The following is a 52829-nucleotide window of genomic DNA, read 5'->3' as shown; positions in this document are numbered from 1 at the left end:
TCGTGGTGCTGGCGGGGCTTCATGCGCGATCGGGCGAGGTGACGACGACGGCGGCGGCCCTGGACGCGCTGGAGGCCCAGCCGGGCGGCTCGGTGATCCTGGGGCTGACGGCGGCGGGGCTGATGGCCTTCGGCGCCTTCGCCTTCGTGGAGGCGCGCTGGCGGCGCATCCGGCCGCCCCGAGACCTGAAGCTGGGATAGCCCTTGTCGCCCGGCCGGGCGTCGCCATATCCTTCGCAACACTCGCTGTTCCAGAAGGCCGCCGCCGATGACCAAGACCCTCAAGATCGACTTCGTCTCCGACGTGGTCTGCCCCTGGTGCGTGGTGGGGCTGGGCGGGCTGGAGACCGCGCTGGACACGCTGAAGGCCGAGGGGATCGCCGCCGACATCGCCTTCCAGCCGTTCGAGCTGAACCCCCAGATGGCGCCCGAGGGCGAGAACATCGGCGAACACATCGCCCGCAAATACGGATCCACCCCCGAACAGTCCGCCGCCAACCGCGCCATGATCCGCGAGCGGGCAGGCGCGGTCGGCTTCGACATGCGGATGGGGCCGGACAGCCGTATCTGGAACACCTTCGACGCCCACCGCCTGCTGCACTGGGCGCACGAGACCGCGCCCGACAGGCAGAAGGCGCTGAAACAGGCCCTGTTCGCCGCCCATTTCACCGACAACAAGAACATCACCGACGCCCGCGTCCTGACCGAGGCGGCGGAGACGGCGGGCCTGGACCGGGCCGAGGCGGGCGAGGTGCTGGCCTCGGGCCGCTACGCCCAGGCGGTGCGCCAGGCCGAGGAACTGTGGCGGTCGCGCGGCGTCAGTTCGGTCCCGGCCGTGGTGGTCGAGGGCAAATATCTGATCTCGGGCGGCCAGCCGCCCGAGGCGTTCGAACAGGCGCTGCGACAGATCGCGTCGGAGGGCTGAGAACCGCCTCCGTCCTGCGCGGCGGGGCGGAGACGATCACGGCGGCCGGGTCGCGGACGGCGGCTGAACAAAAACACCGTCCAATGTGTGCACATCGTCTGAAATTGGCGACGGCTTCAGGTCGTCCAGCGCCTCCACACGCGCCATCAGGGCGTCGCGGCCGGCGATATCGCCGGGCGTCAGGGCCATGGCCGCGCGGGCGATGACGCCGATCTCGCGCGCGACGGCGCCGGCGCGGTCGAGCAGGTCGGGTTCCTTCGGTTCAGGCGGCGGCGGGGCAGGGGGCGGGGGCGCCGCGTCGTCCTCCGTCCGGCGCGCCAGGGCCGACAGGCTGAGGTGCAGCCGCATCCAGCGGGCGGCCTCCAGCGCGCGCCCGGCCTGGACCGCCCGGTTCAGCCGCGCCCGCGCCTGATCGGCCATGGCGGCGAAATCGGCCGGTTCGTCGTCAAAGGGGTCGGGCAGGTCGGCGGGCAGGTCAGCGTCGGGCGCGCGATCATCCAGAGGGGCGGGGTCGGGCTGGTCCCGACGCCGCCAGCCTTCCTCGGCGGCGCGGGCGCGAAAGGTGCTGACCGCCATGCCGTAACGGGCGCTGACCGTCTCGGCGCTGGCGCCCGCCAGATAGTCCTTCGCCGCCGCCTGCCACGCGGCCTCTGACGCCCGGACATAGCCGCCGCGCGACCCGGCCCCGGTTGCATCGCGCGCGGCCATGATCTCGGCCCCGGCCGCGTCCCGCGCGGCCATGATTTCCGCCATCGCGGCGGCGACCGCCGGATCGGTCGGGGCGCCGGGGACATATTCGTCGACCGGCAGGTCGTCGGGATCGCGCCCCTCCTGCCAGGGACCGATATTGCCGCGCGCGTCGCCCATCGGCGGCGCCTTGTGCCGGGGAATGTAGGACAGGTCCCCGAACTCGTTCTGCTCCCACTCGCCGCGCGCGATGATGCGGGGTGCGTTGCTGTCCATCTGCGTCTTCAGCCCCTGGCCCACGCCCCCGAAACGGAGCGCCCCCTCAGTCTAACCCCGCCCGGAACCGTGATAGGTTGGGGCCGCACATTTTGCCGAAAGGCGAGGGATTTCAACGGGCCGAGCAGGCGCATCGTGCATAGGAAGGCGGACCAGCCGTTCATCCGCCCCGCTCTCGAGGGGAGGGGGAGACCTAGGCGCGCGTCTTCCGGCGCGAGGGTGCGGCGTCGGCGGCGGTGACCAGATGCCCCTTCCAGCCGGGCGGCGGCAGGAACTTGCCGGACTGCTCCTCGCGCGTGCCATGCTTCGCCATCTCGGCGGCGCGGCGCGCGGCCTTCAGTGCGGTTTCGTGATCGATCAGCATCTTGTTCATCGCGGCCCCCAATCTAACAGGTCCCTGTCTTTCGTCATCCTCCGGCGCGAAGCGACCGGGGGACCCAGCGGCGCCGAAGGCGATGCATCCACCGCACGATGTCGAAAGGTCCCGGCTCGCACCAGGTTGGCAGCTACGCGCCGCCCTTCGGGTCGCGCTCTCGCGCGCCGCTGGGTCCCCCGGTCTGCGCCGCTGCGCGGCTTGCCGGAGGATGACGAAAGGAGGGGATCACGCCCCCGCGTCCGGGTTCACGAACCGAAACGCCTCCGCCCGCTGACGCAGGAAGCGGTTGATGAAGGTGGTCTTTCCGGATCCGTTCGGTCCGGCGAGGAGGACGAGGGTGGGCATAACGACGATTCACATTCGAGGATGGCTCTAAACCGTAATCTGGGTGGACCAATCTCGAAGATGTGTCCCTAACCTCGCGACATCCCGGCGACTGAGCTGACCGCTATGCATTATTACGTTACGCGACTTCTCAATCACGTCAAATATCGAAGCCGCCCAATCTAAATCGGGTATAAATGGCTCGAAACATTCTTCGTTTTGGCGAATGATATTCAGAAGATTAGGAAGCATCGTGAACTGAATGGGGTCTTCGCCTCTTTGAACATGCCAGCGGACCTTCTTTTCTTCCTCCAGCCGTTTTTCTGCAGCGGATCGGATTTTTTCCGATACGCATTCTGCCCACCAATTGGCTCCCTTTGACTCAAGAAGGGTCGCGGAGACCAAGTTCCGCACCGAGTTCTCGAACGCAGCCACGGCTGTATAGACAATAGCCATGCCTCTAGCATCGGCGACCAGGTCTTCATTAAGAACGTTCAAAGAAAGGAGAATGCCTATTTCTGCGTCATCCATTTCGGAAGTGCGCGGCTTGGTTCGGCCTGCCGAGTCCAAGGCTTCTTGCGTCAACATTCCTCGATAAACGAAGCTGTAAGCTTCGATGTCTTTCATAAAATGTGCTCTTTTAGGCTTCTAAATAGAGCGTCGTATACTTTTGGGTCGCGACTTTCAGGCAGTATTATTTGTATATTGTAGTGCAAGCCGCCTAGCGACCGGGACGATGAAGGGGAACGAGATTCGCTCCTCTGAACTTCTGTATCCGGTGCGACAATCTCTGAAGGCTCAGTTAGGGTTGTTGCAGCCTTCGTTTCAAAATCAGCAAGCTTGACAAGCTCGCTAAATGTAAGTGCCATCTTATCAAGAACGGACTCAGACAGCTGTCCCTGACTAAGTGTCTTAAACTTGTTTATGACCTCAGAACGGCTGAGCTTCTGAGCGCTTGTATTAACTTTAAAGAGGTCATCGTATGCTTCGCGAATTCCCTCCGCCAGAACAACCGCCGACTGGGTTTGGTCGAGAAATCTAAAGTATCGATCTGTGGGCTTTTTATCCTGGGAAAGAAAACCCAGAGCCACAAGCACTCCCACAACCAGCCGGTCATTGCTGGAGGGAAAACCAAGCCCCTCCAGAAATTTCAGATTGAACGTATCTGGTGCCTGCGCAGTCTTCATCGCTTCGAGAAGCGCCGCGAGATTTTTGGTGCTGGTAAGATAGGATTTTGGCAAGGCCACGATTTGTCCCCCTTTGACCGCACACCCTAGATTGAAATCGGCTCCCCCGGCAACGCGTAGCGAAGTTACACCTTCACCTCCACAACCCCGCCCCCCGCGCGGAACTTCGCGCTCATTTCCGCCATGCCGGCTTCGGCCTCCGTCAGCGAACCGCCCGCATCATTCTGGGCCTGGGCATCGCGGCGGATGTCCTGGCTGATCTTCATGCTGCAGAACTTGGGGCCGCACATGGAGCAGAAGTGGGCGGTCTTGTGGGCCTCCTTGGGCAGGGTGGCGTCGTGGTATTTGCGGGCGGTTTCGGGGTCCAGGCCCAGGTTGAACTGATCCTCCCAGCGGAACTCGAACCGGGCGCGTGACAGGGCGTCGTCGTGTAGGCGGGCGGCGGGGTGGCCCTTGGCCAGGTCGGCGGCGTGGGCGGCGATCTTGTAGGTGATGACGCCGTCCTTGACGTCCTGACGATCCGGCAGGCCCAGATGCTCCTTGGGCGTGACGTAGCAGAGCATGGCCGTGCCGAACCAGCCGATCATGGCCGCGCCGATGGCCGATGTGATGTGGTCATAGCCGGGCGCGATGTCGGTGGTCAGGGGGCCAAGCGTATAGAAGGGCGCCTCGTGGCAGTGCTTCAGCTGCTCGTCCATATTCTGTTTGATCTTGTGCATCGGCACGTGGCCGGGGCCCTCGATCATGACCTGGCAGCCCTTGGCCCAGGCGATTCTCGTCAGTTCGCCAAGGGTGCGCAGCTCGGCGAACTGGGCCTCGTCATTGGCGTCGGCGATGGAGCCGGGGCGCAGGCCGTCGCCCAGGCTGAAGCTGACATCATAGGCCCGCATGATGTCGCAGATGTCCTCGAAATGCTCGTAGAGGAAGCTCTCCTTGTGGTGGGCCAGGCACCACTTGGCCATGATGGAGCCGCCTCTTGAGACGATGCCCGTCACCCGATTGGCCGTCATCGGCACGAAGGGCAGGCGCACCCCGGCGTGGATGGTGAAATAGTCCACCCCCTGTTCGGCCTGTTCGATCAGGGTGTCGCGGAACACCTCCCACGTCAGGTCCTCGGCTATGCCGTTCACCTTCTCCAGCGCCTGATAGATGGGCACGGTGCCGATGGGGACGGACGAGTTCCTGATGATCCAGTCGCGGATGTTGTGGATGTTGCGACCCGTCGACAGGTCCATGACGTTGTCGGCGCCCCAGCGGGTGGCCCAGACCAGCTTGTCCACCTCGTCGTCCACGCTGGACAGGACCGCACTATTTCCAATGTTAGCATTGATCTTCACCAGGAAGTTGCGGCCGATGATCATCGGCTCGACCTCGGGGTGATTGATGTTGTGCGGGATGATGGCGCGGCCGCGCGCGATCTCCTGCCGCACGAACTCGGGCGTCACGAAGTCGGGGATCGCGGCGCCGAAATCTTCGCCGTCGCGGATGCAGGGGGAGTTCTGCTCGCGGCGCAGGTTCTCGCGGATGGCGACATATTCCATCTCGGGCGTGATGATGCCGGCGCGGGCGTATTCGTACTGCGTCACCGGGCGGCCCTCCACGCCCTTGAAGACGCGGTGGTTCGAGACGTCGAAGCGCGGCGCCAGGTGGCGGCCGCTGGCGTGGCCGTTGTCCTCGGGCTTGACCTCGCGCGGGTTCGCGACGGGGGCGATGTCGCCACGATCCAGCTGCCACGACGACTTCACGCGGGGCAGGCCCTTCTTGATGTCGATGGCGACGGTCGGGTCGGTGTAGGGGCCCGATGAGTCATAGATGGTCACCGGCGGCTCGTTGGCGCTCGGGTGGACGGCGACCTCGCGGAAGGGGACGCGGATGTCGGGATAGAGTTCGCCCGCGACATAGACCTTGCGGCTGCCCGCCCGTTCGCCGGTGGGGATGGCGCCGGTCTCCTTCATCACCTGTTCGCGCGCGTCTTTCAGCGCCAGATCCACATTCGGCTCTTCGGGCAGGGCGGGCGGGGTGACTTGGATGTTCATGGCGGCCTCAAACGGTGTGAGGTCCGCCGACGTCGGGCGCGTGGGTCCTGTGGCGCGAGGACCGAAAGCGTTACTCATCCCTTCGCCGGCATGACCCGGATCAGGTTCGACGGGTCAGAGGAGAAACCTCAATCTCAGCCGCTCGATTGCGACCCCCCGGAGAACGCCTGCAGCCTAACGCGGCCGGCGGGGGAAGTCGAGATGTGCGATATCTGACATAAGTTATTGTTGTAGCGTCTATTTTTCCGTCTATGCTGTTCCGGCGGCGTTTCATCGGGGACAAGAGGGGCGGTCATGGGTCTGGCGCTGGAGCGGATCGTCTACACCAGCCGGGCGAGGGGCGACGCCGACAGCCTGCTGATGCAGGTGGATATTCTGGCGACATCGCAGCGCAACAATGCGCGCGACAACCTGACCGGGGCCTTGATGATCCATGACGGTCGGTTCCTGCAGGTGCTGGAGGGCGCCGCGCAGGACCTGGATCGGCTGATGATCCGGCTGGCCGGCGATCCACGGCACGAGGCGGTGACGATCATGGAGCGCATCCCTGTCGCCGAACGCCGATTCACGGGCTGGGCCATGGCCAGCGTGCGCGTGACCCCGGCGTTGGAGCCCCTGCTGCGCGAGATCGTGGTCGAGGGCCGTTCGAGCGCGGAGGCGGTCGAAGGGATGCGGCAGGCCGCGATGGCTCAATCCGCCTGAAGGGCGCTGCTCAAGGCCTGTCTCAGGGCGCCGACCAGCCCTTGACCGCGACCGCCGCCGGGCGCGGATCGGCGTCGAAGCGGAGGTAGGCGCGGGCGTGGCCGTGGCCGGGGACGTAGTCCAGGGTCGCGGTGGCGGTCTGGTCGCCCAGGACGCCCTCGATATCGACAGCGGCGGCGGTGTCGTCGCCGTCGTTCTGCACACGGACGGTCGCGACCTGGCCGGCGGCGGTGGACTGGACCGCGACGATGCGGGCGCTGAGGGCGGGAGGCGATGACGGCTGCAGCGCCTCCCACACCACGATGCCGACGGCGCCCAGGGTGACGGCGGCGCCGACGCCGGCCATGACCCATTGAAGCACCGGGCGGGGCGTGGAGGCGGCGGCGCGTTTCGTCTTTGCGGGCATGGGGGGTCAGACCAGAAGGCGGGCGGCGGCGGCGCCGATGGCTGCGGGAAAGCCCAGAACGACCATGGTCTGGACCACGCCGGCGACCGAATGGCCGTCGACGCGGCCGAACAGGAACAGGGTGAACAGGCTGACCCCCAGGGCGATGGCGTAGCCGGGCAGGGTGAAATGCAGGAAGGCGGCGGCGGGACGGTCGGCCTCTTCCTGGCCGGCGAAACCCGCCTTGAACACGATCAGGTGCAGCAGCAGGATCGACACCCCGATCAGGGCCAGGATGTGGGCGGGCGAGGCCTTGTAGGCGATCAGGATCATCTCCTCGGTCGGGGCGATGTTCAGGGCGAAGAACAGGGCCCCCGCCGCCATCAGGAACAGTTCGCCGAAATAGGAGGCCTCCTCCTCGTCCGTGTCTCCGCCACCGCCTTCACCGCTGAGTTGACGCCGGGCCAGGAGCGCGCCCATGGCGCCGGGGACGGCCTGAAGGGCGACCATGCCCAAAGCCTCGCGCGGCGGGGCGTCCCATTCCAGCACGCCGAACAGGATCAGCAGGAGGGAGGCGGTGACGAAGCCGACCGCCAGGGCGACGGCCGTGTCCAGGGCGTCATTGACCAGGCCGCGCCGCTTTGAGAACCCCGCATAATAGGACAGGCCGTACAGCAGCGGCAGGCCGGACAGGATGAAGGTCAGCAGCCGCCAGCGGTCCATGACCACGCCCTGCTCCCACATCTCCATCGTCATCAGAAGCGGGATGTTGAACACCAGGGCGCCGGCGAAGGCGCGGCCCAGATCCGACACATAGGCCCGCTCTCGATCCAGGTTCACGAACGGGGCGGCGGTGCTCATGGGACGGCAACGGTCGAGACGGGGCTTTGGCTCCCGCGCGTCCGTCGCCAGGGCGATCAGTCCGGCCAGACCTGCATCAGGCGGTCGATGGCGGCCTCGATCCTGGACCAGCCCTGGTCGTCCAGATCGACCCCGGCGAACCGGCGCCGCGCGTCGGCCGCCAGGGCCAGATGCTGAACCGCCGCCAGGACGACCACGTTCAGGGCGACCACATCTCCCTCGGACGGAATCGCGATCCGGGGGCGCCGCGCAGCCATCCAGTCCTGCATCACCCGGGACCGGGCCATCTCCAGGCGCCGCAGAAGCGGGGTGTCCTGGGCGATCTCCCAGGCCAGCATCCGCAGCACCAGCGGCTGGGTGCGAAGGACGTGCAGATAGGCCAGGACCGATTCACGCATGAAGGCGCGATAGGTGGTCGCGGTCGAGGGCGGCTGTTCGGCCAGGGCCTGGCCCAACCAGATGTCGGGCCGCCCCGCCAGCCGTTCGACCACGCCGTCGAGATCGGTGAAGTAGCGATAGATCAGTTTGCGATCCACGCCCGCCTCGGCGGCCAGGGCTTGGACATTCAGCGCGGTCCAGCCGTCGCGCAGCAACAGTCGGCGGGCGGCCTCGATGATGGCGGTTTCGGTGCCGGATCGGTCGCGGGGACGGGGCGTCGCAGGTGGGATTGACATGTCCCATACATGAGACATATCCATGTGTCCCACAAGTGAGACATATGGAGCGACCCTGATGACGGGAACGACGACGAAGCCGCCGATGCGCGACTGGCTGCGGCTGGAAAGCTTGGCGATCCTGGTTTTGTGCGTGGGGCTTTATTCCCACATCGGCGCGCCCTGGTGGCTGTTCGCGGCGGCGTTTCTGGCGCCCGACCTGTCGTTCGCGGGCTATCTGTTCGGCGGCCGCGTCGGGGCGTGGACCTATAATCTGGCGCACAACGAGGTCAGTCCGGTGGTGCTGGGCCTGGTCGGGTTATGGCTGGCGCCCACGCTGACGCCGTTCGCGCTGATCTGGGGCGCCCATGTCGGGTTCGACCGGATGCTGGGCTATGGGCTCAAGATCGGCGCGTCGTTCGGTCAGACCCATCTGGGGGCCATCGGCAAAGCCGGCGCAGGCGTCTAAGACAGGGCGACCCCCACGGAGTTCGTCCCATGCATCTCGCCCGTTTCGCCCGCATCCGCCTGGCCCATCTGCCGACGCCGCTGGAGCCGCTGCCCCGGCTGTCGGAGGAGCTGGGTCTGGACCTGTGGATCAAGCGCGACGACTGCACCGGCCTGGCGGGCGGCGGCAACAAGACCCGCAAGCTGGAGTTCCTGCTGGGCGCGGCGTTCGAGCAGGAGGCCGATACCCTGGTGACCCAAGGGGCGGTGCAGTCGAACCATGTGCGCCAGACGGCCGCCGCCGCCGCCGCCCACGGCCTGGCCTGCGAGATCATTCTGGAAGAGCGGACGGGATCGAAGGCCAGCGACTATGTCGGCAATGGCAACGTGCTGCTGGACCGGCTGTTCGGGGCGACGATCCGCACCGTGCCGGGCGGGACGGACATGGTCGCCGAGCTTGAGAAGACGGCGCAAGACGTGCGGGCGCGCGGCGGCAACCCCTATGTGATCCCCGGCGGCGGATCGAACCCGGTCGGCGCCCTGGGCTATGTCGATTGTGCGCGCGAGATCGTGGTCCAGGCCGACGAGATGGATCTGGAGGTCCACCGGATCGTGACAGCGACGGGCAGCGCGGGCACCCATGCGGGCCTGGTCGCCGGGCTGGCGGTCATGGGGGCGGACATCCCGGTGCTGGGCGTCGGTGTGCGGGCGCCCAAGGAGAAGCAGGAGGCGAACGTCTTCAAACTGGCCGAGGAGACGGCCGCCCTGCTGGGCCAGCCGGGGCGAGTGACGCGCGATAGGGTGGTGGCCGACTGCGACTATGTGGGCGAGGGCTACGGCCTGATCGATCAGGGGGTGATCGACGCCCTGACGCTGGCGGCGCGACTGGACGGGATCGTGCTGGACCCGGTCTATTCCGGCAAGGCGATGAAGGGGCTGATCGCCCTGGCGCGGGCGGGTCAGTTCCGGGGCGAGACGGTGGTCTTCCTGCACACCGGCGGGGCGCAGGGGCTTTTCGGCTATCAGACCGAGATCGAAGGGGCGCTGTAAGGGCGGCGCCCGTCATGGACGCGCGCCAGGCGACGCTGGCGCTGCTCGCCGCCCGCGCCGAGGACGCCACCGTCTGCCCCAGCGAGGTGGCGCGCGTCGTGGCCGCCGCCACGGGGGCATGGCGCGACGCGATGCCGGAGGTTCATGCGGCGGTGGATGTCCTGGTGAGCGAAGGCGTGGTGCGGCTGAGCTGGAAGGGGCGCGGGCTGGCGCGGCGGGCGGGGCCGTATCGGATCGGACGGGGCGGCGATTGAGTCGCTCGACGGTTGCGTTTTTTTCGAGAATGCCGCTAACAGCGGGCATGGCTGAGATTTCACGACGTGTCGCGCGCGCACATCCCGCGTTTCTCACGGCTCTGTTCGTGGCCGGTTTGGTCATGCAGATGGTCCTGTCCGGCACGACGGCTCCGCCGCCTGTGCGCGGCCTTGTGACCGTCTTGCCGATCGCCGCCGCCTGCCTTTGGTATTGGTCCGTCTTCGTCGTATCCAAGACGGCGAAGAGCCGTGCGCCCATGCCGCCGTGGACATGGCTGTTTGCTGTCCCGCCGATCATTCCGCTGGTCGCGGTGCTGGCAGGTTGGTGGATGAACAACAGTCCTGTCGCCCTGGTGTTTTTCGTCGTCTTTTTCACCGTCCTGTGGTTCGCCGCTCAAGCCTTGGAAAGCGCAGACGCCCTCACCCGTCATGCGTCGGCGGGACGGATGGCAGTGACGATGGTCCTGATGTTCTGCGCCCTGATAGGGGTCTGGATACTGTGGCCGAAGATCAGGCGTGTCGCGGGGATGTCAGCTATCTAGCGGTCCATGTGCTCAGGCGGTTACGGAAACCGCGTATCAGGGGATCCGATCTCCAAAGCGGCGCCCTTGAGGTTGGCAGGCGGCCAGGAAAGACAGGGCGGCGATGGCAGGCAGGCGTCTCATCTTGCGCTCACGTCGATGTCCAAGGGGCTGCTTGCCTATTCTAACGGATTTCGGGAGTGTCCGCTGAGTGATTTGGCGGGCTGACGCCGGGGCGTTTCGCGCGTTCGAACGCGAACCGATGCGGTTCAGGAAGGGTGGCATGAGCAAGGTCCTGGGCGTCATCGGGGGCATGGGGCCGGCGGCGACGGTGGCCTTTCTGGCGCGGGTGCAGGCGTTGACGCCGGCCAAGGGGGATGCGGACCATATCCGGGTCGTGATGGATCTGAACCCGCAAGTGCCGGACAGGAATACGCGGCCGGGCGAGGCGGAAGCGGTGCTGGGCCGGATGGCGGCGGGGCTGGCGGCGGCGGGGGCGGCGGTGATCGCCATGCCGTGCAACACCGCCCATGGCCAGGCAGCGGCGATCCGGGCCGTGTGCGCGGCGCAGGGCCTGAGCTTCATCGACATGATCGCGGCGACGGCGGATGCGGCGGCGGCGTCCGGGGCGGGGCGGATCGCGGTCCTGGCGACGCCGGGGGGCGAGCGGCTTTATCGGGAGGCGCTGGCGGCGCGCGGGGTCGAGGCGGTGCTGCTGGACGGCGCGGACCGCCAGACCTTCATGGGCCTGGTCTATGGGGTCAAGCGCGGCGACGTCGGCGAGGCGGCGCGGGCGGGGATGCGCGGGCTGGCCCAGGCCCTGGCGGATGCGGGGGCTAAAGGCCTGATCGCGGGGTGTACGGAGGTTCCGCTGCTGCTGCGGGCGCAGGACGTCGCGGTACCGCTGACGGACTCGGCCGAGGTGCTGGCGCAGGCGTGCGTCGAGGCGTGCCTGTAGTTTCGTCGTCAACGGGCTTGCCCCCCGGCGTTCGGCCCGTCAAACGAAGCGGGTGAGCATTCAATCCCTGATCATCGATTGCGACCCCGGCGTGGATGACGCCGTGGCGCTGTTCCTGGCCTTTGCGGCGCCCGAGTTGGAGCTGTTGGCCATAACCACGGTCGGGGGTAACGTCCCCGGCGCCAAGACCCAGCGCAATGCGCGGATCATCCGCCAGATCGCCGGGCGCGAGGAGGTGCCGGTCTTCGGCGGGGCGGAACGGCCGCTGAAACGCCCGCCGGCGGGGGCCGGAGAGTTCCATGGACCGGAGGGACTGGGCGATCTGGACCCGTTCGAGCCGGCGGGCATCGTCGGCGACGGGCCGGCGGCCAACGCCATCGTCGACTTGGTGATGCGCCGACCCGAAGGCTCGGTCGCCGTCGCCGTCATCGGGCCGATGACCAATCTGGCCCTGGCCATGCGGCGCGAGCGGCGGCTGGCCGAACGGCTGGGGCCGGTGGTCGTCATGGGCGGCGCGCGGGCCGAGGGCGGCAACATCACGCCTTCCGCCGAGTTCAACGTCTGGGCCGACCCGGACGCCGCGGCGGTGGTGTTCGGATCGGGGTGTCCGGTCGTCGCCTTCGGTTTGGACGCCACCCATCAGGTGCGCGCGACCGAGGACCGGATCGTGGCGATAGAGGCCATCGACAGCGCGGCGGCGCGGGCCACGGCGGCGATGCTGCGGTTCTCGCAACGGGTCGAGCGCGAAGTCGTGGGATGGGATTCTGCGCCCCTGCACGATCCCTGTCCCATCGCCTGGCTGATCCGGCCCGCCCTGTTCGAGACGAAGGCGTGCCGGATCGAGGTGGAGACGGCCTCGGACCTGACGCGCGGCCATACGGCGGTGGAGTTCCGGGTCGATCCGGCCACGGCGCGTCATCGTTGGGCCGTGGCGGCGGATGCGCAGGGGGTGTTCGACCTGATCGTCGAGAAGCTGAAGGATCAGGCGCCGGGGATTGGGGCATGAGGATCACCGTCGTCGGCTCGATCAACCTGGATCTGGTCGCCACCGCGCCCCAGCTGCCGGCGCCGGGCGAGACGGTGACGGGGGCGGCCCTGGCGCGCCATCCCGGCGGCAAGGGCGCCAACCAGGCGCTGGCGGCCGAGAAGCTGGGCGCCGAGGTCTGTCTGATCGGGCGGGTCGGCGACGACGCCATGGCGGGCGAGGCCCTGGCCCTGATGGAGGATCTGGGCGTCGATCTGGCGGGGGTGGAGGTGGATGTGGCGGCCCCGACGGGCGTCGCCCTGATCGCCGTCGATCCGACCGGCGAAAACCAGATCGTGGTCGCGGCGGGGGCCAACCACATGGTCACGCCCGAACAACTGCCGCAGCGGATCGAGGGCGCGCTGATCGTGCAGCTGGAGCTGCCGATCGAGACGGTGGAGGCGGCGGTGGGCCGGGCGACGGGCTTCGTCTGCGCCAATCTGGCGCCCGCCGCGCCGGTGTCGGAACGGCTGCTGCGCCGCGCCGACCTGATCGTGGTCAACGAAACCGAGGCCGCCTTCTATGGCGACGGTCTGCACCGGGGCGGCGGCCGCGTGGTCGTCACCAAGGGCGCACGCGGCGCGGCCATGTACCAGCGCGGGGTCGAAATGGCCTGGGCGACCCCGCCGGTGGTTGAGGCGGTCGATGCGACCGGCGCCGGCGACGCCTTCGTGGCGGCCATTACGGTCGCCCTGCTGGAAGGCATGGACCCGGCCGAGGCGTTGCGGTTCGCCTGCGCGGCCGGGGCCTTCGCCGCGACAAGGGCGGGCGCCCAACCTTCCGCGCCGGAGCGGGATGCGGTGGAGCGGTTGCTGGCGGGTTGACAGTACAGGCTCGAGGTCATGGAGTGTCGCTTCCAGGTTGCAGGAAGAAGCCATGCTGACGAGGCGTTTTGTAGGTTTGTCGTTAGCGGCTGCGGCTGCGATGGCGGGTCGGACAACATCCGCTCAGACCCCCATGACGGTGGCTGAACAGTACCAGGCCGAAGGTCGCTACCTGCCATTCTATCTGAACCTGCGGGCAAGGGCTGATGCAGGGGAAGAGGAGGCGCGATATGTGTTGCCGTGGTTTGCCGCCTTTGTTGGCGACGAGGCGACTGCCATCGGATTCGACGAACGACCGCGCCCGGCGGGAACACCGCTGCCCGACCTTGCGGGCGCGGAAGTCAGCGATGCGCTCGAAACCATCGTCCAGGCGGCTGCCGACAAACAGATCGTCGTCCTGAACGAAGCGCACAACGTTTCAGGCCACCGCAGCTTCGCGGCGCGTGTCATGCGCGCCTTGCGACCGTTGGGCTTTGACACTTTTGCGGCCGAGACGTTCGGCGGAATGGGCGGTTATCGCGCGGGCATCCCCTTCCATTCGAGGTTTGGCTATTACACCGCCGATCCGGTTTTTGCTGAGATGGTGCGGGAGGCGGCGTCGCTAGGCTATGCCTTCGCCGACTACGAGCAGACAGCGGATCAGCGGTTGCCCGCCGACGCGGACATGGACGCGCAGACGACTGCACGAGAAGTCGCTCAAAGCGCAAATCTGATCCACAACGTGCTGAAGCCGCGTCCCGCCGCTCGAATCTTCGTCCTGTGCGGCTACAGCCACGCCACTGAGATGGCGGGGGTTGGCGGGCTATGGTTCGCTGGTCAATTGAAGGCCGCCACGGGTATTGATCCTCTCACCATCGAACAGTCCAGCAACTGGCCGGCGACCCGGCCCGAGGCCGATACGCCCGAGACGGCGGCAGTGCTCGAGCGGTTCGCGCCGACCCGTCCGCTCTCGGTTTGGCGGGATGGTCGGGCGTTCGGCAACCGTTTCTTTGACGGAAAAGTCGATTTGAGCGTCTTCCATCCCCGTCTGCCCAAGGTCGCCGGCCGTCCCGGTTGGCTGGCGGCTGATCCGGCGCGCAAGGCGGTCGAGGTAAGCGTTCCGGCCTTCGAGGGGCCGGCTCTGATGCAAGCGTTGCACATGGACGAGGGGGCGGTAGTTCCGGCGGACCATCTGCTGCTCGAGAAGGGACAGGAGAAGGCGACCCTGCTGCTGCGGCCCGGTTCCTACTTCCTGCGGCTAGAGACGGTTCGGGGGATCGAGCCCGCCTGTGGAACAATGACGGTTTGAGCCTCAAGAGTTGTAACACCGTAACGGCATTCAGGGTTGGCGTCGGGGGCGGGGGCGGGTAGGTCTGGGGTTCGGGCTTTTGTGGGGACTTCGGATGATGACGATGGGTATGCGGGGCGCCGGGCTGGCGCTGGCGACGGTTTTGCTGGCTTCGACGGCGGGGGCGGCGTTTGCCCAGACGGCGAACGGGATGGCGGCGAATAGCCCGGCGGCGGCGGGGCCGATGGTCTATCAGCAGCCGCCAGCGCCGATCGCGGACATTCTGGACGCCAAGCCGACGCCGTCGTCGATGCTGAGCCCGGACCGGCGGACGCTGGTGCTGATGGATCGGTCGAACCTGCCCAGCATCAAGGCCCTGGCCGAGCCGATGCTGAGGCTGGCGGGGTCGCGGATCAATCCCAGGAACAATGGCGCGGCCGAGAGCCGGGTGTCGTGGCTGACGGGACTGAGCCTGCAGGCGGTGGATGGGGGGCAACCCCGCGTCGTGGCCCTGCCCAGCGGCGCGCGGTTCACGGCGCCGCGGTTCTCGCCGGACGCCAAGTCGCTGGCCTTCGTTATGGATCGGCCGACGGGGCTGGAGCTGTGGGTCGTGGACACAGCCACGGCGCGAGCCAGGAAGCTGACCGATCCGGTGGTCAATATGACGGGCGGGACGGGCTATGAATGGCTGCCCGACAGTTCGGGCGTGCTGGTCGAGGCGGTGCCGGCCGGGCGCGGTCCAGCGCCGGACGTGACGGTTGCGCCGACAGGGCCGAACATCGAGGAGACGGCCGGGCGGGTGGCGCCGGTGCGGACCTATCAGGACCTGCTGTCGAACCCTGGCGACGAGGCGCTGTTCGATCATTATTTCACTAGCCAGCTGACGCTGGTTCCGCTGAACGGCCGTGCACGGACGATCGGTGCGCCGGCGGTCTATCTGGACGCCTCGGTGTCGCCGGATGGGAAATACATCCTGCATGAGATCGCCAAGCGACCCTATTCCTATGCGGTGCCGGACGACCTGTTCCCGACCGAGATCGTGGTGACGGACCTGAACGGGCGGGTGGTGCGGACCATCGCGGACCTGCCGTTGCGGGACGATGTGCCGACCGCCTTCGACGCCGTGGCGCCGGGGCCGCGTTCGGTCGGCTGGCGGGCCGATGCGCCGGCCACCCTGACGTGGGTCGAGGCGCTGGACGGCGGGGACATCCGCAAGGCGGCCGAGTTCCGGGACCGGGTCTTCATGCAGGCGGCGCCGTTCACGGGCGAGCCGGTCAAACTGATCGACCTGAAGGAGCGGTATGGCGGCATCGTCTGGGGCCGGGACGATCTGGCCATCGTCAACAGCCGATGGTTCAACACCCGCCATGAGACGCGATTCGTGGTCGATCCCTCCAACCCCGGCGACGGTCGGGTGCTGCTGGAGCGGAACTATCAGGCGCGCTACGACAATCCGGGCCAGCCGGTGACCCAGCCGAATGCGCAGGGCCGGTCGGTGATCCGCTTCGATCCGCAGGGGCGCATTCTGATGTCCGGCGCGGGGGCGACGCCGCAGGGCGAGTTCCCCTTCCTAGCCGCCATGGACCCGGCGACGGGACGCAGCGAACGGCTGTGGACCTCGGCCAATACGGATTACGAGGCGGTGGTCGGCTTCCTGGATGCGGACGGCAAGCGGGTGGTGACGCAGCGCGAGACGCGGCTGGATCCGCCGAACCTGCAGATCCGCGACCTGACGACGGGCCAGACGACGCGCCTGACCAACTTCCCCGATCCGGCGCCGCAACTGGCCGAGGCGACGCGGCAGCTGGTGACCTATGAGCGGGCGGACGGGGTGAAACTGTCGGGGACGCTTTATCTGCCGGCGGGGTACGACAAGGACCGCGACGGGCCGCTGCCGATGCTGATGTGGGCCTATCCGGCCGAGTTCACCGATGCGGCGGTGGCGGGCCAGACGGTGGATGTGCAGAACCGCTTCGTGCGGCCGGGCGGGTCCAGCCATCTGTTCCTGCTGACCCAGGGCTACGCCATCTTCGACAACCCCTCCATGCCCATCATCGGCAAGGACGGGGCCGAGCCGAACGACACCTATGTTCAGCAGCTGACAGCGGACGCCCAGGCGGCGGTCGATGCGGTGGTGCGGATGGGTGTGGCGGATCGCGACCGGATCGCGGTCGGGGGCCACAGCTACGGCGCCTTCATGACCGCGAACCTCTTGGTCCACACCGACCTGTTCAGGACCGGGATCGCGCGGTCTGGGGCCTATAACCGCACCCTGACGCCGTTCGGCTTCCAGTCCGAGCAGCGCAACTATTGGGAGGCGACCGAGGTCTATACCGAGATGTCGCCCTTCACCTACGCGAACAAGCTGAACGAGCCGATCCTGCTGATCCACGGCGAGGCCGACGACAACTCGGGCACCTTCCCGGTGCAGTCCGAGCGTTTCTATGCGGCGCTGAAGGGGCTGGGGGCGACGGCGCGTTACGTCACCCTGCCGCTGGAGGCGCACGGATACCGCGCGCGGGAATCGGTGGGCCACACCCTGTGGGAGATGACCCGCTGGCTGGACCAGTACGTGAAGAACGCGCCGCCGAGGCCGGCTGCGAACTGAGAGCTCAGGGCTTGGACGCCGCGGCCTCCGCCGCGGCGTTGACGACCGCCAGACGGGCGTCCTGCTCCGATTGAGGCGGGACGCCGAAGACGGCGCGAAGGCTGTCGGGGATCAGGGCGCGGTCGTAGGGATCGAGGGTGGCCGGCGCGTCGCGGGTCTTGCGCGTCTGGGTGCCGTAGATCTGCGGCTTTTCGGTCATCTGCAGATAGCGATCCAGCGTCGCGGCGGCGATCCAGGCGCCTTCGGGCGAGCCCTTGGCCACGGCGGCGACGGCCAGGCTATGGGCCAGCAGATAATCCTCGGGCGTGGAGCCGTGCTGGAAGACGAAGGCGGCGGCGCGATAGTCCTCGCCGGTCTGGAGCGCGCCGGCGTCGAGCAGGGCGCGGGACTGGACACGGCGCGCGGCGTCTTCGGCGAGCATTTCCGTGACGCGGGCGCGGTCTTTGAAAAAGTCCGGCGTCAGGTTCTGGCGTACGGCTTGGTCGGCGGCGAAGATGGCGGCCATCTCGGCGTTGTTTTGAGGCGAGGTCTCCTGCGCCAGCGCCGGAACGGCGAAGGCGAGGACGACGGCCGACATCGCGGCGGCGCAGGACAGGCGAGACGGGCGCATGGGAGATCTCCGCTGAAGCTTGAGCGGACATTGGTCTGCGGATTTGCGGCCGAAACCGGGCGGCGGGATTACACTGTCGTCACGGTCGTACGACCAGCCGCACGACCTCGCCGGCGTGGAGGCGGTCGAAGCCGGTGTTGATGTCGTCCAGGGGAATGACGCCGCTCATCAGCCGATCGACCGGCAGGCGGCCCTGGCGGTAGAGGGCGACGTAGCGGGGGATGTCGCGGCTGGGGACGCAGGTTCCGATGTAGGAGCCCTTCAGCGTGCGCTCCTCGCCGACCAGCGACACGACGTTGACGGCCAGCGCCGCGTCGGGCGGCGGCAGACCGGCGGTGACGGTGGTTCCGCCGCGCCGGGTCATCTTCCACGCGGCCTCAAGCGCCCGGACCGAGCCGGCCATTTCGAAGGCGAAGTCGGCGCCGCCGTTCGTCAGGGCGCGGACCTGATCGACCGCATCGGGGGCGGCGGCGTTGACGGTGACGACCGGGCCCAGGGTGCGGGCCAGGGCCAGTTTGTCTTCGGACAGGTCGACGGCGACGACGGGCGAAGCGCCGCTGGCGAGCGCGCCCAGGACGCTGGCGAGGCCCACGCCGCCCAGGCCGATGACGACGACGCTCTGGCCCGCCTTGACGCCCGCCGTGTTCACCACGGCGCCGACGCCAGTCAGGACGGCGCAGCCGAACAGGGCCGCCTCTTCGAAGGACAGGGAGGGGTCGATCTTCACCAGCGAGCGGCGCGAGACCACGGCGTGTTCGGCGAAGGCGGAACAGCCCAGGTGGTGGTTGACGGGCTCGCCCTCGCGGAAAATGCGGCGGGCGCCGGACAGAAGCTGGCCCCGGCCATTGGCGGCCGCGCCGGGCTCGCACAGGGCCGGACGTCCGCCGGCGCACGGGTCGCAATGGCCGCAGGACGGCATGAAGACCATGACGACGGGATCGCCGATGGCGAGGTCGGCGACCCCTTCGCCCAGGGCCTCGACCACCCCGGCAGCCTCGTGCCCCAGGGCCATGGGCAGGGGGCGGGGACGGTCGCCGTTGATGACGGAAAGGTCCGAATGACACAGGCCGGCGGCCTTGATGGCGACCAAGACCTCGCCCGGGCCGGGCGGGTCCAGCGCGACGGTCTGGACCGACAGGGGGCGGCTGTCGGCGTAGGGCAGGGCGGCGCCCATCTGCGACAGGACGGCGGCGCGGGTCGTGAGGGTCATGCTTCAAGCCTTCGTCATCAGCAACCTACCGATAGGCGCTTGACCTAACGTCGTCCAAGCGAGAGCGTCGTGATCGAGAGCGACGGTTCGCGTCGCCGAGGAAACGACGATGCCGAAACGTGACGAGGGCGCCCTGGCGCAAAGGGCGACCTACAAGGCCTATCACATGGTCTCCACCCGCTGGGCCGACAACGACCAGTACGGCCATATCAACAACGCCAAATTCTACGAGTTCGTGGACTCGGCGGTGAACGCCCATCTGCTGATCGCCAACGCCCTGAACGAATCCATCGGCCTGGTGGTCGATTCCGGCTGTCGCTACACCTCGTCGCTGAAGTTCCCCGACGTGATCGAGGTGGGGATCAAGGTCGACCGCATCGGCACCTCCAGCGTCAGCTACGGCTTTGCGGTGTTCAAGCGCGGCGTCGACGTGCCTGCCGCCATCGGCCATTTCGTCCACGTCTATGTCGACGCCGAAACCCGCCGGCCGAAGCCGTTGCCTGAACGCCTGCGCGCGGTGGTGGAGAACCTGCGGGCGGATTGAGGGCGGTGACCTCAAGCGTTTTAGTCGGTGACCGGAACGAGCATCGGCGTATAGCCGCTGAGCGACATGCCCCAGTTGACGTCCGTCGGCAGGATCAGAACCTGGCCGACCTGCGAGACCTGAATATCCGCAAAGGGCGTAGCCTTGGGCATATCGATGGTCTGCACCTCGCCGCCGCTCGAAATAAACACCTTCCCTGGCGCGATGGCGAGCCATCCGTCCGGTGTCGCGGCCAGTCCGAACAAGGGCCATGTGCTGTGAGCGAACGCCTCGATCGAACCCGGAAGAGCGTCCAATTCGCGACTGAACACCAGCGTCGCTTCATCACCGCAGATGCGCATGAGCCGACCGTGGGACAACATATGATCCAGTCCGATGGACGCCAGAAGGCATCCGGGATGGTCGACGTCGGGAACGAGACCGGTGATCGGATCGCATTCAGCCGCAAGCGGGCCGTGGCAAGGATCGTTATCGACCTTGCGGACTTCGACCATCTTCGATGAGCCCGGGGCGATCCGCCAAAGTCCGCCGCCCCATTCCCCATAGTTGAAGCCGATGTAGATCGACCTGTCGGGGGTCGAAGCCATGGTTCTGACGCCAAAACGGCGCCCAGAGCCCTCTATGGCCTGCCTGCGCCAACGACCGCCGTCGCTCCGATAAAGGGCGTCCTTTGTGACGACGACCCAGTCAGGCCCGACACGTAGCAGGCCGAGGGCGTCAGCGCGAAGCGCTGGCGTCAGGGAGAAGCCCGTTTCCGGATCAAAAACAGAAAAACGGCTCGGCGTTGCGCCATCCGATTTCAGGATAAGAGTTCGACCCGAATCGCGCAGCAAATCCGCCGCGCCTTGCTCGACCACAATGCGCCGCTCGCCGTTGGCTCGGTCGAAAGCGACAACAGCTCCGGACGCACTTCTAAGCCACAGCCGATGTGCGGTGGCGACGCCTTCGACAAGCCGCGCGCCAAGGACAGGATCGTTCGGTGGCGACGACGAATCCTGGGCCGCTGCTGAGCTGACGTTGAACACGATCAAGCAAAAAAGGGTCAGGATGCGCATCATGCGACCCTAGCGTGAAATGCAAACGTCGCACCAGGTTACCCATCACATCGCTGGCCGAACGTCATGTAGGCGTAGCGTCAGATCCTGCTTACCTGATCGCCAAAGCACCTGCGCCCCACGAGAGGCGTAGCGCAGGCCGCGGCCCTCAGTCGTCCAGGCGGCCGACCAGGAACAGGGCGCCGACGGCGGTGAGGGCGCCCAGTGTGAAGGCGGTGATGACGGCGCCGGCGGCGACGGCGGTGGAGACGGTGACGGGGCGGGCCTCGTACCATTCGACGATGTCGGCCTCGTGCAGGTCGTCGTCCATATAGCCTTCGGCTTCGTAGATGGTGTCGTCGGCGGTCATGACTTTACGCTCCGTCTCTCTTGCCGGGATCAATACGCCCAAACGGTGGAGGTTCCACCCCCGAGAGCCATCGTGACAGGATGCCGCCCATCGTTTAGGACGCGCGGCTCAAGGTTTCAGAACGCGCAAAAGACGATCCCATGGCCGGCCACTCGAAATTCAAGAACATCATGCACCGCAAGGGGCGCGCCGACGCGCAGCGCTCCAAGCTGTTCTCCAAACTGTCGCGCGACATCACGGTGGCGGCAAAGTCGGGTCTGCCCGACCCGGCGGCCAACCCGCGCCTGCGCCTGGCGGTCAACAACGCCAAGGCCGAAAGCCTGCCCAAGGACGTGATCCAGCGAGCCATCAACAAGGCCGCCGGCGGCGACGTCGATACGATGGAGGAGGTCCGCTACGAAGGGCGGGGTCCGGGCGGCGTGGGCATCATCGTCGAGGCCCTGACCGACAACCGCAACCGCGCGGCCTCCAACATCGGCACGGCCTTCAAGAAGAACGGCGGGGCGCTGGGCGAGATGAACTCGGTCGCCTTCATGTGGGACAAGGTGGGCAAGATCACCTATCCGGCCGAGGCGGGCAGCGAGGACGCGGTGATGGAGGCCGCCATCGAGGCCGGCGCCGCCGACGTCGAGAGCGACCTGGTCAAGCCCGACATCTACGAGGACGCGCCGGGCCACGTGATCTGGACCGCCTACGAGGACCTGAACGAGGTGGCCGAGGCCATGTCCAAGGTGCTGGGCGACCCCAAGTCCACCGCCATCGTCTGGAAGCCGCAGTCGGACGTGCCGGTCACCGGCGAGGCCGTGGGCACCCTGTTCAAGCTGCTGGACGCGCTGGACGCCGAGGACGACGTGTCGGCCGTCTACTCCAACGAGGACGTCTCGGACGAGGACGCCGCCAAATACGCGGGGTGACGGGCGGCGCGTTTCACGCCCCTGGGGGCTGTGATACGGTCCCCGCATGACCGTGCACGTGACCATCGCCCTGGATGAGGACGTCAAGGCCAAGCTGGACGCCCTGGCGGACGCCCGGCAGGCGCCGATCGACGACATCGTCGCCATGGCGGTGCTGGACATGGCGGTGGAAGAAGAGGCCGCGCCTTTCGTCTCGGCAGACGAGGAGGCGGCCTTCGCGGCGGCCGTGGAGCAGGGGTTGAAATCCTTGGGGGAAGGCCGGGTCCACTCGCACGAAGAGGTGGTCGCAGCGCTTGCTGCGCAGCGGGCCGCCCGCAGGGGATGAGGGTCGATTGGACCGACGAGGCGCTGGCCGACTTGCTCGACGCCTACGCCTTCATCGCCGCCGATAATCCTTCAGCAGCAGAACGGGTGCAGGATCGCCTGATCGAGGCTGCGCGCACTCTGAGCGACATGCCGAACCGCGGCCGGGAGGGACGCCAGGCCGGGACGCGCGAACTGACCGTCTTGGGCACGCCCTATTTGATCGTTTATGCGGTCGGCGACGAGGCGGTCACGATCCTCCGTCTCTGGCACGGCGCGCGCGAACCGTTGGCCTGACAGCAGCGAGTCGTTCGCACGGAACCGGCCGGGGTGTGGGGCGTATCGGGGCTTCACCATTACGCCCGGAGCGCCCCATGGACATCACCCAGCTGATCCTCGACGACCATGCCGAACAGCGCCGGCTGTTCTCGATCATCGAACAGATCGATCCCAAGGACACGGACGCCCTGACCAAGGTGTGGGGCCGGCTGTCGGCTTTCCTTGACGTCCATGCCGAGGCCGAGGAGCGGTTCTTCTATCCCGAGTTGCTGAAACAGGGCGAGGGCGCCAACGACGCCGAGGACGGCACGGTCGAGGGCGAAACCGAAGACGCCATCGAGGACCACAACAAGCTGCGCGATGCGGTCAAGGCGGTCGAAAAGCACGAGGTTGGGTCCAAGGCCTGGTTCGAGGCGGTGGGCGAGGCCAATGTGGTCAACTCCAAACACATGGGCGAGGAGGAGCGGCAGGGGCTGACCGACTTCCGCATGAACGCCGACATCGACATGCGCCACGACCTGGCGGTCAAGTTCGCCGCCTTCGAGGCCGAGCACATCACCGGGGTCAAGCCGGTCAACAAGGACCCCGAAACCTATATCGAAAATCACGGCTGAGGCCGGGAGCGACGGACGATGCAGCAGGCGCGCGATCCGAGGACCGATCTGCCCGGCGCGGCGGGGCCCCCGGTGGAGGGCGCGCGCTGGGCCTGGGTCAAGGCCGGCGCATGGGGCGGGGCCATCGTCGTCCTGCTGTGCGCCGCCGCCGTTACGACCTGGCTGGTGACGCGGGTGCAGACGGCCGTGACGACCGAGCGGCAGGAGGCGACGCCAAAAACCCAGGTCGTGGAGCCGCCGCCGGTGATCTCCGAACCGACGGCCGAACCCCTGCCGGTGGAGAGGGATGTCGCGACGGTCGATGTCGAGTCTGTCTCGCCGGAGCCGCCGGCGCAGGACGCTGCGCCTCGGCGGCCTTTGCGGATGCAGCGCTGAGAGCCGATCCGAAACCGTTCATTGCCCGCTAACCCTCTTTGCGGCATGAGGGGAACGGATGGCGAACGAACCGATCAGAATCATCGGGCTGGACCCGGGTCTCAGGCGCACCGGATGGGGCGTGATCGCGGCCGAGGGCGCGCGGCTGCGCTGGATCGCGCATGGGGTGGTGACGCCGCCCGAGGCCGCGCCCTTCGCCGAGCGTCTGGTGCATCTGCTGGACCATGTGGGGGCGGTGTGCGCCGCCCACGGCTGCGACGAGGCGGCGGTGGAGGAGGTGTTCGTCAATGTGAACCCGGCCTCCACGCTGAAGCTGGGCCATGCGCGGGCGGCGGTGATGCTGGCGCCGGCCAAGGCGGGTCTGGCTGTGGCGGAATATTCGCCGAACCTGATCAAGAAGGCGGTGGTGGGCGCGGGCCACGCCGACAAGAGCCAGATCGCCTTCATGGTCAAACGGCTGTTGCCGGCGGCGGGCGAGGTGAAGGCGGACGCGGCCGATGCGTTGGCGGTGGCGATCACCCATGCGCAGTTGAGGAAACGGAACCTGTTGGAAGCGATGCATCGGGGGGCGGCGTGATCGGTCGTCTGAGAGGGGTTCTGGCCGAGGTCGGAGAGGCGGAATGCCTGATCGATTGCGGGGGCGTGGGTTATGTGGCGGCGTGCGGGGCGCGGACGCTGGGACGGCTGCCGGCGCCGGGCGACGAGGCGACGCTGCACATCCATTCGCAATGGAGCGAGGATGCGGGGCCGCGCCTGTATGGCTTTCTGACGCGCGACGAGCGGCGGGCGTTCACGACATTGCTGGCCATTCAGGGCGTGGGGCCCAAGGCCGCGCTGGCGGTGCTGGACGTGCTGCCGCCCGGCGAATTGGCGGGGGCGGTGGCGCGCGAGGACAAGGCGGCGGTGGCCCGGGCCAACGGCGTGGGTCCGAAACTGGCGCTGCGGATCGTGACCGAGTTGAAGGGCAAGCCGCTGGGCGACGTCAGCTTTGCGCCGCACGCGCCGGGGATGCACGTCGAGATCGCGCCGCCCCCGCCGTCGATCACCGGCGAGGCCGTGTCGGCCCTGCTGAGCCTGGGCGTGGTGGAGGTCAATGCGCGTCGGGCGGTCGATCAGGCCCTGATCCGGCTGGGCGAAGAGGCCGAACTGTCGACGGTGATCCGGGCGGCCCTGCAGGAGTTGGGACGGTGAGGCGAAGAGAGCGGCGAGGGGTGATGACTGCCAGGGAGCGGGAGGTGGGCTGTGATGTCGCCGTCCCTGCACCTCGCTCGCCTCCGCGCTCACGTTCCACTCGCAACGCGCCGCTCGCCACTCGCCACTCGGATCAGCCATGACCCGCATCATTTCCCCCGAGGCCGAGACCGGCGAAGCCTATGACCGCGCCCTGCGGCCCCAGACCCTGTCCGAGTTCGTCGGCCAGTCGCAGGCCAAGGGCAATCTGAAGGTCTTCATCGACGCGGCGCGCGGGCGGGGCGAGGCGCTGGACCATGTGCTGCTGTTCGGGCCTCCGGGCCTGGGCAAGACGACGCTGGCGCAGATCGTGGCGCGCGAACTGGGGGTGGGGTTCCGGGCGACGTCGGGGCCGATCCTGGCCAAGGCGGGCGATCTGGCGGCGATCCTGACCAATCTTGAGCCGCGCGACGTCCTGTTCATCGACGAGATCCACCGGCTGAGCCCCCAGGTCGAGGAGATCCTGTATCCGGCCATGGAGGACCATGTGCTGGACCTGATCATCGGCGAGGGGCCGTCGGCCCGGTCGGTGCGGATCGACCTGGCGCCGTTCACGCTGGTCGGCGCCACGACGCGGGCGGGCCTGTTGGCGACGCCGCTGCGCGACCGGTTCGGCATTCCGCTGCGGTTGGAGTTCTACAGCCCCGAGGAGTTGACCGCCGTGGTGCGGGGCGCGGCGCGCAAGATGGGCGCGGGCATCGACGAGGGCGGGGCGCTGGAGATCGCGCGCCGGGCGCGGGGCACGCCGCGAATCGCCGGACGGCTGCTGCGCCGGGTGCGGGATTTCGCCGACGCCGACGGCTGCGAAACCATCACCAAGGCGGCGTCTGCCCGGGCGCTGGCGCGGCTGGAGGTGGACGAATCCGGCCTGGACAGCCTGGACCGCCGGTTCCTTAAGGCGCTGATCGAGAACTATGGCGGGGGGCCGGTGGGTATGGACACCCTGGCCGCCGCCATCGCCGAGGCGCGCGACGCGGTCGAGGACGTGATCGAACCCTATCTGCTGCAGCAGGGCTTCATCATGCGCACCCCGCGCGGCCGGGTGGCCTGCGCCAAGGCCTACGCCCATCTGGGGCTGAGCGCGCCGCAGCAGCCCCCCGCCGGCCCCGTGCCGGGCGACCTGTTCGAATGAGGATCGGCTTCGATCCAGGCAAGGATGCGAGCAATCGCGCCAAGCATGGATTGTCGCTGGCGCGGGCGGCCGACATGGATCTTCACGCCGCCGCCGTCCTTGCCGACGACCGCCAGGATTACGGCGAGCCACGATGGCGCGCCTATGGTATATTGGACGGGCGGCTGCATATGCTGGCCTTCACCTTCCGGGACGGGACGTTGAGGGCCAGAGCGAACGCCAGGGAGTGCAAACGCTATGGCTGATCCCAAACTCAGCCTCGATCCGAACGACTACGCGGACGTCGAGATCGACGATTCAGACAATCCCGAATGGACCGACGAGGACTTCGCCAAGGCCCAGCCTCTGCGCGAGGCCATGCCGGACCTCTACGCCCGGCTGACCGCCGAGCAGGACGTGGCGCTGAAGCTGTCGGCGGAGACGATCAAGGCCTTCGCCGAGGAGGGTGAGGACTGGCGCGAACGGATGGCGCAGGCCCTGACGGACGCGGCGCGGCGCAAGCGCGCGGCCTGATCTCCCGCCCCCTGTTCGAATAGGCGTTGCCAAGCCGGGGCGGATCGGCGTTTGCTGGCGCGGCATCGGAGCGCCCCATGATCTTTCGTCCTGTCGCGGCATTGGTTTTGAGCCTTGGATTGTGGGGCGGCCTGGCGGCGCCGACGCCAGCGCGCGCGGCGGCGCCCGTCTTCACCGAAAAGCCCTGTCCGGCCGACTGGCCCGCCGACGTGCGCAAGACGACGTGCGGAACCCTGACGGTGGACGAGGCGCGCGGGACGGCCAGCGACCGTCGCATCGAGGTGGCGGTGGTGGTGCTGAAGGCCAGCCAGCCGTTCAAGGACGCCTCAGGCCGGGCGCTGCCGCCGGTGTTCATGTTTCACGGCGGGCCGGGCGGAGCGCTGACGCCGGGCGTCGGCAATATGCTGCGCGCGCTGGCCCGGCGGCCGGACCTGATGGCGGTGGATCAGGACGTGGTCCTGTTCGACCAGCGCGGCGGGGGGCGGGGCGATCCGTCGATGGACTGTCCGGGGGTTCAGCTGACCGATGCGGGGCCGCCGTCGGACGTCGACCGCGACGGGTTGATCGCCTGTCTGAAAGCCTATCAGGCCAAGGGGATCGACCTGAACCAGTACAACGCCGCCGTCATCGCCGACGACGTGCGCGACCTGGCCCACGCGCTGGGTTACGACAGGATCGACCTGTGGGGCGGCTCATACGGGCCGCGCATCGAGGCGGCGGTGATCACCCACCAGCCGCAGATCGTGCGGGCGGCGGTGATGGACAGCCCCTGGCCGCCCGAGGGCGCCTGGGCCGTCGGCACGCCCGAGCAGGTGTCGGCGGCGGTGCGGCTGATCCTGGCCAAATGCCAGGCGCAGGCGGCGTGCGCGGCGCGACATCCGAACCTGCAGGCGCGGTTCGAGTCCGAGGCGCGAAAATGGCTGGCCGGGCCGGTCACGGGCAAGGACGGGCGCACCTTCACCGTCGACGACCTGTCGGCGTTTCTGATGGATACGACCTATAGCGCGACGGGGGTGCGGCGGCTGCCGGCCGATCTGGAGGCGATCATCGCCGGCGATTTCGCGCCGGTGGCCGAGATCGCGGAAGACCGCACCTACTACACCGAAGGCCAGCACATGGCCCATCTGTGCAAGGAGGAACTGCCGTTCGAATCCAAGGCGCGGCTGGCGGCCGGGGCGGCGGGCGATCCTGTGGCCGAGGTGCTGGTCCCGTCGCTGTCGCGCCTGTTCGACGTGTGCGACGCGGTGGGCGAGAGCCCGGCCGCGCCCATCGAGAACCAGCCCGTCACGACCGACATCCCGACCCTGTTCGTCGCCGCCGAGATCGACCCCGGCTGTCCCCCGCCCCTGACCGAGGCGGCGGCCAAGGGCTATTCCCGTAGCCAGGTGGTGATCGTGACCAACGCCACCCACGGCGTCATCAACGCCAGCCCCTGCACGCGAAAGATGGCGCGCGACTTCCTGCGCGATCCGTCCGCCCCGGTGGATCGCAGCTGCCTGCCGGCGGCGGATACGCCGCTGGACTTCATCGAGGCCGCCTCGGCGGGATAGGCCATGCGTGCGCGGTTTTCCCAACAGCGACGGACCACGGCCTTGATCGCGGCGGCGGGGGTGCTGGCGCTGTGCGCGGGCGGGGTGTGGCTGGCGACGCGGCCGAGCGGCGCCCCGGCGCCCGAACCGGCGAACGAGCGGGTGATGCGTCAGATCCGTATGCAGGCGGGGCGCGGGGCCGAGCTGCGCTATTCCGAACCGGGCCAGAGGCGGGCGGTTTGCGGCTATTTGGGACGCCGCGCTGGCGGGCCGGCGACGGCCTTCGTCTCCATCCCCAACCGCATCCTGTTCAGCGACGACCCCCTGCCGACCGAGTTCCGCGAGATGCGGCTGCGCTATTGCCCCGGCTTCACCGGCGCGCCGGCGGGGGCGCGCTGAGGCGTCGGTTGCGCTAGATTGCGGTCATGAGCATCGACCTTCCCACCGCCGGCCGATTCGAGGGGCGCGACCATCTGTTGCCGGTGCGCGTCTATTACGAGGACACCGATTTCACGGGCCTGGTCTATCACGCCAACTATGTGCGGTATTTCGAGCGGGGCCGGTCCGATTTCCTGCGCGCCATCGGGGTAGGGCACGCCGATCTGCTGGAGGAAGCCGAGCCGCTGGCCTTCGTGGTGTCCGAGTTGAACATCAAATACCTGAAGCCCGCGCGCATCGACGACGCCCTGGTTGTCCGCACCGTCTATGAGCAGGTGAAGGGCGTTCGGCTGATCATCCGCCAGAGCGTGGAGCGGGCGGGCGAGGTGCTGTGCCGGGCCGAGGTGACGGCGGTGTGCATCCACCTGGACGGCCGCCCGCGCCGACCGTCGAAGGGACTGGTCGAAAAGGTGACGCCGTGGCTGGCGGGGGCGGGGTAGAACCCTCGTATCCCGCTCCTCCCGGCGAAAGCCGGGACCCAGTGCTTTGGGCGAAGGTTGCATGAGATCAAAAGTCGGTGGTCATCCGACGCACCCTCTCTGCGAAAGACCTGGGTCCCGGCTTTCGCCGGGATGAGCGGAAAGAGAGGGCTGTCGGGTCTCGGCGATTGCTCTAAAATCACCGCGAAACGTGGGGAAAGATCATGGCGAACGAAACCTACAGCATGTCGGCCAGCGCGGTCGTGGTGTCGGGGCTGCTGGCATTGCTGCTGGTCGGCGGCGGGCTGGTGGGCTGCCCCTATTACAAGGTCTGGGAGCGCAAGATGGCGGGCCAGGCCGAGTTGCAATACCAGCAGGGCGCGCGTCAGGCGCTGATCGCCCAGGCGGCGGCGGAAGACGAGGCGGCGATCAAGCGCGCCGAGGCGGCGACGCGCCGGGTGCTGGGCTGGACCGACGCGGCCAGGCGCGGCTGCGCCGAACTGGGCCGCCCAGGCGACCGTCAGTGCGAGGAACAATTGCTGAGGGACGCCGCCACCTATTCCATCGCCAAGGAAGGCCACGAAGGCGTCATCATCAGCGTCGGCGCCCCGGTGTCGGTCGCCGTCGATCCGACGCGGCGGCCAGCGTCGGAGTGACTGAACACTCCCCCCGACGCGCCGTCGCCTGATGTGACGCCATGATCATCGGCTCAATCGACGTCGCCATCCGGGCCGGGGCGGCGGTGACGATCCTGTTGCTGGGGTGGCTGATGCTGGGGCATCGGCGGCGGCTAGGGCTGCCCGCCATCCTGTTCGCGCCCCTGGCGGCGTGCGTCGCCGGTTTCGTGGTCGGCAATACGCCGCTGACGACGATGAGCCCCGGCGGGTCGGTCGGGGCGATGGCCAATATGCTGAGCGGTTTCACCGTCGTCTTTCTGTGGTGGTTCTGCCTGTCGTGTTTCGACAGCCGGTTCCGGCTGAAGGGCGGGGTGCTGGGCGTCGGCCTGGCGTGGGGGCTGATCGCCGCGATGGACCGGGGGCTTCTCGGCAAGGCGCTGGCGCAGACAAGCTGGTCGGTCGTGCTGGTGCCGCTGGGGTTCGCCATCGTCGGCCATATGGTCTGGCGCCTGCTGGCTGAGCGTCAGGGCGACCTGATCCAGCGGCGCCACGACGCGCGCATCATGGTGGCGGTGCTGCTGGGCGGGATGCTGTGCGTGGACCTGACGGCGGACGTGCTGTTCGGTTTCGCCTGGCGTCCGCTGGCCTTCGCCATGGGGCAGAATCTGGCGGTGCTGGCGTTCGGCCTGTGGCTGGCGGGACGGCTGCTGAGCGTGCGGTCCGATGTACTGACCTTCGGCGCGGCGGACAGGACGCCGCCGCGATCGGCGCCTGACCGCGACGACGCGCTGCATCGCCGCCTGAGAGGTCTGATGGAGACCGAGCGGGTCTTTCTGGACGCCGACCTGACGTTCGCGGCCTTTGTCGCCCGCATGGGCGCGCCGGAGCGCACCGTGCGTAATCTGATCAACCGCGAGCTGGGACATGACCATTTCCGCAGCTTCCTGAACCACTATCGGGTCGCGGAGGCCCGGCGTCTGTTGGGCGCGCAAGCGCGGGCGGACGACAAGCTGATCGCCGTGGCCCAGGACAGCGGATTCGCCTCGCTGGCCAGCTTCAACCGCGCGTTCCGGGCGATTGAGGGATGCGCGCCCAGCCAGTATCGCGCCGCCGCCCGGCAGGCCGAGGTTCCCACCGCACCGGACGTCGCCCGCTTTTGAGCGGCGAAAAGCCGGGTTTTGAGAAGACGCCCGCGGCCCGCGCCGATAGTCCGCCGCCGTCGAACGGAAACGAGGTGGACGTATGAATGGATTGATCGGTTTGGGCGGCGTGCTGGTGCTGCTGCTGGGAGTCGGAACGGTGCTAGGGCTGCTGGACCGGCGTCGCTTTTCGATGCGGTGGCTGGTCGTCGCGGCGGTTCTGGTCGCTGTGAATGACGCCCTGCTGACCGGATTCTACGGCCGGCTGCCGGACATGATCGGCGGAGCCTGGAACTGGCAAGGCAAGCTGCTGGCGCTGGCCGCCACCCTCGCCATCGCCGCATGGCCTGCGTTCGGATGGCGCCGCGCGGGTCTGACCCTGACCCAGGCGACCGGCAGTCTGAAGGCGGCCCTGCCGGTCGCCGTGCTCTACTGCGCCTTCTTCGTGGCGATCGCCCTGGTCTTTCCTGGCGGGCCGGCCACAGGCGAGGATGTCGCGTTCCAACTGACCCTGCCCGGCCTGGAGGAGGAGCCCTTCTATCGCGGCGTTCTGCTGTTCGCCCTGTGCCAGGCGTTCACCGGGACGAAGCGGTTCCTCGGCGTGGACTGGAGCTGGGGCGCTGTCCTGTCCTGCGCCCTGTTTGGATTGGCGCACGCCTTCGGCTTCTCGAACGGGTCCTTTTCTTTCGATCCGATGACGATGGCGCTGACGGCTCTGCCCTCGTTCATCGCCGTCTGGCTGCGCCTGCGCACCGGGAGCCTGTTGCTGCCCGTCCTGCTGCACAATTTCGGCAATTCGTTTTCGTTGATCGCCTGAGCGGCATAGGGATCGGACGTGCGGTAACCCGCTGTTAACCCTTATGACGCGCCTGTCAGATGACGGGCGGTCGGGTCGTCGTTAAACGGGCCGGACGCCACACAATGGTCACGTCGGCTGGGTCGAAGACGAGGTGACCGATCCCGAATCCGCCCGGAGCGCCTGAATGACCCTGCCCGTCGACGCCTCGATGATGAACCCCGTCGAGCTGTTCATGACCGCCGACTGGGTGGTGAAGACGGTCATGATCGGCCTGGCGGCGGCCTCGATCTGGTCGTGGACCATCATCATCGACAAGGCGGTGCGGTTCACCGCCCTGAACCGACAGGCCGACGAATTCGAAAAGGCGGTGCAGTCGGGCCGGTCGCTGGAGGAGGTGTCGGCCCAGGCCGGGCCGGAGCCGGACCACGCCCTGCCGCGCATGCTGGCCATCGCCCTGTCGGACTGGCGCGAGGCGCGGCAGCGCGGGGCGCTGAACGAGCACCAGGGCGACCTTCTGATGGTGCGGATCGACAAGGCGATGAACAGCCTGATCGCGCGCGAGAGCCAGCGGATCGAGAACGGCCTGGGCGTGCTGTCGGTCGTGGCCACGGCCTCGCCCTTCATCGGCCTGTTCGGCACGGTCTGGGGCATCATGAATGCGTTCGGGCGGATCGCGGCGGCGGGCAACACCAATCTGACGACGGTGGCGCCGGCCATCGCCGAGGCCCTGTTCGCGACGGCCATCGGCCTGGCGGCGGCGATCCCGGCCTATATCGCCTATAACAAATTCTCCATCGACGCGGGCAAGTTCACCGGCCGGCTGGAGGCGTTCGCCGACGACCTGCAGGCTGCGGTCGCGCGCCGGCTGGGCGCGCCGTCGGCCCCGCCGCCTCCGCCCCCGCCGGCCTCCGACCTCAGCCTGAAGCGGGGCGGCTGAGCCATGGCGCTTGGCGGTGGTGGTTCGAGCGGCGGCGGGCGTCGGGGTCGGCGCGGGCGCAAAGGCCCGCTGACCGAGATCAACGTCACGCCCCTGGTGGACGTGATGCTGGTGCTGCTGATCATCTTCATGATCTCGGCGCCCCTGCTGACGGTGGGGGTGCCGGTCGAGCTGCCCAAGACCGAAGCCAGCGCGGTCGAGACCAAGTCCGAACCCCTGTCGGTCAGCATCGACCAGCAGGGCGCCATCTTCGTGGGCGACAGCGAGACGGCCTTCGACCAGCTGTCGGCGCGCCTGCAGACCGAGGCGGGCGGCGCGGACAAGGCGGCCGAGCGGCCGGTGTTCGTGCGGGCCGACGGGCGCGCGCCCTATCAGGCCGTGGCGCGGGTGATGGCGCGGTTGAGCGCGTCGGGCTTCACCAAGCTGAACCTGATCACCGACACGGCGCCGGAGGCCTGAGCCTTTGCGTCGTCCGAGCCCGGCCATCCTCGGATCCCTCGCCCTGCACGCCGGGGTGATCGCGCTCGCCTTCGTGACGTTTTCGCACAGGACCGAGGAGGAAAAGCCGCTGGTGGCCTCGGTGCCCGTGACCATCGTGTCGCAGGAGGTGGTCCAGGCCGCGCCGGCCGACAATCCGCAGCCCGAACCCTCGCCCGACGACGCCGCGACCGCGCCGGTGCAGCAGCCTGATCCGGTTCCGCCGACGCCCGAACCGACGCCGCCCCAGCCCACGCCGCCCCAGCCGCGTCCGCAACCGCAGCCCCAACCGCGCCCCACGCCGACGCCGCAGCGTCCCACGCCGGCGCCCACGCCCGCACCGACCCCCCGTCCGACGCCCACGCCGACCCCGCGTCCGACCCCCACGCCGCCTCGACCGCAGCCCCGGCCCACGCCGCCTGCGCCCGCGCCCTCGCCGCCGACCAAGGCCCAGCCGACGCCGCGTCCCAGCAACCCCGCGCCCGCCCGCCCGGCCCCGCAGCGCACCGAACCCAGCCTGGATCTGGACGCCCTGGCCGGCCCGACACGCCCGACCAACAATCGCGGACGCCCGGCTACGGGTCAGCAGGGGGCAGGCGCGGCGTCCCAGGCGACCGGGCCGCAGATCACGGCCATCTTCAACCAGGTGTATCCGAACTGGATTCTGCCCTGCGACATTCCCGGGGCGGACCAGCTGAGGATCCAGGTCGAACTGACCCTGTCGGCGGACGGGCGCATCACCAGCGGCCCCAACCTGATCAACGCCCAGTCCTCGAACGTCTATCGGGCCGCCGCCGACGGCGCCCTGCGCGCCCTGCGCCAGACCGCGCCCTTCGACGTGCCGCAGGGTTTCCCCGGCGGCGTCTATCGACCGACGTTCAACACCGAAAGGGCCTGCAGAAATCGGTGAGCGTCAGTCCAACGCCTCGCGAAGCGCATTGATATGCTCTGTCGTGACGACAACCCCCTTGCGGTTAGGCAAGAGCGGTATGCCGTTGCGAAACTCCACCGTCGGCGTCTCCGCTTCCAGCGTTTCTCGCGCCAGGTCGGAAACGACCTTTCCAAGTGGACGGCCGGTGCGAGCGGACATGGCTCTGGCCGCGCTCAGCACATCATCGTCAAGGTTGAGGGTCGTGCGCATGGCGTCAGACTATCATGCTGAAAGCTCACGCCAAGATGCCTGCTCCGTCCCGAAAGTCGCCCCATTCGCCGTCAAGCTGGCGAAAGTCGAACGGCCCGGCGATAAGGGGCGGCGATCCTTTGAGACTTGTGGGAGCACTCGATGCGTCTGAACCTTCTTCTGGCCTCCGTGGCGGCGGTCGCGATGGCGGCGCCGCTGACGACGGCGGCCCAGACCTCGCAGGCCACGCCGGCGCGTCAGAACCAGCCGGTCGAGGTCGAGATCGACCAGGGCGTGCTGCGGCCGTTGCAGATCGCGGTCGTGCCGTTCGCGGGGACGCATGGGTCGGACATCTCCAGCGTGGTCAGCGCGAACCTGCGGCGGTCGGGCTTCTTCGAGCCGCTGAACCCGGCCAGCTTCATCGAGACCGGCCTGACCCTCGCCAATGCGCCGAACTTTCCGCAATGGACCCAGATCGGGGCGCAGGCGGTGCTGTACGGCGGGGTGACGATGCGCGGCGACGGGCGGATGGACGTCGGCTTCCGCCTTTATGATCCGTATCGCCAGTGCCAGCTGGTCAGCTATCAGTTCACCGCGACGCAAGAACAGTGGCGCCGGATCGCGCACAAGATTTCCGACGTCATCTATCAGCGGATGACTGGCGAGGCGGGCTTCTTCGATTCCCGCGTGATCTTCGTGTCCGAGGAAGGTTCGGCGCTGAACCGGATCAACCGCCTGACCATCGCCGACCAGGACGGGTTCAACCCGACCTATCTGACGCAAGGGGACGAGGTGATCATGTCGCCGCGCTTCTCGCTGTCGCAGCCGGACGAGATCACCTATGTCGCGCTGGGCAAGGATTACAGCCGCATCTACCTCTATAATCTGACGACCGGCCGGCGCGAGAGCCTGGGCGAATTCGACGGGCAGGTGCTGGCGCCGCGCTTCTCCAACGACGGCAACAAGATCGCGTTTTCGATCATCCGGGGCGGCAATACCGACGTCTATGTGATGGACCTGAGAAGCCGTCAGATCACCCGCCTGACCAACGACCCCGGCATCGACACCTCGCCCTCGTTCAGCCCGGACGGCAGCCAGATCGTCTTCACCTCGGACCGTTCGGGTTCGGCGCGGCTTTATGTCATGCGCGCGGACGGATCGGGCCAGCGGCCGATCTCGCGCGGGGGCGGCATCTATACGGCGCCGTCGTGGAGCCCGACCGGCAATCTGATCGCCTTCACCAAACAGGGCGGGGGCCGGTTCTCGACCGGGGTGATGAACGCCGACGGATCGGGCGAACGCATCCTGTCCTCCAGCTACTTCGAGGAGGGGCCGAACTGGGCGCCCAACGGCCGATATGTGATGTTCGCGCGCCAGACGCCGGGCGGCGACACCCGTTTGTGGACCGTGGACCTGTCGGGCCGGGTGGTGTCGCAGGCGGGCTATAACGGGCGCGGCACCGATCCGGCCTGGTCGCCCCTGCTGGACCGGCCGCCGAGCAATCTGGGCTATGGCCAGGGCGCCGACAGCTGCCCGGCCTAAAGGCCCGTCCTCGATCACGGCGGAGCCATAAGTCTCAATACTGCGTTATCGCCTCTGGCGTCCCAAGGGCGCCCGAGGCAGACAGTAACGTCAAGCTTGAGGCCCGCCCCCTTGCAAGAAACGACACGTCAGGAGACGACCCCATGAAGACTTCACGCATCCTCAAACTGGCGATGGTCGGCTGCGCCGTGGCGGCGATGGCCGCCTGCACGCGCAAGCCCCCGGTCGAGACCGGCGTGCCCGGCCCGAACGATGGAACCTCGACCGCGCCGACCGGCCCGGCCTATCCGACCGCCCCGACCGGCCCGGTGACGGGCGGCGGCCTGGGCTCGGCCCAGCCGGGGTCCGAGCAGGACTTTGTCGTCAACGTCGGCGACCGCATCTATTTCGACCTGGACAGCTATGAGGTCCGCCCCGAGGCCATGCCGCGTCTGGACGCCCAAGCTCAGTGGCTGCAACGCTATCCGTCCGTGACGGTCCGCATCGAAGGCAACGCCGACGAACGCGGGACGCGCGAATACAACCTGGCTCTGGGCGCCCGCCGCGCGGAGTCGGTGCGGACCTATCTGATCAATCGGGGCATCCCGGCCGGCCGGATCGACACCATCAGCTTCGGCAAGGAGCGGCCGATCGCGGAGGGCTCCAACGAGGACGCCTTCGCCCGCAACCGCAACGCCCACACCGCCATCGTGTCGGGCGCGCCGCGCTAATCGGCGAAAGACGACTGATCTGAAGGGAGGCGTCGACCGAAAGCCGGCGCCTCTTTTCGTTTCGGCGCTTGGGCCTTGCGGCGGCCCCAAATCGGTGAAAGCTAGACGGATGACCAAGCTCTCGATCTCTCGCGCCCACGCCATCGTCGCCGCCGCCGTCGGGGTGCTGCTGATCGGCGGCGGCGCCGTCGCCCAGCAGGCCCAGCCCAACATCATGGAGCGGACCGAATGGGACAACCGCCGCCTGGACCAGCTGGATCGCAACGTGCGCCGGCTGGAGCGGGCGCTGACCCAGAGGAACGCCGCCGGTCAGCCGGTGCTGGTCGAGCCGGACCCGGAGGTGGTGACGCTGCAGGGGCAGTTCGCCCTGATGGATCGGCGCCTGGGCGACCTGGAGGCCACGGTTCGCCGCATCAACGGCGACAACGAGCGGCTGACCTTCCAACTGGACGAGGCGACGCGGGACAACCAGGCCCTGCAGACCCGGCTGAGAGACGCCGAGGCCCGCATCCAGAAGCTGGAGACCCAGGCCGAACTGAACGCGCCGATCGAGGCGACCTCGCCCACCGGCGACGCGACGCGCGATCTGGCGGCGGCGGTCGCCCTGCTGGCGACCGACAAGCCGCGCGGCGAGCGGGCGCTGGAGACGGTGATCGCAGCCTGGCCCGACACGCCGCAATCGCGTGAAGCCAACTCGCGCCTGGGCGACCTGCGGGTCGCGGCCAACGACAAGGCGGGGGCCGTGCCCTATTACGCCGCCGCGCTGAAGGACTGGCCGCGCATCGGCTGGGCGGCGGATACGACGCTGAAACTGGCCGACGCGCTGTTTTCAACCCAGAGGAAGCCGCAAGGGTGCGCGGCCCTGGCCGAGTTCACGCGCCGCTATGCGCCCTCGGCGTCCGATCCGCAGAAGGCCCGCGCGGCTCAGCTGCGGACCACGGGCGCGTGCGCCGCCTGACGTCCGAAGACGGGAGCTATGGGAGCGAGGGGGGACTGGCCGCGCGCGTCCTGACACGGCTGGATGCGCGGTTGAGCCGGGATGTCGAGCAGCCCCTGGTCCTGGCCCTGTCGGGCGGGGGGGATTCAATCGCCCTGCTGCGGCTGGCGGCCGAATGGGCGAAGACGCGCGGGCGGCGCCTTCTTGCGCTCAGCGTGGATCATGGGCTGAACCCCGAAAGCGGGCGCTGGAACGCCTTTGCGGAACAGGCGGCGCGGGCGGTCGGGGGAGATTGGCGCGGCCTGCGCTGGGACGGGGACAAGCCCCAGACGGGACTGACGGCGGCGGCGCGGTCGGCGCGCCATCGGCTGATCGCCGAGGCGGCGCGGACGGCGGGGGCGCGGGTGGTGCTGTTCGCCCACACGGCCGACGACATCGCCGAGGCCGATCTGATGCGGCGGGAAGGGGCGACGCTGGGACGGGTGCGCGAATGGTCGCCGTCGCCTGTCTGGCCCGAGGGGCGGGGGCTGATGCTGCTGCGACCCCTGCTGGACGAAGGGCGCGACCCCTTGCGCGACTGGCTGAGGGGGCAGGGGGCGGACTGGATCGAGGACCCCGCCAACGCCGATCCGCGCTATGGCCGCAGTCGGGCGCGCCAGGCCTTGGCCGCCGGAGGGGCTGAGCGGCAGCCGCTCTCCGAGGCGCGGGCGGCGTCGAGCGCGGAGGGGCTGAAGAGGGTCGGCGAGGCGGTGGTCGAGGCGTCGCGCGATGTTTCGGCGCGAACCCTGGCGGCGGCCCTGGTCTGCGTCGGGGGCGGGGCGACGCCGCCGAGGGGCGAGCGGCTGGCCGCGCTGATCCGGCGGCTGCGGGCCGGCGAGGCGTTCACCGCCACCCTGTGCGGGGCGCGGATCACGGCTGGGGGCGAGACCGCCAGCCTGGTGCGGGAGGCGGGCGAGATGGCGAGAAAGGGCGCGGCGCCCCTGAGGCTGACGCCGGGCGCGGAGGCGGTGTGGGACGGACGGTTCGCCTTCGTCGCCGCCGATCCGGGCTGGTCGGTCGTCGCGGGGCGCGGGCGATTGTCGCAGCTGTCGGACGCGGACCGGGCGGCGCTGGCCCCGCTGTCGCCGCAGGCGCGGGCGGCCTGGCCGGTGCTCGTCAAGGACGGGGCGCCGGGACCGGTTCTTGCAGGGGCGGGGGTCGAACGGCGCGGGCTTGTCGCGGAACGGCTCAGGCTGGCGCTGGACGAAACGACGCACGAAGACGACCTGATTTCAGCCCCGCGATGGCATAACGCCATGGAACCTCCTATTTTCCCAGACAGACACATCCAGACCGTCGGCCCGAGCGGGGCGGCGGACGACCGAGGACCTCAATGAACCTGCGTAATCTGGCGATCACCGGCGTGATCATTCTGGCGCTGCTGGCGGGCTATGCGGCCCTGTCCCAAGGCGGCGCGATGAACGGCATGGCCGGTCAGCCTGCGGGCGGACGGCCCGAAATCATGAGCTATTCCGAACTGGTGCAGCGAGTGAACGCCGGCGACGTCAAGAAGGTGACGGTGCGGGTCGACAAGGTGAACGGCGAGCTGAAGAACGGCCAGCGCTTCACCTCCACCACCGTCTATCCGAACGAACAGCTGATGGCGAACATGCTGCAGGCGGGGGTCGAGATCGACGCCAAGTCGGGCGGCCAGTCGATCTGGATGAGCCTGCTGCTGGGCATCCTGCCCATCGCCCTGTTGATCGGGGTCTGGATCTTCTTCATGCGCCAGATGCAGGGCGGGGCGCGCGGGGCCATGGGCTTCGGCAAGTCCAAGGCCAAGCTGCTGACCGAGCACAAGGGCCGCAAGACGTTCGAGGACGTCGCCGGCGTGGACGAGGCCAAGGACGAACTGCAGGAGGTCGTCGACTTCCTGAAGGATCCGGGCAAGTTCCAGCGTCTGGGCGGCAAGATCCCCAAGGGCGCCTTGCTGGTCGGCCCTCCCGGCACCGGCAAGACGCTGCTGGCCCGCGCGGTCGCGGGCGAGGCGGGCGTGCCCTTCTTCTCCATCTCGGGCTCGGACTTTGTCGAAATGTTCGTCGGCGTCGGCGCCTCGCGGGTTCGCGACATGTTCGAACAGGCCAAGAAGAATGCGCCCTGCATCATCTTCATCGACGAGATCGACGCGGTGGGTCGCCATCGCGGCGCCGGCCTGGGCGGCGGCAATGACGAGCGCGAACAGACGCTGAACCAACTGCTGGTCGAGATGGACGGCTTCGAGGCGTCCGAGAACATCATCCTGATCGCCGCGACCAACCGTCCCGACGTGCTGGACCCGGCCTTGCTGCGTCCCGGCCGGTTCGACCGTCAGGTGGTGGTGCCGAACCCCGACGTCTCGGGCCGTGAACGCATCCTGCGCGTCCATATGAAGGACGTGCCCCTGGCCGCCGATGTGAATGTGAAGACCATCGCGCGCGGCACACCCGGCTTCTCGGGCGCCGACCTGGCCAACCTGGTCAACGAAGCCGCCCTGACGGCGGCGCGCAAGGACCGTCGCATGGTCACGCATCGCGACTTCGAGGACGCCAAGGACAAGGTGCTGATGGGTTCGGAGCGTCGCTCCATGGCCATGAACGAGGAAGAAAAGCGCCTGACCGCCTATCATGAGGCCGGTCACGCCATCGTCGCCATGAACGTCAAGGCGGCGGACCCGGTGCACAAGGCGACCATCGTCCCGCGCGGCCGGGCGCTGGGCATGGTGATGCAGTTGCCGGAAGGCGACCGCTATTCGATGAAGTATCAGCAGATGATCGACCGGATCGCCATCATGGCGGGCGGGCGCGTGGCCGAAGAGCTGATCTTCGGCAAGGAGAACATCACCTCTGGGGCGTCGTCGGACATCGAACAGGCGACGAAGCTGGCCCGCGCCATGGTCACCCGCTGGGGCTTCTCCGAGAAGCTGGGCACGGTGGCTTATGGCGAGAACCAGGAAGAGGTCTTCCTGGGCCATTCGGTCGCGCGCAGCCAGAACATCTCCGAGGAGACCGCCCGCACCATCGACGAGGAGGTCCGTCGCCTGGTCGCCTCGGGCTGGGACGAAGCGCGCCACATCCTGACGACCAAGGCCGATCATCACGAAAAGCTGTCGCAGGCCCTGCTGGAGTACGAAACCCTGTCGGGCGAGGAGATCAAGGACCTGCTGGAGAAGGGCGTCGCGCCTAACCGCGACGAGAACAACTTCCCCAACGCCGGACCTTCGGTCTCGGTGCCGGTGACGCCGGTGTCGGACGGGACCGAGATCGAGGTTCCCGTCGCCAAGCCCGCCGCGACCAGCGTGCCGACGGTTCACTGAACCGGCATTCGGTTCGGAATGAAAAAGCCCGCCGGGAGAGCGATCTCCCGGCGGGTTTTTCATGAGCGGCGGCAGGGATCAGGCGGGCAGGATTTCCGCGTCCTCGATCATCACCGGGGTCAGGCTGCGTTCGGCGCCGGACGGGTCGCTCCAGGAAATGGTGTGGCCTTCGACCAGGCCGATCAGGCCCGCGCCGACGTGGGACAGGACCGAAACCTTGCCCGCGTCGATGTCGGCGTCTTTCGGCAGGACGATCTGGATGCGGCGCGGGTCGCTGCTGCGGCCGTCGACGTAGTGGAGCCAGCGGTTCAGCGGCACGGCGCCCTTGGGCAGGTCGCCGGATTCGCAGATGACGGCGCGCTCCAGCTCTTCCTGAAGCATGCCCGCCACGCCCTCGCCGGGCATGTCGCCGACCAGGCGGGACAGGGCGTCGTGGTCCTCGGCGCTGAGGAAGATGTCGGGGCGGACGGGCAGATTGGACTTGGCCATGGGGATGTCTCTCAAAAGGGGCATGCGCCGCCACACGCGCGTTCGGCGTCGGCGGCGGGAAGAAGAAGTTTCAGATCGTCGCCCGGAACGGGCAAAAGGCACGCAGCCGTTCCGGGTCAGAAGCCTGCGACGAGGCGTCCCGCGTGGGAAAGGCGTCGAGCCTGGCTGACGAAACGTGTGTTCACGGCTAGAGGCTGGTCCCATGCCGCGCGAAAGTCAAACATCACGCTATTCGATCGGAAATAATCCGTATTTTCGGATTAAAAATCAGTCGGTTCTGAGGGCCACGTTCCCATGTCGTAGAGATACAAAGTGACTTCGTCCGAGTACGCTTGCGCCCATGCTATCGCCTCCGTGACAGATATTCCGGAACGTGAGGCCATGGTGTCGCCATGCGTGATCGACGCGGCTTTATCTGCATTGTCGTGATGAGGTGTGCCGGGCCGAGCGTTGTCGTGCCATGTTGCTTCAGCTACGGCGTCCACTGATCGCCATTTATGGACGTGAACTCGTCTGTCGATAATATTAGCGATCATGGATGAGATGATGTCGATGTTGCCCGTGAAAGTCATGGGTATCCTCAATGTGACGCCTGATAGCTTCTCTGACGGCGGGCGCTGGACCACCACGGAACGGGCGGTGGAGCACGGGCTGCGGCTGGTCGAACAGGGGGCGGACGTCTTGGATATCGGCGGCGAAAGCACCCGGCCGGGCGCCGATCCGGTCGGGACGGACGAGGAGATCGCGCGGGTCGTCCCGGTCATCGCGGGCCTTCGCGCGCGCTGGGACGGGGCGATCAGCATCGACACGATGAAGCCCGAGGCGGCCCGCGCCGCCGTCGCGGCCGGGGCGACGATGTGGAACGACGTGACGGCCTTGACCCATACGCCCGACAGCGCGGGCGTCGCCGCCGAACTGGGGTGCGATATCTTGCTGATGCACATGAAGGGCGAGCCGCGCACCATGCAGGCGAACCCGACCTATGCCGACGTGGCCGGCGAGGTGCTGGACTATCTGCAGGGGCGGGCCGAGGCGGCGATGGCGGCGGGTGTGGCGCGCGATCGGATCTGGGTGGACCCCGGCATAGGTTTCGGCAAGACGCTGGCGCACAATCTGGCCCTGACGGCGGGACTGAGCGCGCTGGTCGATCTGGGGTTTCCGGTGCTGTACGCCGCCAGCCGCAAGCGCACGATCCAGGCTGTCGACCCGACGGCGGTCGAGGCGACCGACCGGCTGGGCGGCTCCATCGCCCTGGCCCTGGCGGCGGCCGCCCACGGGGCGCGGATGGTGCGGGTCCATGACGTGCGCGAGACGGTGCAGGCGCTGAAGGTGCAGGCGGCCATTCGCGACGCCGGTTGAACGGACGCGACGTTCGGTCGCGGTTGAGCTAAGGACAGGGGTCAACCGTCACAGCGTCGCCCATGCCCCTGACCGCCTATATCGCCCCCATTCTCATGCTGGCCCTGTCGAACGTCTTCATGACCTTCGCCTGGTACGGCCATCTGAAGTTCGAGCACAAGCCGCTGTGGCTGCTGGTGATCGCCAGCTGGAGCATCGCCTTCTTCGAATACTGGCTGGCGGTGCCGGCCAACCGGATCGGCATCAAGGTCTATTCTCCGGCCGAGCTGAAGACGATGCAGGAGGTGATCACCCTGTTGGTCTTCGCCGGTTTTTCGGTGCTGTATCTGGGCGAGAAGCTGACGGTGAACCATCTGGTCGGCTTCGCCTTCATCGGCCTGGGGGCCTTCTTCATCTTCAAGGGACCGCTGGGCGCCTGATCGCTTGCCCTGATGGACGGGCTGGGCCATCTGACCCGTCATGTCCTGGATCATGTCGATCAATCCGTGGGCGACGCTGGTCGTCGCCGGTCTGCTGGAGGTTCTGTGGGCCTCGGGCCTGAAGAGCGTCGGCCTGCAGCGGCCGCTGACATCGCTGGGGGTGGGGATCGCCCTGGCCGGAAGCATGATCCTGTTGTGGGTGGCGACGCAGAAGCTGCCGATCGGAACGGCCTATGCGGTGTGGACCGGCATCGGGGCGGTGGGCGCGGCGCTGGCGGGCGTGCTGGTCTATGGCGAGCCCGCGACGGCGGTCAGGGCGGTGTGCATCCTGCTGATCGTGGCGGGGATCGTCGGGCTGAAGCTGTTTTCGGGGGCGGCGGCATGACCCGCGTTGGCACGGATATTCGCGCTCAAGCAGACGCCCGCCGCGCGGGCGGCGGCAGCGCAAAAAAGATGGGTCGGGTGCTGATCCTGGCGGGCTCCGACTCGGGCGGCGGGGCGGGCATCCAGGCCGACATCAAGGCCGTGACGATGATGGGCGGCTATGCGGCGACCGCCATCACCGCCATCACGGTGCAGAACACCCTGGGGGTCCACGGCGTCCATCCGCTGCCGCTGGATCTGATCGCGGCCCAGGGGCGCGCGGTGCTGGACGACATCGGAACCGACGCCTTCAAGACCGGAATGCTGGGCTCGGTCGAGGTGGTGGAGACGGTCGCCGCCCTGCTGGACAGCGCCGACGCGCCCGCCGTGGTCGATCCGGTCATGGTGGCCAAGGGCGGGGCGTCCCTGTTGCCCGATGCGGCCGTCGAGGCGGTCAAATCCATGATGATCCCGCGCGCGGCGCTTCTGACCCCCAATGCGCCCGAGGCCGAGGCCCTGACGGGGATCGCGGTGCATGATGTGGACGGCCAGCGCCGGGCGGGCGAGGCCCTGCTGGCCATGGGCGCGCGGGCGGTGCTGATGAAGGGCGGCCATGTGCCGGGAACGACGGTGATCGACCTGCTGCTGACGCCCGACGGCGAGACGGCGCTGGAGGCCGAACGGATCGACACCCGCCACACCCACGGCACCGGATGCACGCTGGCCAGCGCCTGCGCGGCCGGGCTGGCGCTGGGGCGACCGCTGGAGGTCGCGGTGGCCGAAGCCTGGGCCTATGTCGGCGAGGCGATCCGCCGTGCGCCCGGCCTGGGCGGCGGCCACGGCCCGCTGGACCACGGCTGGCCGGTGCGGGAGTAGGTCGCCGCTTCCCGCCACGCATCATCCTTAAGCCTTGCGCTTAGGATGACGAGGAAAAGGGTCTGTGGATGGTGGTGCGCCGTCACTCCCCGGAGACGGATGCGCTCGCTAAGGGATGGGAAATGAACGACGCCCTGACCGAACGCCTGATCGCCATCGTGCGCGCCGACCCCGCGGTGATGCATATTCTGACGACGGTGCGGGGGCTGGACCTGCCGGATTGGAGGCTGGTGTCGGGCGCGGTCTATCAGGCGGTGTGGAACGTCCAGACGGGACGGCCGGCGGGTTATGGCGTCAAGGACTACGATCTGGCCTATTTCGACGGATCGGACCTGTCCTACGAGGCCGAGGATGTGGTTATTAAACGGGTCGCCGCCGCCTTCGACGCGCCGCTCAGCAGTCAGGTCGAGGTCAGGAACCAGGCGCGGGTTCATCTGTGGTTCCAGGATCGGTTCGGCGAGCCCTATCAGGCGCTGAGATCGACCGACGAGGCGCTGGGACGGTTCGTGGCGCCGACCTTCGCGGTCGGGGTGCGGCTGGAGGCTGACGACGCCATAACCGTCGCCGCGCCGTTCGGGCTGGAGGATGTGTTCTCCATGACCATCCGGCCCAATCCGAACCGGCCCGTGGCCAAAAGCTGGGTCAAGGTGATCGACAGCGCGCGGGCGCGGTGGCCGGAACTGACGGTGGTCGAACCGACCTAGTAAGGCCCGTGCTTGCCGTTGGAGGAGAACTCCGGCGGGGCGGCCTTGTGGATATATTGTTCGGCGACCAGCCAGGCTTTGAAGGGGCGCAGGCAGCCCAGGCACAGGCCGATCAGGATGGGCAGGGTCACGACCCCATGCACCCAGATCGGCGGGTGAACGGTGAAGTCGAACAGCATCAGCAGGATCATGCCCACCACCCCGACCGCCGTCATGACGAAGAAGGCCGGGCCGTCGGCCGGGTCGGCGAAGCCGTAGCTGAGGCCGCAGTCCGTGCAGCCTTCGCGCAGGCTGAGGTAGCCCTTGAACAGCGGGCCTTTGCCGCAGCGGGGGCAACGGCAGGCCAGGCCGGTCTTGATCGTGCTGAGCCGCGGATAGTCCGTCATGGGATCAGTATGCGCGCTGTGGGCGGGCTTGTCGCGTGGACGGGTTGTCCTATCGCCGCCGCGTCACGGTGAACGGCGGTTAACCGCGATTAAAGGGCTTGTGCGGCATGGGTCGGGGGATATGTCCGGGGCCGCGCCGACCAAGCGTATTCTGAAGACGACCGTGGCGGCCGCCGCGGCCGGCGCCGTCGTGCTCGCGCCGCTGTCGCCCCTGGCGCAGGAAGCGGCGCGATCGCGCGATCCGCTGTCCATCGGCATCGGCCAGAACGCCGAGTTCACCCGCGTCGAGTTCGGCGGCGTGATCGGCGTGCGCTCGCGCGTCAGCCGCCAGGGCGACAAGGTGGTGGTGCGGCTGGGCACGACGGCCGCGCCCGACGTGTCGCGCCTGAAGGTCGATCCGCCCGCCGGGGTGAAGTCGGTCGAGACCCGCGCCGCGCGCGCCGGCGGCACGGACCTGATCATCACCCTGGAGGAGGGCGCCGACGCCCGCTCGGGCGTGGCGGACGGGGCAGTGTGGCTGAACCTCTATGCGCCGGGCAAGGCGCCGCAGGGCGGGGACGCGGCCAAGCCGACGACCACGGATGCGGTCGTGCCGGTCAAGGCCGAATCCAGCGCCGACAAGACCGTGTTGACCTTCCAATGGAGCACGCCGGTGGGCGCGGCCGTGTTCCGGCGCGGCGACGCGGTGTGGATCGTGTTCGACACCGCCGCGCGGATGGACATGACCGGCGCCAAACAGCTGGGGCCGGCCAAGGACGCGCGTTGGGCGGCGGGGCCGGGCTACACCGCCATGCGGATTTCCGCGCCCGACGGCATGGGCGTGGCGGCGCAGGGGCAGGGCGGGACCTGGACCGTGACCCTGGGCGGAACCGCGCCCGCGGCTTCGGGCGTCGAGGTCGGGCGGGCCGACGACGGGGCGGCGACCCTGGTGGCGCGGATGGCTGGGGCGACCAAGGCGATCTGGCTGACCGACCCGCTGGTGGGCGACCGGTTCGCGGCGGTGACGGCGCTGGCGCCCGGCAAGGGCTATGGCGGCGGACGGCGCACGGTCGATCTGACCCTGATCCCCACGGCCCAGGGGATGGCGGTCGAGACGGGCGCCGACGATCTGCGGATCGAGGCGGCGGGCGATCTGGTGACGCTGAGCCGGCCCAGGGGGCTGACGCTTTCGGCGCCGTCGGCGGGACTGGAGACCGGCGATCACGCGGCCGATGCGCCCAAGCGCGCGGCCTACCCGGCCATGATCGACGAGGCCTGGGCCGCGACGGGCGAGGCGGGCTTCTCGGACCGCTATCGCCGGCTGCAGGACGCGGCGGGGCTGGAGACCATCGCGGCGGCGGACGATCCGCGCGCGCCCATAGAGGCGCGGATGGCCCTGGCGCGGTTTCTGGTCGGATCGGGACTGAACTATGAGGCCATCGGGGTGCTGAACGCCCTGATCGCCAAGGCGCCGAACCTGCAGGGCGAGCCTGAGGTCCGGGGCCTGCGCGGCGTCGCCCGCGTCGGCGTGGGGCGGCTGGAGGAGGCGCAGGTCGATTTCGCGGGCGCGGCCCTGGCCAACGACCCGGCGACCAAGGTGTGGCAGGGCTATATCGCCTCTGAACAGGGCGATTGGGAGGGAGCGCGGCGCAGCTTCGCCGCCGGCGCCTCGGTGATCGACGATTTTCCCCCGGCCTGGCGCGCGCGGTTCGGCGCCGCCCATGCGCTGGCGGCCATCGAGACGGGCGACTTGGCCGCCGCCCAACAGCTGCTGGCCTACAGCTTCAGCCAGAAGGCGCCGGCGACCGACCAACTGACCGCGCGGCTGGTGCAGGCGCGGCTCTTCGATCTGCAGGGCGACAAGAACCGGGCGCTGGCGGTTTACAAGGCCGTGGCGCGCGCGCCGCTGGACGGCATCGCCACCCCCGCCAAACTGGGCGCCATCGGCCTGGAGATGGACAAGGGCGCGCTGAGCCCCGACCAGGCGGCCCAGCAGCTGGAACAGCTGAAATGGCGCTGGCGCGGGGACGGCACGGAACTGGCCGTGATCCGCAAGCTGGCCGACATCTATCTGAAGCAGGGGCGTTACCGCGAGGCGCTGGACGCCCTGCGCGGGGCGGGCAAGCGGCTGTCGGGCATTCCAGGCGCGACCGAGATCCAGGCCGATCAGTCCAACGCCTTCCGGGCCCTGTTCCTGGAGGGGGCCGCGGATGGATTGCAGCCGGTGCAGGCCCTGGCCCTGTTCTACGACTTCCGCGAGCTGACGCCGATCGGGGCGGACGGGGATGAGATGGTGCGCCGCCTGTCGCGTCGCCTTATCGACGTGGATCTGCTGGACCAGGCGGCCGAGCTTTTGCAGCACCAGGTGGACGAGCGGCTGGACGGCGTGGCCAAGGCCCAGGTCGCCACCAATCTGGCCACCGTCTATCTGATGGACCGCCAGCCGGAGAAGGCGCTGCAGGCGATCTGGGGGTCGCGCACCACCCTGTTGCCCGCCGCGATGAACAGCGAGCGGCGCGCGCTGGAGGCCCGCGCCCTGATGGACCTGGGCCGGTTCGACCATGCGCTGGAAGTGCTGGACCGGGATCAGTCGAACCCGGCGCGCGAAGTGCGGGCCGACATCTTCTGGAAACAGCAGAAATGGGCCGAGGCGGCGCCGATCTACGAGGCGCGGCTGGGCGATCGCTACAAGACCGCCGGAACGGCCCTGACGCCGGGCGAGGAAAGCTGGCTGATCCGGGCGGGCGTGGGCTATTCGCTGGCCGGGGATCGCGCGGGGCTGCAGCGGCTGAGCGGCCGGTATGGGCCGTTCGTGGCGGGCGCGCGGTCGGCGGCCGCGATCCGGGTGGCGCTGGACGACAATCTGTCGGGCGTGGCGGGGACGGGCGACTTCGCCAATCTGTCCAGCCAGGCGGACACCTTCGTCGGCTGGGTCAACAGCGCCAAACAGGCCTTCCGCAAGGAGGCGGACGCGAAAGCGGCGACCTGAAACGGAAACGGGCGGCGACCGCATCGCGATCCCCGCCCGTCGAAGCGTGATCCTCCACCGTGCTTTAACGGGGGAGGATCTAAGGCTTAGCCGTTGACGGCGTCCTTCAGCGGCTTGGAGACGCGGAAGCGCACGGCCTTGGAGGCGGCGATCTTGATGGTCGCGCCGGTGGCCGGGTTGCGGCCCTCGCGCTCGGCGCGGGCGGCGGTGTCGAAGACGCCCAGGTTCGAGATGCGGATGTCGCCGCCCGACTTCAGGGTCGAGTGGATGTTTTCGACGATGGCGGTCAGCACCTTGCCGGCGTCGGCCTGCGAAACACCGGCGTCCTTGGCGACGGCGGCGATCAGTTCGGCTTGAGTGGTCATAAGAAGCGTTTCCAGTGTTATTCGCCCGATTCAGGGCGAGGACCGGGGGATCAACACGGATTTCCACCGGCTTTGCAAGCGCCGATGACGCGGAAAGCCATAGGGGGCGGGGGATTATCCGGTTCCGGACGCCCGCTGAAAGCTCTCGACCAGGCTTCCGGCGACCAGTCGCCACCCGTCCACCAGCACGAAGAAGATCAGCTTGAACGGCAGGGACACCACCACCGGCGGCAGCATCATCATGCCCATCGACATCAGCACGCTGGCCACCACCAGATCGATCACAAGGAACGGAACGAAAAGAAGAAATCCGATCGTGAAGGCCTTCTTCAGCTCGCTGATCATGAAGGCCGGGGTGACGACGCGGAGCGGCAGGTCCTGGACGTTCTGCGGGGCCTCGATCTTGGACAGGCGGGTGAACAGGGCCAGGTCGCCGCGATCCACCTGCGCCAGCATGAAGGTTTTCACTGGTTCGGACGCCTGATCGAAGGCCTGGGGCAGTTCGATCTGCTGATCCATCAGCGGACGGATGCCCGAATCATAGGCGTCCTGCCAGGTCGGGGCCATGACGATGGCCGACAGGAACAGCGACAAGGACACCAGGACGGCGTTCGGCGGCGACTGTTGCAGCCCCAGGGCGGTTCGCAGCAGCGACAGGACCACGATGATCCGAACGAAGCTGGTGGTCATGATGACGATGGACGGCGCCAGCGACAGCACGGTCATCAGCCCGACCAGCTGCACCACCCGCTGGGTCAGGCCGGCGCCCGAGCCCAGGTCGATGTTGAGCGCCGATCCGCTCTGCGCCGCCTGCTGGGCCAGGGCCGCGACGGGCCAGGCCAGGCAGACCAGGGTGGTGAACAGCGACAGCAGGGCCGCGCGCTTCAGCTCGGCGCCGGTGGGTTTGACGAAAACCGGGTGTTTCACTGAAGGCCCCCCGGCTGGCGCGGCTCGATCAGTTCGCGGCCTTCGCCCAGCAGGATCAGCCGCTCCTCCTCGTCGATGCGGACCAGGACCAGGCGGCGGGCGGGGTCCAGGACCAGGGTCTCGACCACCTGCATCCGCCGCGCGCCGCGCTCGGCGCTGAGCCTGGCCAGCAACTGGGGCGCATAACGGCGCGCGGCCCAGGCCGCGAGCCCGATCAGGCCGAGGGTGAAGGCCAGGCCGAAGACGGCCCGGGCGAGATCGAGGAAATTCATACGCTGCAAGGCCCCGCGCAGTCTGCGCTTAGGCTCCGAATGTTAACCACCACGGTTAACGAGGCGTTGAGATAAGGGGTTATTAACCATGCAGGCGGCATTTTCTGCCCATCGCGCGCATCCGCGTCGCACGGGAGATCGCCATGGGCGTCGCCGACATACCGCTGCTGGGGCAGATCAAGGGCCGGCTGGACTGGCTGGACGCGCGCCAGCGGGTGATCGCCGAGAACGTGGCCAACGCCGACACGCCGGGCTACGTCGGGCGTGACCTGAAGCAGCCGACCGACTTCTCCGCCGCCATGGCCAGGGGCGGCGGGCTGCAGATGACGCGGACCAATGCGGCCCATATCGCCCCGCCCGGCCCGGCCGCGCGGTTCGATCCGACCAAGGCGCCCGATTCGGAAACCACGATGGACGGCAACTCGGTCGTGGTCGAGGAGCAGATGCTGAAGATGGCCGAGAGCCGCATGGCCTATGACGCCGCCATCGGCTTCTACCAGAAGTCCATGTCGATGATCCGCCTGGCCGCCAAACGGCCCGGCGGCTGAGGAGGACGCTTAAACCATGACCGATCCCGTCTCCCCCTCCAACAGCGCCATGGCCGTGGCCGCCTCCGCCCTGAAGGCGCAGCAGTCGCGGATGCGCGTCATCGCCGAGAACATCGCCAACGCCCAGTCCACCGCCCGCACGCCGGGCGGCGAACCCTATCGCCGCCAGATCCCCGTCTTTCAGGCGCGCGAGGTCGACGGGGCGACGGGCGTCACCCTGGCCGAGGTGCGGCCCGACCAGAGCGATTTCAAGATGGATTACGACCCGTCGCACCCGGCCGCGAACGCGCAGGGCTATGTGATGCGGCCCAATGTCGACACCCTGGTCGAGGCCATGGACATGCGCGAGGCGCAACGCGCCTATGAGGCCAATCTGAACGTCATCGAGACGGCGCGGTCGATGGACAGCCGCACCCTCGACATCATCAAACGCTGAGGTCTAGGCCATGAACCCGATGATGGCCGCCAAGGCCTATGCCGCCGTCCAGAGCGGCGCCATGCCGACGGGCCTGTCGGGGGCCGCATCGGCGCCGGGGGCCGGCGACGGCGGCTTTGCCGACCTGGTCAAGACCGCCATGACCGACATGACCCAGCAGTCGCGGGCGGCGGAAACCCAGATGACCCGCTCGGTCCAGGGCCAGGGCAATCTGATCGACGTGGTGACGGCGCTGAGCTCGGCCGAGGCGTCGCTGGAGACGGTGATCTCCGTGCGCGACCAGGTGATTTCCGCCTACAAGGAAATCATGGCGATGCCGATCTGACGGATACGCCCGACAGGTTCGTCATCCTAGCCGCGAGGCCCAGGATGACGGGCGTGCGTCCCCTCAGAAATACCGCTCTGCGATGCGGATCGTGTCGCCGGGCAGGATGCGGGCGTCGGGCGACAGGGGCTGTTCCATCGCGGCGCCGGCGCGGCGGACGAACAGTCTGCGGCTGTTGGCGCGGTAGGTGAAGCCCTGGGCCGTGGCGACCGCCTGCAGCGCCGTCAGGTTGCTGGCGTAGGGATATTCGCCCGGCCGATTGACCTCGCCCAGGATGTAGAAGGGCCGATAGGTCAGGACCCGGGCGGCGACGCGCGGATGGTTCAGATAGCCCTGGCCGAGGGCGTCGGCGACGGCGGCCTGAAGCTGGGGCGCGCTGAGGCCGGACGCCTGGATGTCGCCGATCAGCGGCAGGGTGATGCGGCCCCGGCCGTCCAGGGCGAAGTCGCCGCCCAGCGCCGGCTCTCCGAACACCTCGATCCGCACCCTGTCGGCCGGCGCGAGGCGATAGTCTTCCAGCGCGGGGTCGGTAAAGGCGGTCAGGCCGAACGCCAGGGCCAGGCCGACAGCAACGGCGAGGACGGGGCGCGGCAGGGTCGTCTCTCTCCTCGAATGCACGGCGAAGCTGTTAAAACTATCTGCGTGGATTGTGAAGGTCCAGATGCATGACCGCTAGTCCGGTTGCGCCAGTATCCGCGTCGCCAGGTCGCGGGCCTGGCCGCGCAGGTCGGGGACGGCGGTCATTTCCCAGAAGGCGCCGCGCGTCAGGGGGCCGATGGCGTGCAGGCCTTGGGCCGGATGGCCGTCGATGTCCAGCAGGCGGCCGTCGTCATCGACCTGAAGCCCCAGGCCCAGGGGGTCGGGACGGCCATAGCCCTTTTGCAGAATGTCGCGGATCATCGGCTCGATGCTGTGGCCGATGGAGCCCAATGGGCCGGTGCAGTTGACCACCAGATCGAACCGGTCGCGGATGGCGCGACGGCGACCGCGCGGGCGCCAGGCGACGTCGATGACGTCGGCGGCCCTCAGTTCGGTCAGCTTGCCGGCCAGAACCGTCAACTCGCCGGCCGCCAGCATGGAATGGATGTCGCGCGCCGATCCGGGCGACAGCCGGTGGCGATGCACGTCCCACAGGGGGCGAAGATGGCGCAGGAACCGCCGCCGCTCGACCGGCGACCATGCCCGCCACAGGGCGCGGGCCGAATGGCGCAGCCGGTCGAACACGGCGCGCCAGTCGGCCTGATCCGTCGCCTTTCGGACCTGACGCAGGACCTGGGCCGGCCCGCCCTCGAACGGGCCGTCGAAGGGGGCGGGGGGCACGACGGCATGGGCGCGGGGCAAAAGGCCGTGACGCGACAGGGCGGTGAAGCGCCGACCCGGTCGCCGCATCGTCAGGGCCGCATCCACCATGGTCAGGCCCGACCCGATCAGAAGCACATTGCGCGCCGTCTCGGCCGAGGCCGCATCCAGCCGCCAGGGGTTCTCAACATAGGCGGACGAGGCGCGCACGGCCGCGTCGACGCCCGGCGGCGAGGCCGGCTCCAGATTGCCCAGCGCCAGCACCACCTGGTCCACGACGATCTCGCCGTCCGAGGTTGCGATGCGCCAGCCGTCGTCCCGGCGATCCAGCGAGCGGGCCTCGGCGCCGATCAGGGTCAGGCGCTCGGGCGCATCCTCCAGCGCCGCGTCCAGCAGGGATTGCAGATAGTCGCCATAGACGCCCCGGGTGATGAAGCCGTCCTGGGCGCGCCAGGACGGCTGTTCCGCCAGCCAGTCGGCCAGATGCTGCGGCCGGTCGGGAAAGGCGCTCATATTGTCCAGGCGCACGTTCAGCAGATGCTGGGGATTGCCGGTGTCATAGGCCGTGCCGGGTCCGAATACCCCGCGCCGCTCGATCAGCGTCAC

Annotated in this window: 67 protein-coding genes and 1 riboswitch (2 of these 68 cut by a window edge); of the genes, 46 read left to right on the top strand and 21 right to left on the bottom strand. The window is 68.4% G+C overall.

What is annotated here, in order from left to right; genetic code table 11:
- On the top strand, nt 1–200 hold the final stretch of the coding sequence (locus KZX42_RS07365) for a DUF1206 domain-containing protein (RefSeq protein WP_248118485.1). It extends 715 nt beyond the left edge of the window; only the last 200 of its 915 coding nucleotides appear in the window; the start codon falls outside the window, past its left edge; it ends in the stop codon at nt 198–200.
- Nucleotides 201–267: 67 nt separating this feature from the next.
- Complete coding sequence (locus KZX42_RS07360) at nt 268–924, top strand: DsbA family oxidoreductase (RefSeq protein WP_248118483.1); 657 nt, start codon at nt 268–270, stop codon at nt 922–924.
- A 36-nt stretch (nt 925–960) separates the two neighbouring features.
- Here the strand turns inward: KZX42_RS07360 and KZX42_RS07355 are convergent, their stop codons facing one another.
- The 5 genes from KZX42_RS07355 to thiC form a co-directional block, all read right to left on the bottom strand.
- Nucleotides 961–1887, bottom strand: coding sequence for a hypothetical protein (locus tag KZX42_RS07355; RefSeq protein WP_248118481.1), 927 nt, complete (start codon nt 1885–1887; stop codon nt 961–963).
- A gap of 193 nt (nt 1888–2080) precedes the next feature.
- Nucleotides 2081–2260, bottom strand: coding sequence for a hypothetical protein (locus KZX42_RS07350; RefSeq protein WP_248118479.1), 180 nt, complete (start codon nt 2258–2260; stop codon nt 2081–2083).
- A gap of 375 nt (nt 2261–2635) precedes the next feature.
- Nucleotides 2636–3214: a Swt1 family HEPN domain-containing protein gene (locus KZX42_RS07345; protein ID WP_248118478.1), complete on the bottom strand. Its 579-nt coding sequence runs from the start codon at nt 3212–3214 to the stop codon at nt 2636–2638.
- The gene (locus KZX42_RS07340) at nt 3211–3834 is read right to left on the bottom strand and encodes a DUF5343 domain-containing protein (protein ID WP_248118476.1); all 624 of its coding nucleotides are present in this window, start codon (nt 3832–3834) and stop codon (nt 3211–3213) included. Before KZX42_RS07340 ends, KZX42_RS07345 begins: the two co-directional genes overlap by 4 nt.
- Before the next feature lie 65 nt (nt 3835–3899).
- On the bottom strand, nt 3900–5729 hold the full coding sequence (gene thiC / locus KZX42_RS07335; protein ID WP_248118722.1) for a phosphomethylpyrimidine synthase ThiC: 1830 nt from the start codon (nt 5727–5729) through the stop codon (nt 3900–3902).
- Between the two features lie 140 nt (nt 5730–5869).
- A riboswitch (TPP riboswitch) is annotated at nt 5870–5979 on the bottom strand.
- Between the two features lie 125 nt (nt 5980–6104).
- Here thiC and KZX42_RS07330 point away from each other — a divergent pair.
- Nucleotides 6105–6512 (top strand): BLUF domain-containing protein, encoded by a 408-nt coding sequence (locus KZX42_RS07330; protein ID WP_248118474.1) that lies wholly within the window; start codon nt 6105–6107, stop codon nt 6510–6512.
- A gap of 22 nt (nt 6513–6534) precedes the next feature.
- Here the strand turns inward: KZX42_RS07330 and KZX42_RS07325 are convergent, their stop codons facing one another.
- From KZX42_RS07325 to KZX42_RS07315, 3 genes are read right to left on the bottom strand one after another with little or no spacing between them, the layout of a single operon-like run.
- Entirely contained in the window at nt 6535–6918 is a 384-nt protein-coding gene (locus KZX42_RS07325; protein ID WP_248118472.1) for a hypothetical protein, read from the bottom strand.
- 6 nt (nt 6919–6924) lie between these two features.
- Nucleotides 6925–7758: a TIGR02587 family membrane protein gene (locus KZX42_RS07320; protein WP_248118470.1), complete on the bottom strand. Its 834-nt coding sequence runs from the start codon at nt 7756–7758 to the stop codon at nt 6925–6927.
- Nucleotides 7759–7814: 56 nt separating this feature from the next.
- Nucleotides 7815–8432 carry a TetR/AcrR family transcriptional regulator gene (locus tag KZX42_RS07315; protein WP_248118468.1) on the bottom strand — a complete coding sequence of 206 codons (618 nt, stop codon included), beginning with the start codon at nt 8430–8432 and terminating at the stop codon, nt 7815–7817.
- 58 nt (nt 8433–8490) lie between these two features.
- Between KZX42_RS07315 and KZX42_RS07310 the strand changes: the two genes are divergently transcribed.
- The 9 genes from KZX42_RS07310 to KZX42_RS07270 all read left to right on the top strand — a co-directional run bounded on the left by KZX42_RS07310 (nt 8491) and on the right by KZX42_RS07270 (nt 17364).
- Complete coding sequence (locus KZX42_RS07310) at nt 8491–8880, top strand: DUF4260 domain-containing protein (RefSeq protein WP_248118466.1); 390 nt, start codon at nt 8491–8493, stop codon at nt 8878–8880.
- 29 nt (nt 8881–8909) lie between these two features.
- On the top strand, nt 8910–9908 hold the full coding sequence (locus tag KZX42_RS07305) for a D-cysteine desulfhydrase (protein WP_248118463.1): 999 nt from the start codon (nt 8910–8912) through the stop codon (nt 9906–9908).
- Between the two features lie 14 nt (nt 9909–9922).
- Nucleotides 9923–10162, top strand: a complete 240-nt coding sequence (locus KZX42_RS07300; protein WP_248118461.1) for a DUF3253 domain-containing protein — start codon at nt 9923–9925, stop codon at nt 10160–10162.
- Nucleotides 10159–10704 carry a hypothetical protein gene (locus KZX42_RS07295; RefSeq protein WP_248118459.1) on the top strand — a complete coding sequence of 182 codons (546 nt, stop codon included), beginning with the start codon at nt 10159–10161 and terminating at the stop codon, nt 10702–10704. Before KZX42_RS07300 ends, KZX42_RS07295 begins: the two co-directional genes overlap by 4 nt.
- A 262-nt stretch (nt 10705–10966) precedes the next feature.
- Nucleotides 10967–11641: an amino acid racemase gene (locus KZX42_RS07290; RefSeq protein ID WP_248118457.1), complete on the top strand. Its 675-nt coding sequence runs from the start codon at nt 10967–10969 to the stop codon at nt 11639–11641.
- Between the two features lie 52 nt (nt 11642–11693).
- Entirely contained in the window at nt 11694–12647 is a 954-nt protein-coding gene (locus tag KZX42_RS07285) for a nucleoside hydrolase (protein ID WP_248118455.1), read from the top strand.
- Nucleotides 12644–13489 carry a ribokinase gene (locus KZX42_RS07280; protein ID WP_248118454.1) on the top strand — a complete coding sequence of 282 codons (846 nt, stop codon included), beginning with the start codon at nt 12644–12646 and terminating at the stop codon, nt 13487–13489. Before KZX42_RS07285 ends, KZX42_RS07280 begins: the two co-directional genes overlap by 4 nt.
- Nucleotides 13490–13622: 133 nt before the next feature.
- Nucleotides 13623–14777 (top strand): hypothetical protein, encoded by a 1155-nt coding sequence (locus KZX42_RS07275; RefSeq protein WP_248118452.1) that lies wholly within the window; start codon nt 13623–13625, stop codon nt 14775–14777.
- Nucleotides 14778–14874: 97 nt separating this feature from the next.
- Entirely contained in the window at nt 14875–17364 is a 2490-nt protein-coding gene (locus KZX42_RS07270) for a prolyl oligopeptidase family serine peptidase (protein WP_248118721.1), read from the top strand.
- A 4-nt stretch (nt 17365–17368) separates the two neighbouring features.
- Here KZX42_RS07270 and KZX42_RS07265 read toward each other — a convergent pair whose 3' ends face one another.
- Nucleotides 17369–17974, bottom strand: a complete 606-nt coding sequence (locus tag KZX42_RS07265) for a hypothetical protein (RefSeq protein WP_248118450.1) — start codon at nt 17972–17974, stop codon at nt 17369–17371.
- Between the two features lie 79 nt (nt 17975–18053).
- On the bottom strand, nt 18054–19184 hold the full coding sequence (locus tag KZX42_RS07260; RefSeq protein WP_248118448.1) for a zinc-dependent alcohol dehydrogenase family protein: 1131 nt from the start codon (nt 19182–19184) through the stop codon (nt 18054–18056).
- Nucleotides 19185–19293: 109 nt separating this feature from the next.
- Here KZX42_RS07260 and KZX42_RS07255 point away from each other — a divergent pair, with 109 nt between their 5' ends.
- Entirely contained in the window at nt 19294–19728 is a 435-nt protein-coding gene (locus tag KZX42_RS07255) for a thioesterase family protein (RefSeq protein ID WP_248118446.1), read from the top strand.
- A gap of 20 nt (nt 19729–19748) precedes the next feature.
- On the opposite strand, the gene KZX42_RS07250 is transcribed toward KZX42_RS07255, so the two are convergent.
- A complete protein-coding gene (locus tag KZX42_RS07250) occupies nt 19749–20783 on the bottom strand; it encodes a hypothetical protein (protein WP_248118444.1) in 1035 nt (344 codons plus the stop codon).
- Between the two features lie 148 nt (nt 20784–20931).
- Nucleotides 20932–21132 (bottom strand): hypothetical protein, encoded by a 201-nt coding sequence (locus KZX42_RS07245; protein WP_248118443.1) that lies wholly within the window; start codon nt 21130–21132, stop codon nt 20932–20934.
- Nucleotides 21133–21272: 140 nt separating this feature from the next.
- On the opposite strand from KZX42_RS07245, the gene KZX42_RS07240 reads away from it, so the two are divergent.
- The 19 genes from KZX42_RS07240 to KZX42_RS07150 all read left to right on the top strand — a co-directional run bounded on the left by KZX42_RS07240 (nt 21273) and on the right by KZX42_RS07150 (nt 33757).
- On the top strand, nt 21273–22046 hold the full coding sequence (locus KZX42_RS07240) for a YebC/PmpR family DNA-binding transcriptional regulator (RefSeq protein ID WP_087120598.1): 774 nt from the start codon (nt 21273–21275) through the stop codon (nt 22044–22046).
- A gap of 46 nt (nt 22047–22092) precedes the next feature.
- Nucleotides 22093–22371 (top strand): hypothetical protein, encoded by a 279-nt coding sequence (locus tag KZX42_RS07235; protein ID WP_248118442.1) that lies wholly within the window; start codon nt 22093–22095, stop codon nt 22369–22371.
- The gene (locus KZX42_RS07230; RefSeq protein ID WP_248118441.1) at nt 22368–22646 is read left to right on the top strand and encodes a type II toxin-antitoxin system RelE/ParE family toxin; all 279 of its coding nucleotides are present in this window, start codon (nt 22368–22370) and stop codon (nt 22644–22646) included. The genes KZX42_RS07235 and KZX42_RS07230 overlap by 4 nt, the downstream gene beginning before the upstream one ends.
- Before the next feature lie 77 nt (nt 22647–22723).
- The gene (locus tag KZX42_RS07225; protein WP_248118440.1) at nt 22724–23242 is read left to right on the top strand and encodes a hemerythrin domain-containing protein; all 519 of its coding nucleotides are present in this window, start codon (nt 22724–22726) and stop codon (nt 23240–23242) included.
- Between the two features lie 18 nt (nt 23243–23260).
- Complete coding sequence (locus tag KZX42_RS07220) at nt 23261–23617, top strand: hypothetical protein (RefSeq protein ID WP_248118439.1); 357 nt, start codon at nt 23261–23263, stop codon at nt 23615–23617.
- A 58-nt stretch (nt 23618–23675) separates the two neighbouring features.
- On the top strand, nt 23676–24194 hold the full coding sequence (ruvC, locus tag KZX42_RS07215) for a crossover junction endodeoxyribonuclease RuvC (RefSeq protein WP_248118438.1): 519 nt from the start codon (nt 23676–23678) through the stop codon (nt 24192–24194).
- Complete coding sequence (gene ruvA / locus KZX42_RS07210; RefSeq protein WP_248118437.1) at nt 24191–24808, top strand: Holliday junction branch migration protein RuvA; 618 nt, start codon at nt 24191–24193, stop codon at nt 24806–24808. Before ruvC ends, ruvA begins: the two co-directional genes overlap by 4 nt.
- Nucleotides 24809–24947: 139 nt before the next feature.
- Complete coding sequence (gene ruvB, locus KZX42_RS07205) at nt 24948–25979, top strand: Holliday junction branch migration DNA helicase RuvB (RefSeq protein WP_248118435.1); 1032 nt, start codon at nt 24948–24950, stop codon at nt 25977–25979.
- Nucleotides 25976–26224, top strand: coding sequence for a BrnT family toxin (locus KZX42_RS07200; protein ID WP_248118433.1), 249 nt, complete (start codon nt 25976–25978; stop codon nt 26222–26224). Before ruvB ends, KZX42_RS07200 begins: the two co-directional genes overlap by 4 nt.
- Nucleotides 26217–26492 (top strand): BrnA antitoxin family protein, encoded by a 276-nt coding sequence (locus tag KZX42_RS07195; RefSeq protein WP_248118431.1) that lies wholly within the window; start codon nt 26217–26219, stop codon nt 26490–26492. The genes KZX42_RS07200 and KZX42_RS07195 overlap by 8 nt, the downstream gene beginning before the upstream one ends.
- Before the next feature lie 77 nt (nt 26493–26569).
- Nucleotides 26570–28042, top strand: a complete 1473-nt coding sequence (locus KZX42_RS07190; protein WP_248118429.1) for an alpha/beta hydrolase — start codon at nt 26570–26572, stop codon at nt 28040–28042.
- A gap of 3 nt (nt 28043–28045) precedes the next feature.
- The gene (locus KZX42_RS07185; RefSeq protein WP_248118428.1) at nt 28046–28420 is read left to right on the top strand and encodes a hypothetical protein; all 375 of its coding nucleotides are present in this window, start codon (nt 28046–28048) and stop codon (nt 28418–28420) included.
- A gap of 26 nt (nt 28421–28446) precedes the next feature.
- Entirely contained in the window at nt 28447–28899 is a 453-nt protein-coding gene (gene ybgC / locus KZX42_RS07180) for a tol-pal system-associated acyl-CoA thioesterase (RefSeq protein WP_282438847.1), read from the top strand.
- Nucleotides 28900–29102: 203 nt separating this feature from the next.
- The gene (locus KZX42_RS07175; RefSeq protein ID WP_248118426.1) at nt 29103–29534 is read left to right on the top strand and encodes a hypothetical protein; all 432 of its coding nucleotides are present in this window, start codon (nt 29103–29105) and stop codon (nt 29532–29534) included.
- Nucleotides 29535–29575: 41 nt separating this feature from the next.
- On the top strand, nt 29576–30655 hold the full coding sequence (locus KZX42_RS07170; RefSeq protein WP_248118424.1) for an AraC family transcriptional regulator: 1080 nt from the start codon (nt 29576–29578) through the stop codon (nt 30653–30655).
- 82 nt (nt 30656–30737) lie between these two features.
- Nucleotides 30738–31451 carry a CPBP family intramembrane glutamic endopeptidase gene (locus KZX42_RS07165; RefSeq protein WP_248118422.1) on the top strand — a complete coding sequence of 238 codons (714 nt, stop codon included), beginning with the start codon at nt 30738–30740 and terminating at the stop codon, nt 31449–31451.
- 166 nt (nt 31452–31617) lie between these two features.
- Nucleotides 31618–32370 (top strand): protein TolQ, encoded by a 753-nt coding sequence (gene tolQ, locus KZX42_RS07160; protein ID WP_248118420.1) that lies wholly within the window; start codon nt 31618–31620, stop codon nt 32368–32370.
- Between the two features lie 3 nt (nt 32371–32373).
- Nucleotides 32374–32829, top strand: a complete 456-nt coding sequence (gene tolR / locus KZX42_RS07155; protein WP_248118418.1) for a protein TolR — start codon at nt 32374–32376, stop codon at nt 32827–32829.
- Between the two features lie 4 nt (nt 32830–32833).
- The gene (locus KZX42_RS07150; protein WP_248118416.1) at nt 32834–33757 is read left to right on the top strand and encodes a cell envelope integrity protein TolA; all 924 of its coding nucleotides are present in this window, start codon (nt 32834–32836) and stop codon (nt 33755–33757) included.
- A 3-nt stretch (nt 33758–33760) separates the two neighbouring features.
- Here KZX42_RS07150 and KZX42_RS07145 read toward each other — a convergent pair whose 3' ends face one another.
- Nucleotides 33761–33988: a CopG family transcriptional regulator gene (locus KZX42_RS07145; RefSeq protein WP_248118414.1), complete on the bottom strand. Its 228-nt coding sequence runs from the start codon at nt 33986–33988 to the stop codon at nt 33761–33763.
- Nucleotides 33989–34129: 141 nt separating this feature from the next.
- On the opposite strand from KZX42_RS07145, the gene tolB reads away from it, so the two are divergent.
- The 5 genes from tolB (at nt 34130) to ftsH (ending at nt 40487) form a co-directional block, all read left to right on the top strand.
- Nucleotides 34130–35509 carry a Tol-Pal system beta propeller repeat protein TolB gene (gene tolB, locus KZX42_RS07140; protein ID WP_248118412.1) on the top strand — a complete coding sequence of 460 codons (1380 nt, stop codon included), beginning with the start codon at nt 34130–34132 and terminating at the stop codon, nt 35507–35509.
- Between the two features lie 143 nt (nt 35510–35652).
- The gene (gene pal / locus KZX42_RS07135; RefSeq protein WP_248118410.1) at nt 35653–36219 is read left to right on the top strand and encodes a peptidoglycan-associated lipoprotein Pal; all 567 of its coding nucleotides are present in this window, start codon (nt 35653–35655) and stop codon (nt 36217–36219) included.
- A 109-nt stretch (nt 36220–36328) separates the two neighbouring features.
- On the top strand, nt 36329–37177 hold the full coding sequence (locus KZX42_RS07130) for a tol-pal system protein (RefSeq protein WP_248118408.1): 849 nt from the start codon (nt 36329–36331) through the stop codon (nt 37175–37177).
- Nucleotides 37165–38532, top strand: a complete 1368-nt coding sequence (tilS, locus tag KZX42_RS07125; RefSeq protein ID WP_248118406.1) for a tRNA lysidine(34) synthetase TilS — start codon at nt 37165–37167, stop codon at nt 38530–38532. The genes KZX42_RS07130 and tilS overlap by 13 nt, the downstream gene beginning before the upstream one ends.
- Nucleotides 38529–40487 carry an ATP-dependent zinc metalloprotease FtsH gene (ftsH, locus tag KZX42_RS07120; RefSeq protein WP_248118404.1) on the top strand — a complete coding sequence of 653 codons (1959 nt, stop codon included), beginning with the start codon at nt 38529–38531 and terminating at the stop codon, nt 40485–40487. Before tilS ends, ftsH begins: the two co-directional genes overlap by 4 nt.
- A gap of 78 nt (nt 40488–40565) precedes the next feature.
- Here ftsH and KZX42_RS07115 read toward each other — a convergent pair whose 3' ends face one another.
- The gene (locus KZX42_RS07115; RefSeq protein WP_248118402.1) at nt 40566–40976 is read right to left on the bottom strand and encodes a GreA/GreB family elongation factor; all 411 of its coding nucleotides are present in this window, start codon (nt 40974–40976) and stop codon (nt 40566–40568) included.
- 260 nt (nt 40977–41236) lie between these two features.
- On the bottom strand, nt 41237–41548 hold the full coding sequence (locus KZX42_RS07110; protein WP_248118400.1) for a hypothetical protein: 312 nt from the start codon (nt 41546–41548) through the stop codon (nt 41237–41239).
- Between KZX42_RS07110 and folP the strand changes: the two genes are divergently transcribed.
- The 5 genes from folP to KZX42_RS07085 all read left to right on the top strand — a co-directional run bounded on the left by folP (nt 41529) and on the right by KZX42_RS07085 (nt 44697).
- Complete coding sequence (folP, locus tag KZX42_RS07105; protein WP_248118398.1) at nt 41529–42335, top strand: dihydropteroate synthase; 807 nt, start codon at nt 41529–41531, stop codon at nt 42333–42335. The genes KZX42_RS07110 and folP overlap by 20 nt on opposite strands.
- Before the next feature lie 62 nt (nt 42336–42397).
- Nucleotides 42398–42754, top strand: coding sequence for a DMT family protein (locus tag KZX42_RS07100; protein WP_248118396.1), 357 nt, complete (start codon nt 42398–42400; stop codon nt 42752–42754).
- A gap of 40 nt (nt 42755–42794) precedes the next feature.
- Nucleotides 42795–43139 (top strand): multidrug efflux SMR transporter, encoded by a 345-nt coding sequence (locus tag KZX42_RS07095; RefSeq protein WP_248118394.1) that lies wholly within the window; start codon nt 42795–42797, stop codon nt 43137–43139.
- A gap of 68 nt (nt 43140–43207) precedes the next feature.
- Nucleotides 43208–43993, top strand: coding sequence for a bifunctional hydroxymethylpyrimidine kinase/phosphomethylpyrimidine kinase (gene thiD / locus KZX42_RS07090; RefSeq protein WP_248118719.1), 786 nt, complete (start codon nt 43208–43210; stop codon nt 43991–43993).
- Between the two features lie 122 nt (nt 43994–44115).
- The gene (locus KZX42_RS07085; protein ID WP_248118393.1) at nt 44116–44697 is read left to right on the top strand and encodes a nucleotidyltransferase family protein; all 582 of its coding nucleotides are present in this window, start codon (nt 44116–44118) and stop codon (nt 44695–44697) included.
- Here the strand turns inward: KZX42_RS07085 and KZX42_RS07080 are convergent.
- Nucleotides 44694–45083: a DUF983 domain-containing protein gene (locus KZX42_RS07080; protein WP_248118392.1), complete on the bottom strand. Its 390-nt coding sequence runs from the start codon at nt 45081–45083 to the stop codon at nt 44694–44696. The two genes, KZX42_RS07085 and KZX42_RS07080, sit on opposite strands and share 4 nt — an antisense overlap.
- Before the next feature lie 121 nt (nt 45084–45204).
- Between KZX42_RS07080 and KZX42_RS07075 the strand changes: the two genes are divergently transcribed.
- Entirely contained in the window at nt 45205–48051 is a 2847-nt protein-coding gene (locus KZX42_RS07075; protein WP_248118391.1) for a hypothetical protein, read from the top strand.
- An 86-nt stretch (nt 48052–48137) separates the two neighbouring features.
- On the opposite strand, the gene KZX42_RS07070 is transcribed toward KZX42_RS07075, so the two are convergent.
- The 3 genes from KZX42_RS07070 to KZX42_RS07060 form a co-directional block, all read right to left on the bottom strand.
- Nucleotides 48138–48416 carry an HU family DNA-binding protein gene (locus KZX42_RS07070; RefSeq protein ID WP_087120554.1) on the bottom strand — a complete coding sequence of 93 codons (279 nt, stop codon included), beginning with the start codon at nt 48414–48416 and terminating at the stop codon, nt 48138–48140.
- Between the two features lie 114 nt (nt 48417–48530).
- Nucleotides 48531–49343: a flagellar type III secretion system pore protein FliP gene (fliP, locus tag KZX42_RS07065; RefSeq protein WP_248118390.1), complete on the bottom strand. Its 813-nt coding sequence runs from the start codon at nt 49341–49343 to the stop codon at nt 48531–48533.
- A complete protein-coding gene (locus KZX42_RS07060) occupies nt 49340–49615 on the bottom strand; it encodes a flagellar biosynthetic protein FliO (RefSeq protein ID WP_248118389.1) in 276 nt (91 codons plus the stop codon). The genes fliP and KZX42_RS07060 overlap by 4 nt, the downstream gene beginning before the upstream one ends.
- 143 nt (nt 49616–49758) lie before the next feature.
- On the opposite strand from KZX42_RS07060, the gene flgB reads away from it, so the two are divergent.
- From flgB to KZX42_RS07045, 3 genes are read left to right on the top strand one after another with little or no spacing between them, the layout of a single operon-like run.
- Nucleotides 49759–50163 (top strand): flagellar basal body rod protein FlgB, encoded by a 405-nt coding sequence (gene flgB / locus KZX42_RS07055; protein WP_248118388.1) that lies wholly within the window; start codon nt 49759–49761, stop codon nt 50161–50163.
- Nucleotides 50164–50179: 16 nt separating this feature from the next.
- Nucleotides 50180–50599: a flagellar basal body rod protein FlgC gene (gene flgC / locus KZX42_RS07050; RefSeq protein ID WP_248118387.1), complete on the top strand. Its 420-nt coding sequence runs from the start codon at nt 50180–50182 to the stop codon at nt 50597–50599.
- 10 nt (nt 50600–50609) lie between these two features.
- Complete coding sequence (locus KZX42_RS07045) at nt 50610–50924, top strand: flagellar hook-basal body complex protein FliE (RefSeq protein ID WP_248118384.1); 315 nt, start codon at nt 50610–50612, stop codon at nt 50922–50924.
- Between the two features lie 63 nt (nt 50925–50987).
- On the opposite strand, the gene KZX42_RS07040 is transcribed toward KZX42_RS07045, so the two are convergent.
- Both KZX42_RS07040 and KZX42_RS07035 read right to left on the bottom strand, forming a co-directional pair.
- A complete protein-coding gene (locus KZX42_RS07040; protein ID WP_248118382.1) occupies nt 50988–51542 on the bottom strand; it encodes a polysaccharide biosynthesis/export family protein in 555 nt (184 codons plus the stop codon).
- Nucleotides 51543–51596: 54 nt separating this feature from the next.
- A protein-coding gene (locus KZX42_RS07035; RefSeq protein ID WP_248118380.1) for an FAD/NAD(P)-binding protein crosses the window boundary here: on the bottom strand, nt 51597–52829 show its 3' portion. It continues 99 nt past the right edge of the window; 1233 of the gene's 1332 nt are visible here — the last part of the coding sequence; its start codon lies beyond the right edge, outside the window — the gene reads right to left on this strand; it ends in the stop codon at nt 51597–51599.

It is taken from the genome of Brevundimonas sp. EYE_349, assembly GCF_023147505.1.
Taxonomy (GTDB): Bacteria; Pseudomonadota; Alphaproteobacteria; order Caulobacterales; family Caulobacteraceae; genus Brevundimonas.
The sequence above is the reverse complement of the archived record's forward strand: the minus strand, read 5'-3'. Positions and strand labels throughout refer to the sequence as shown.

Coding starts and splice junctions, on each gene's coding strand:
- KZX42_RS07110 (WP_248118400.1), bottom strand. CDS start 41,548: ATGACTTTCACGGGCAACATCGACATCATCTCATCCATGATCGCTAAT.
- folP (WP_248118398.1), top strand. CDS start 41,529: ATGTTGCCCGTGAAAGTCATGGGTATCCTCAATGTGACGCCTGATAGC.
- KZX42_RS07260 (WP_248118448.1), bottom strand. CDS start 19,184: ATGACCCTCACGACCCGCGCCGCCGTCCTGTCGCAGATGGGCGCCGCC.
- flgB (WP_248118388.1), top strand. CDS start 49,759: ATGGGCGTCGCCGACATACCGCTGCTGGGGCAGATCAAGGGCCGGCTG.
- KZX42_RS07145 (WP_248118414.1), bottom strand. CDS start 33,988: ATGCGCACGACCCTCAACCTTGACGATGATGTGCTGAGCGCGGCCAGA.
- KZX42_RS07085 (WP_248118393.1), top strand. CDS start 44,116: ATGAACGACGCCCTGACCGAACGCCTGATCGCCATCGTGCGCGCCGAC.
- KZX42_RS07270 (WP_248118721.1), top strand. CDS start 14,875: ATGACGATGGGTATGCGGGGCGCCGGGCTGGCGCTGGCGACGGTTTTG.
- KZX42_RS07360 (WP_248118483.1), top strand. CDS start 268: ATGACCAAGACCCTCAAGATCGACTTCGTCTCCGACGTGGTCTGCCCC.
- KZX42_RS07220 (WP_248118439.1), top strand. CDS start 23,261: ATGCAGCAGGCGCGCGATCCGAGGACCGATCTGCCCGGCGCGGCGGGG.
- KZX42_RS07245 (WP_248118443.1), bottom strand. CDS start 21,132: ATGACCGCCGACGACACCATCTACGAAGCCGAAGGCTATATGGACGAC.
- KZX42_RS07075 (WP_248118391.1), top strand. CDS start 45,205: ATGTCCGGGGCCGCGCCGACCAAGCGTATTCTGAAGACGACCGTGGCG.
- thiC (WP_248118722.1), bottom strand. CDS start 5,729: ATGAAGGAGACCGGCGCCATCCCCACCGGCGAACGGGCGGGCAGCCGC.
- flgC (WP_248118387.1), top strand. CDS start 50,180: ATGACCGATCCCGTCTCCCCCTCCAACAGCGCCATGGCCGTGGCCGCC.
- KZX42_RS07195 (WP_248118431.1), top strand. CDS start 26,217: ATGGCTGATCCCAAACTCAGCCTCGATCCGAACGACTACGCGGACGTC.
- tolR (WP_248118418.1), top strand. CDS start 32,374: ATGGCGCTTGGCGGTGGTGGTTCGAGCGGCGGCGGGCGTCGGGGTCGG.
- KZX42_RS07095 (WP_248118394.1), top strand. CDS start 42,795: ATGTCCTGGATCATGTCGATCAATCCGTGGGCGACGCTGGTCGTCGCC.
- KZX42_RS07235 (WP_248118442.1), top strand. CDS start 22,093: ATGACCGTGCACGTGACCATCGCCCTGGATGAGGACGTCAAGGCCAAG.
- KZX42_RS07240 (WP_087120598.1), top strand. CDS start 21,273: ATGGCCGGCCACTCGAAATTCAAGAACATCATGCACCGCAAGGGGCGC.
- KZX42_RS07315 (WP_248118468.1), bottom strand. CDS start 8,432: ATGTCAATCCCACCTGCGACGCCCCGTCCCCGCGACCGATCCGGCACC.
- KZX42_RS07250 (WP_248118444.1), bottom strand. CDS start 20,783: ATGCGCATCCTGACCCTTTTTTGCTTGATCGTGTTCAACGTCAGCTCA.
- KZX42_RS07350 (WP_248118479.1), bottom strand. CDS start 2,260: ATGAACAAGATGCTGATCGATCACGAAACCGCACTGAAGGCCGCGCGC.
- KZX42_RS07170 (WP_248118424.1), top strand. CDS start 29,576: ATGATCATCGGCTCAATCGACGTCGCCATCCGGGCCGGGGCGGCGGTG.
- KZX42_RS07060 (WP_248118389.1), bottom strand. CDS start 49,615: ATGAATTTCCTCGATCTCGCCCGGGCCGTCTTCGGCCTGGCCTTCACC.
- KZX42_RS07115 (WP_248118402.1), bottom strand. CDS start 40,976: ATGGCCAAGTCCAATCTGCCCGTCCGCCCCGACATCTTCCTCAGCGCC.
- thiD (WP_248118719.1), top strand. CDS start 43,208: ATGGGTCGGGTGCTGATCCTGGCGGGCTCCGACTCGGGCGGCGGGGCG.
- KZX42_RS07275 (WP_248118452.1), top strand. CDS start 13,623: ATGACGGTGGCTGAACAGTACCAGGCCGAAGGTCGCTACCTGCCATTC.
- KZX42_RS07185 (WP_248118428.1), top strand. CDS start 28,046: ATGCGTGCGCGGTTTTCCCAACAGCGACGGACCACGGCCTTGATCGCG.
- tolQ (WP_248118420.1), top strand. CDS start 31,618: ATGACCCTGCCCGTCGACGCCTCGATGATGAACCCCGTCGAGCTGTTC.
- KZX42_RS07200 (WP_248118433.1), top strand. CDS start 25,976: ATGAGGATCGGCTTCGATCCAGGCAAGGATGCGAGCAATCGCGCCAAG.
- KZX42_RS07255 (WP_248118446.1), top strand. CDS start 19,294: ATGCCGAAACGTGACGAGGGCGCCCTGGCGCAAAGGGCGACCTACAAG.
- KZX42_RS07225 (WP_248118440.1), top strand. CDS start 22,724: ATGGACATCACCCAGCTGATCCTCGACGACCATGCCGAACAGCGCCGG.
- KZX42_RS07290 (WP_248118457.1), top strand. CDS start 10,967: ATGAGCAAGGTCCTGGGCGTCATCGGGGGCATGGGGCCGGCGGCGACG.
- KZX42_RS07080 (WP_248118392.1), bottom strand. CDS start 45,083: ATGACGGACTATCCGCGGCTCAGCACGATCAAGACCGGCCTGGCCTGC.
- KZX42_RS07325 (WP_248118472.1), bottom strand. CDS start 6,918: ATGCCCGCAAAGACGAAACGCGCCGCCGCCTCCACGCCCCGCCCGGTG.
- KZX42_RS07355 (WP_248118481.1), bottom strand. CDS start 1,887: ATGGACAGCAACGCACCCCGCATCATCGCGCGCGGCGAGTGGGAGCAG.
- KZX42_RS07100 (WP_248118396.1), top strand. CDS start 42,398: ATGCCCCTGACCGCCTATATCGCCCCCATTCTCATGCTGGCCCTGTCG.
- KZX42_RS07175 (WP_248118426.1), top strand. CDS start 29,103: ATGGCGAACGAAACCTACAGCATGTCGGCCAGCGCGGTCGTGGTGTCG.
- KZX42_RS07265 (WP_248118450.1), bottom strand. CDS start 17,974: ATGCGCCCGTCTCGCCTGTCCTGCGCCGCCGCGATGTCGGCCGTCGTC.
- KZX42_RS07345 (WP_248118478.1), bottom strand. CDS start 3,214: ATGAAAGACATCGAAGCTTACAGCTTCGTTTATCGAGGAATGTTGACG.
- ybgC (WP_282438847.1), top strand. CDS start 28,447: ATGAGCATCGACCTTCCCACCGCCGGCCGATTCGAGGGGCGCGACCAT.
- KZX42_RS07130 (WP_248118408.1), top strand. CDS start 36,329: ATGACCAAGCTCTCGATCTCTCGCGCCCACGCCATCGTCGCCGCCGCC.
- KZX42_RS07320 (WP_248118470.1), bottom strand. CDS start 7,758: ATGAGCACCGCCGCCCCGTTCGTGAACCTGGATCGAGAGCGGGCCTAT.
- ftsH (WP_248118404.1), top strand. CDS start 38,529: ATGAACCTGCGTAATCTGGCGATCACCGGCGTGATCATTCTGGCGCTG.
- KZX42_RS07165 (WP_248118422.1), top strand. CDS start 30,738: ATGAATGGATTGATCGGTTTGGGCGGCGTGCTGGTGCTGCTGCTGGGA.
- pal (WP_248118410.1), top strand. CDS start 35,653: ATGAAGACTTCACGCATCCTCAAACTGGCGATGGTCGGCTGCGCCGTG.
- KZX42_RS07230 (WP_248118441.1), top strand. CDS start 22,368: ATGAGGGTCGATTGGACCGACGAGGCGCTGGCCGACTTGCTCGACGCC.
- KZX42_RS07045 (WP_248118384.1), top strand. CDS start 50,610: ATGAACCCGATGATGGCCGCCAAGGCCTATGCCGCCGTCCAGAGCGGC.
- KZX42_RS07310 (WP_248118466.1), top strand. CDS start 8,491: ATGACGGGAACGACGACGAAGCCGCCGATGCGCGACTGGCTGCGGCTG.
- KZX42_RS07305 (WP_248118463.1), top strand. CDS start 8,910: ATGCATCTCGCCCGTTTCGCCCGCATCCGCCTGGCCCATCTGCCGACG.
- tolB (WP_248118412.1), top strand. CDS start 34,130: ATGCGTCTGAACCTTCTTCTGGCCTCCGTGGCGGCGGTCGCGATGGCG.
- ruvB (WP_248118435.1), top strand. CDS start 24,948: ATGACCCGCATCATTTCCCCCGAGGCCGAGACCGGCGAAGCCTATGAC.
- KZX42_RS07300 (WP_248118461.1), top strand. CDS start 9,923: ATGGACGCGCGCCAGGCGACGCTGGCGCTGCTCGCCGCCCGCGCCGAG.
- KZX42_RS07070 (WP_087120554.1), bottom strand. CDS start 48,416: ATGACCACTCAAGCCGAACTGATCGCCGCCGTCGCCAAGGACGCCGGT.
- ruvC (WP_248118438.1), top strand. CDS start 23,676: ATGGCGAACGAACCGATCAGAATCATCGGGCTGGACCCGGGTCTCAGG.
- KZX42_RS07280 (WP_248118454.1), top strand. CDS start 12,644: ATGAGGATCACCGTCGTCGGCTCGATCAACCTGGATCTGGTCGCCACC.
- KZX42_RS07190 (WP_248118429.1), top strand. CDS start 26,570: ATGATCTTTCGTCCTGTCGCGGCATTGGTTTTGAGCCTTGGATTGTGG.
- KZX42_RS07330 (WP_248118474.1), top strand. CDS start 6,105: ATGGGTCTGGCGCTGGAGCGGATCGTCTACACCAGCCGGGCGAGGGGC.